Here is a 57,671-nt window from a genome sequence, read left to right on the forward strand (position 1 = left end):
AGTGGTCAAGGTCAAGACCTTCCCAGTTTGCTGGGTATGGACCGTGGATGTTACCAATACCTGCTGCCAAGAAGTCGATTCCTGTAGCAACCATTGCTTTAGCATCTTCGATTGGTGCCAATTCACCTTTACCAACGATACCGTCTTCTTCACCACCGATTGTACCAACTTCAGCTTCAACTGAGATACCTTTAGCGTGAGCTTTTTCTACAACTTCTTTCGCCAATTTAAGGTTTTCTTCAACTGGAAGGTGTGATCCGTCGAACATGATTGAAGTGTAACCAACTTCGATACACTCAAGAGCATCTTCGTAGTGACCATGGTCAAGGTGGATTGCAACTGGTACAGTGATACCCATTGCTTCAACAAGGTTAGCGATCATGTTGCGAGCTACTTTGTAACCACCCATGTATTTAGCAGCACCCATAGAAGTTTGGATCAAAACTGGAGCTTTTTTAGCTTCTGCTGCACGCAAGATAGCTTGAGTCCACTCAAGGTTGTTTGTGTTAAATCCACCAACTGCGTAACCATTGTCACGAGCTGCTTGGACAAATTTTTCTGCTGAAACGATTGCCATTAGTAGTAGGCCTCCTCTAATTTATTGTGGTTAAACCACTTACATTGTTTATTTTATCACTTTTTCATTGAAAATGCTAGCTTTTCCTGAAGCTTTAAAGCGTTTTCTTCTCTTTCAATCGATCTTTCTGCTATATGAACAAGAAAAAAGACAGCCGAAGCTGTCTTGATTATCCGATGCGGAGAGAGGGACTTGAACCCTCACGACCTAAAGCGGTCACAGGATCCTTAGTCCTGCGCGTCTGCCAATTCCGCCATCCCCGCGATTGAGTACCTTACTAGTATATCAATCTTCTACTTTCTTGTCAAGATTTTTTTCAAACTTTTTTCAAAGGTTGCAGATTTTCACAGGTTAAGCAGAGCGTCGGCTGCTTCACGTCTCTCTTATGTCCAGTTGAGGACACATCCCTATCACAGGAGGACTTTCTTAAGAAACTAGAATTGTCTCACTAGGGGTAACCAGGTATTTTTCAAATTCTAAATCAGGCATACAAGAGGCCATATCTTCTCTAATCCGCTCCAGTGTTTCCAAGCGCATCTCTATAGAGGTCGCTCGGTTTCCCTGGATGATAAAGAGGGCATTGCGAGTAGTCTCCTCCATCTTATAGCGCTCACCATCCCTCACATCTAGCCAGGCCATGATGCCCTCTTGATCTCTGTAGACCGGATCGGTTTCACTAACATGCTTCTCTGTTGATAAAATGGGCAAAAAGGTATCCTCTCTTTGACTAATCGTAAACTCGATTGGTCCCTGGATCTTATCCAAATCATGCCCTCCAATGGCTAAAAAGGAACGGAGACATTCGACATTATAGATATCAATCACACTATTGATCGTCGGAAGAAAGCCACGACTTTGGATATTCTTAATCAAAGCAAGAATGGTCGGCGGGTTCTTCTTGACACTACGCCCCGCTTCCTTCAACAAATCCATATAGCCTTGTACAACTGCCTCCTCTTTCACCGAGCTGAGATCACAATTTAAGGCCCAGGCTTCCATCTCCTTCTTTTTAGCTAGAAAAGTTGCAGACAAGGGAGCTTGTGGATCCACCTGTTTAGCCACTCCGATTACAACTGTCTCAATCCCCAAATCCACCAAACTTTGATTCAGTATCCAGTCCATATGCTCTTCCTCCTTCTGCGCTACAGCAACCTTACACCCTTATTATACTCCTCCTTGAAGCGTCCTTCAAGCAAAGAAAAAACAAGGAACGAATTCCTTGTTTTTTGGATTATTCTTCTTCTTCGTAAGACTCTTCTTCGTCTTCTTCGTCACTTAACTCAACTTCTTCATCCAACTCGTCTGGTGAGATTTCATTGATTTCAGCGTCATAGGCTTCCACTTCATCCTTCTCATCTTCTGGGTTTTCATCATCGTAAGTAAGCGCTGGATCTGCTTCGTAGACATCTTCGTCTTCTGGATCATCCGCATTGTAATCGATCGCGTCTTCGTCTCCGTCCATAAAGGCATTGACGCGTTTTTTCTTACGTTTCTTAGGCTCTTCGTCTTCATCTGTTTCTTCAAGAGCGATGATTTCTTCATCTACCTCATCGATCGCATACCATGAGCGAAGCCCCCATTTGTTATCTCCTAGTGGGATAAAGCTTCCATCCACATTCAATTCCGTATAGAACAAGGGAAGAGCTTCACGAATTTCACTGTTTGATTTTTCGAGGTAGTTTTGAATTTCATTGACCAGGTCATTGAAATACATTTCATGATCACGGCCACGTGACTCTAAGATCGCACGGGCTACTTCAATCATTGAAAGTTCACTTTTTTCTTGTCCAGCAAATACTTCTAATTCCAAGGTAGATCTCCTTCATTTTTATCTCAAGGCAACACTCTTTTTCATTAAAAAAGAGGATACCCCTAGAATACATCATTTATCGTTACACTCTATTGTACGATAATTTTCCCCTTTCGTCAAAGGAAAATTCCGCGCCAATAAGAAGAGAAAAGCCGGGACACATGGCCTCAGCTTTTCTTCTTATGACTTGTTTCCATCAAGATGGAAGATCGTCTTTTTTATTTTACTTTTGCAGTGCTTGTGATCACTTCAACAGCTTTCTTCACAGCGATGTCGTGTTTCAACATTTCTGGTGAAAGCAAGCTACGAACTTGTTCAACTGGCATGTTGTAATCTGCTGCCAATTGTTCGATTTCTGCAGTTACTTCTTCGTCAGTTGCTTCGAAGCCTTCTGCTTTAGCAACCGCTTCTACGACAAGGTTTGTCTTAGTACGTGCAGCTGCATCTGCTTCATATTGTTTGTGAAGATCTTCTTGAGTTGTACCAGTGATTTGGAAGTACATGTCTGGAGAGATTCCTTGACGTTGCATGTTTCCAAGGAATTCATTGACAGCACGGTGTACTTCTTCGTGGATCATTTCTTCTGGAAGGTCAACGATTTCTGCATTTTCTACTGCAAGGTCAATCGCTGCTGACTCAACTGCATCTTTGTAAGCTTCTTCTTTCGCTTCAGCCAACTCTTTGCGGTATTTTTCTTTTAATTCAGCAAGAGTTTCAACTTCTTCATCGATGTCTTTTGCCAATTCATCGTCAAGAGCTGGTACTTCTTTTGCTTTTACTTCGTGGATGGTTGTCACGAATTTTGCTTCTTTACCTGCAAGGTCAGTTGCTTGGTAGTTTTCTGGGAAAGTTACGATGACATCAACTGTCTCACCAGCTGAGTGTCCAACCAATTGGTCTTCGAAACCTGGGATGAATTGACCTGAGCCAAGTCCAAGTGAGAAGTTATCTCCTTTTCCTCCGTCAAACTCAACACCGTCAACAGAACCTACAAAGTCGATCACAACGGTATCACCTTCAGCTGCTGGTCCTTCTTTGATTACCAATTCAGCCAAGTTGTTGCGTTCGCGTTCGATACGTGCATCTACATCTTCATCTGTTACTTCTTTAGAAACTTCTACAGATACTTCAAGGTCGTTGTAAGCACCCAATTTTACTTCTGGTTTTGTAACAACATTTGCTGTCAATGTCCAATCTTGACCTTTTTCCATTGATACAACGTCAAAAGTTGGTTGAGCAACCACTTCAAGACCTGCTTCTTTTACTGCTGCTTCATAAGCTGCTGGAAGAAGATCGTTCAAAGCATCTTGATAAAGTGATTCTTCACCAAAACGTTGGTTGAAGATCGGACGTGGAAGGTGACCTTTACGGAATCCTGGTACGTTCAAGTTTTTCTTAACAGACTCAAACACGCGGTCTAAAGCTGGTTTAATTTGGTCTTGACTGATGGTAAAAGTCAATACTCCGCGGTTTGTTTCTTTGTTTTCAAATGATACAGACATTCTGTCTCTCCTTAAAATAATATAGTCATTCCTAATAATTTTACCATAAAACTTCGAAAATGCAAGTTTTTGGGCATCTTGGTTTTGTGGAAACTGCTTCTTATTAGAGGAATTCTATAGTGGTTTCTGAAGACCAAAAGATTAAAAATTTCTTTCCTATCTCAAGAAGTGTCCCGGAATAAAAAAACTAGTCCATGACTGAACTAGTTTCCTTCCTATTAGGATTTCCGAAGCGGATCTTCTTGGTAAGTAGCACGCGCCCCACCGATCAACTTTGGACGACTGGCTAGAGCTGTCACATGAGCGCCACCCAGTTCTTTCAAGACAGGGCGAACGGGTACTTGCACATGCTTGACATGCATCCCGATAGAAGTATCCCCGATATCCAAACCAGCCTGAGCTGTGATATATTCCACTTCGACAGGGTCTTTCATATAACCGAAGGCTGCCAACTGTCCGGCCCCCCCCGCATGGAGGCTCGGTAGTACATTGACGATTTCTAAGTCTTTCTTTTCTGCTAGTTCACGTTCGACCACCAGAGCGCGATTAAGATGCTCACATCCTTGGACAGCTAAGTAAATCCCTTTGGGAGTTAGGGTATCCAGGATGGTTTTCACAATGGCTTGCCCAATCTCCAGGCTTGAGTTCTTCCCGATACTTGCGCCAGCGACTTCACTGGTGGACAGGCCTAATACGAGGATTTGTCCCTGATGCAGATTGGCCTTGGATAATAGATCCAGCAAGATCTCCTGGGTTTCTCTTTTTAATTGCTCTAACTCCATCTTCTAATTTCCCTTCTTTGGTAAGAAATGATACAGAGCATATCCCAGAGCCATCCCAACGAAGTTTTGAACAAGATTATGAGGAACCTCTTCAATGGCCGCTACCCAGGTATTTCCTAAAAAGAGCGCTGATGCTAGGGCATAGCCGCCTACCATGATAACCGTTCCTAGAAGCAGACCGATGTAACGGGCTTTTCCTTTAAAGCCAGCAAAGTAACCTTGAGCTCCGTGGAAAAGAAGACTAAAGAACATCCATTGAGGATAGCCAGAGAGGAGGTCTAAGAGAAAGGCACCAAGACCACCGACCACTGCTCCTTCTTTGCGCCCCAGATAAAAGGCGGTAAAGTAGACACCTAGATCCAACAAGGTCACCATCCCGGTTGGAGTTGGCAACTTGGTATAATAGCCTAGCACAACTGTCAAGGCGGTTAAAATGGCTAAATGCGCGATTACTTGGGTCCGTTTATTGGTCATATTGAACTACTCCATATTGATCTGATTTTTGAATGGCTTGGTAGACAAAGTCTTTAGAGGCTTTGACAGCTTCTAAGGTTGCCTTCCCTTGGACTAACTGGCTTGCTATGCTAGAGGCAAAGGTACAACCAGCTCCTGTATTATTCTTTTCTAAAACATCTTCTTCGAAGACCGTAAAGTCTTGCCCGTCATAAAAGACATCGATGGCTTTTTCCTTGTTAAGGCGGTTGCCCCCTTTGACCACGACAGTCGCTGCTCCCAATTCATGGAGCTTGCGCGCCGCCTCCTTCATATCGTCGAGCGATTGAATCTTGCTTTGAGTCAAGATCTCAGCTTCTGGTAAGTTTGGCGTGATGATGGTCACATAAGGGAAGAACTTGATCAATTCATCTCGAAGGGCTGACACTTCTACGTCATGGGTTTCCTTGCAGACCAAGACGGGGTCTAGTACCACAGGAATACCTGCATGAGCTTTGACATAGTCCAAGGCTAAGTCTGCCACTTGGACATTTGGCAAGAGGCCGAGTTTAATAGCAGAGAAAGGAACATCCTTGAGAGAGTGGAGCTGTTGGGCAAAGGTCGTTGGATCCACTGGAATCACTTCAAAACCGTGCTCCGTCATAGCGGTCAAACAAGTCACCGCTACAAAGCCATGCTGTTTATTAGTCGTATAAGTTGCAAGGTCTGCATGAAGACCTCCCCCACTAAAAATATCATTTCCTGAAATAGCTAGAATCAATTCATTACTCATAACGGATCTCCTTTAAATATAAGCCATTTGGCGCTGCTGTAGGACCTGCTAGATTGCGGTCCTTCTTTTCTAAAATCAAGTCAATTTGCTCCACCGGCATTCGTCCATTGCCAATCTTCAGCAAGGTCCCCACCATATTGCGGATTTGCTTGTAGAGAAAGCCATTGCCCGAAAAGGTAAAGAGAAGACGATGATTTGCCACGTCCTCGACCAAGCGAGCCTCTGTAATCGTGCGAACCTTGTCTTCCACACTGGTACCCGAAGCTGTAAAACCGGTGAAATCATGGGTTCCCTCCAACTTTCGGATGGCTACTTGCATCTTTTCCACATCCAAAGGATAAGGATAGTGGGTGGCATAGTGACGCATCATGGGATTCTTGGGACGACCATAATCCACGATGAATTCATAGGTTTTGCTGTGCTTCTGGTAGCGTGAATGAAAGTCCTCAGGCACTTGCTCCACCCGGATAAAGTCAATATCCTCTGGGGTTTGGGTATCGAGGGCAAAACGGAGCTTCTCCTCGTCCCGTGGCTGGGGGAGATCAAAATGGATGACCTGCCCAAGGGCATGGACACCTGCATCCGTCCGGCCTGCTCCATGGATGGTCACAGGATTTCCTTGATTGAGACGCATCAAGGTCTTCTCGATTTCTTCTTGCACACTACGGGCATGCGGTTGTCGTTGGAAACCTGCAAATAGAGTTCCATCGTAAGAAATAGTTGCTTTGTATCGTGTCATGTTTTTATTTTATCAAGTTCATCCGAGCTGAACAAGGCGGAAAAGAGAGGACTGTCCGGGTACAGTTTCCGATACAAAAAAAAGAACCAAGTCTTTCCTCTTCCATCTCTGGAAAATAGAAAGACTTAGTTCAATCGGGGGGCTGATTAGTCTTCTTTCCGTCCTTTGAGACTCATCCCAGTTGCGCCAAGTACAGCTCCAAGCAAGGCCAAACCTAGGACAGATTCTTGTCCAGTCTGAGGAAGCTGATGACTAGACGGTGTTTGATCTTGCATCGGTGCTGGCTGAGCTTCTTCTACTGTTTTTTGTTCTGAAGCGACTGGAGCTGGCTGAGCGTTCACAAGTGGCTTCACTTCAGGGACTACTGGTCTTACTTGATGATGACCTCCTTGATCAACTTGAGGTAAGTCTGGTTGAGGACTTGGACCATCCTGTAAACCTGGAGTCGGAGTGATCACTTCTGCCTCCTTGGTTCCCACTTCCACAATCTCAGCAACAGCTTCTTTCGAAACTTCAGTTCCTAGCACTTGGCGGCTCTCATCAAGGGCAGAAACCGCAACAAATTCACGCTGCTGGCCTTTGACACCTGCTTGAACCGCTTTTCGTTCACCCTTGGCTAGATCTGGATTGGTCCGTTCAACAACTTCAAAATCCAGTTCTTTTTCGACGACTTCCAAGCTTGGTTTGTCTGCTACCAAGGCTCTGACATCATCTTCTGCTTGGCTTCCCACTTGAGTGATTGGTTTCAATTGACTGAGAGTTTGAGTTACCTGTTCAACCTGCTCTGCCACTTTTTCTTGGTGAGCACGACTGATCTTCCAATTTAACTGATCTAGAACTGTTGCAAGAGCTGAACGAGATTCCTCAGTGTAGATGGAAAGATCTGTTGGAACATTGGCAAGAGCCGCACGAAGGGCTGTATAGTCAGCTTTGAAGTAGTCCTTATTGTGGTTGGCAAATGCTTCCATGACCTGGAAGACTTCTTCTTCCTTGTATTCATTAGCTGGTTCATCTGCCCAGATTCCCAACATACTTCCGGACACTGGTAATTTCACATCAGGGTATTTGGTTGAAGCTAATTGTTCAAATGGAACGGTTTCTGAATGTTGAAGAGCTTTATCGAGTGGATAGCTTTGATCTCCTCTATGGCCCAAAACATAGTACCAATCCCCGTTTGTATTGAGGAATTTGTAGCCCTTGTCTGCTAGGTACTGTGGTGATGCGAGATTATAGCCCCACCATCCTTTAGACCAGTAAGAAATCAAGACGTCCTTGTCAAAGGTCACATCATCTTCGTCTCCATAGTAGAAGCCATCGTTAAAGGCCATTGGTTGCAAGCCTTTTTCACGAGCCATAGCAGCGAGACTATTAGAGTAGTCCGCAAACTTACCATAGAGTTCATACCATTTGAGGTAGTACCAGCCTTGGGCATTGGTAGCATCATTGGCGTATTCGTCTGTTCCGTAGTTAAAGATCTTAGACTTGCCTTTGAAATAATCCATGTACTTGCCAATGAGGGCCTTGGTGAAGTTGACTGCTTCTTCGTTGGTCAGATCCATGGTTGTCTTGGAAACCGTATCAAAGGTCGCTTGTGGATGTTCAATACCCAGTTTTTCCATCGCTACCAAGATAGCATCCATATGACCTGGACTATTGACTGCTGGGATCAAGCCAATTCCTTTAGAAGTCGCATAAGCAAGCAATTCATCCATTTCTGCTTGGGTCAAGGCTTGGCCATTTGGATCGTCATAGTAGGCCTTGGTTCCTTCGAGAAGGGCCTGTTTCACGTCATCGCTGGCATAAGTCTTGCCATTGGCTTCCACTGTCATATCATCGAGGACGAAGCGCATGCCATCATTTCCGACAAGGAGGTGCAAGTCAGAATAACCTAGCTCACTGGCCTTGTCTACAATCCGTTTCAACTGATCTAGCGAGAAGTATTTGCGTCCTGCGTCAATGGAAATCACCTTGCTCTTAGCTAGTTTTTCAGCAGCTTCCTTGTCTGCCAACTCTTTGGCATAGCTTTCTGTATAGACTAAGGACTCTTGAGCGGCTTTGAGAGAAGCAATCAGTTCCTTAGCTTCTGCTCGAGTCGTGTCTGCTCTTACTCCTTCTAGCGCCTCTTTTGCTGCTGTAAAGGCTACTAGGGATTCTGGTGTGTAGTGGTCTAAATCAGTTGGAGCTTCCGCCAAAGCTTTTTCGACGACTTCAGGATCTGCTACAAAATAGTCCGCATTCTTATCCGCAAAAGCGTGCATGAGCTTGAAGAGTAGCTCTTCTTTGTAGGTTGCAGATGGCGTATCTGCCCAGGCAGCTACCATCCCACCAATGAAGGGAACCTTAGCCCCATCATTTTTTTGAACAACATCAATCGCTGACTTGGAAATCCCTTCGAGACCTTGATCGAGATTGTACCAACCAGATCCAGCCTTGTCCCGACCGAGGACATAATACCAAGCATCATTGGTATTAAGAATTTGATGGCCTAGTTCAGATAGGAATTTTGACGAAGCCACATCATAGCCGTTCCAACCACCTGTCCAATAGGATACAATGATATCCTTATCAAAGGTTCCGTAGGAGGTATCGCCATTGTAGTAGATACCGTCGTTGAAGGCCATTGGTTTCATCTTGTGTTTTTTCACAATAGCCGCTAGATCATTGGCATATTGGATGAATTTTTCGTAGCCTTTATCTGGATAGCCTTCATCTGGCCAATGCTTGCTAGCTTGAAGGACCTGCCAACCATGGGCATCTGTTGCATCATTAGCATATTCGTCCAAGCCGATGTTAAAGATTTCTGTCTTGCCACTGAAATAAGCCGCATACTTGTCCACCAAGGCTTTGGTGAAATCTAGAGCCTTTTGGTTGTCTAAATCAACGGTCCGTTCTGACTTTTTCGTACCAAAGTAATTAAAGTGAGGGTTTTCAATCCCCAATTGCTCCATAGCTGTCAGAATTGCATCCATGTGCCCTGGGCTATTAATCGTTGGAATGACGCCTATATTCTTGGATTTGGCATAAGCCAAAATCTCATCCATTTGAGCCTGAGTCAAGGCTGTTCCATTTGGATCGTCATAGTAGGCTTTGGTTCCTTTTTCTACAGCCTCTTTGACCGCTTGACTTGAGTAGGACGCATCTCCCACTTGCAAGGACATGTCATCAAGGACAAAGCGCAAGCCGTCATTTCCCACTAAGAGATGCAAATCGGTATAACCCGTCTTGCTAGCTTCATCAATGATTTCCTTGATTTGATCCGGTGAGAAGTACTTGCGACCGGCATCAATAGAGATGACCTTTTTCTTGGCCAATTTTTCTTCTTGCTCTGGATCTTTAGCGGGTGTTTCAGTCGCTATTGTCACAGGTTTAGCTGTCCCATCAGCTTCTGTAACAGAGATCGCTTCTTCACGAATTAAGCGATCAAGATCGGATGCGCGCAATTCTCGATCAGGTAGGGTCGGTTGTCTTTGCTCGACGATTGGAGCAGGAACAATTGATTTTTCTACTACCGGCTGAGCAGTTTCCTCGGTAACAGACTGAGGCAAGTCTCCTTCACTTGGCTGTGTCGGAAGAGTCGTTGCAGGGCTTTCTGTAACACTCGGCGTATCTGCTGCTACGACTTGACCGCTGGCAAAAAAGCCAACCAGTACCGAAGCAACTCCTACAGCATACTTGCGAATAGCATAACGTGGTTGATGTGATTTCATCAGGACCTCCTAAAATTTGTTGTGTGTAAACGCTTACTTTCAGTCTATCTAGAAAGCAGGCCCTCGTCAAGGCTTCTTTGAAAGGTTCTTTAATTAAGAGAAGAAGCTATAAAATTTTATCCCTATATTTCATTAAAACTAGCTGACACAAAAAAAGAGCTTGGTCGCTAAAACCAAACTCTTTATTGATGTATTCTAAAAACAAACGCTCTTAGTTGCTCATTTCCGTCTCTCGGCACAGTGGTTGATGGCCCAAAACACTGTTTTGAGGTGGCAGATAGGGATTGCGGAGCAAGCCCCTTCCTAATCAACTGTGCGGGGGTACTAAAAAGGTCCTGCGAACCTTTTTTGCCTGAGCCTTAAAACCGAAAAGCGAGGTAGAAATCGAGACTGCATCTACCGATTTTTGTCTCTTAGCGCAGTGGTTGATTACTCAAAACACTGTTTTGAGGCGGCGAATAGGGATTGCGGAGCAAGGCCCCTTCCTAATCAACTGGGCGGGGGTACTAAAAAGGTCCTGTGGACCTTTTTTGCCCGAGCATTGAATCCAAAAAGCGAGGTAGAAATCGAGACTGCATCTACCGATTTCTGTCCTGCTCCCTATATTGCCCAATCTCCGTTGCGGAAGACTGGGACGCGGGTGCCGTCTTCTCGGATGCCGTCGATATCCATTTGACTTGAACCGATCATGAAGTCGACGTGGACGTCTGAGCGGTTGAGACCAGCTGCTTCAAGTTCTTCTTCTGTGAATTCTGCGCCCCCTTCTACACTGGTTGCATAGGCTGCCCCGATGGCCAAGTGGTTAGAGGCATTTTCATCAAAGAGAGTGTTGAAGAAGGTGATGCCTGACTGTGAAATTGGGCTTGGGTCTGGTACGAGGGCACATTCACCCAAGGCACGCGCTCCCTTGTTTTTGAAGACCAAATCTTTCATGACTTGATCGCCTTTTTCAGCTGTGATGTTTACGATTTCTCCATTTTCGAAGGTCACTTTGATGCCTTCGATAATGTTCCCATTGTAGCTAAGAGGTTTTGTGGAAGTGACATAACCTTCTGCACGACAGAAGTCAGGAGCTGTGAAGACCTCTTCTGTCGGCATATTTGGCAAGAAACCTTCACCTTGGGCATTGATAGCTCCAGCAGATTCCCAGACGTGGTTCTTCGGCAAGCCAAGAGTCAAATCGGTCCCTGGTGCTGTGTAATGAAGAGCTGAGAATTGTTCCTTATTAAGAGTATCTGCCTTGCTCTTGAGAATAGCTGCATGCTCTTCCCAAGCTTTGACTGGATCTTCTTCGTATACCCGGCAGGTCTTGAAGATCTGATCCCACAGGAGATCCACTGCTTCTTCATCACTAGCCGCATTTGGGAAGACCTTTTTCGCCCATTCTAAACCTGCTGCTGCAGCAACAGTCCAGCTGACCTTGTTAGATTGAGTAGCGATGCGCATTGGTTTCATAGCCATGCCCAAAGCCTTAGCAGAAGCCGAAAGCTTTTCTGCCTCAACACCATTTAAGGCACCTGGATCAGACGAGCGCACACCTAAGCGACTGGCCTTGTGTTCCAAGAGGTAGTTCATCTCTGCAATCTTGTAGTCAGGCACATTGTCCAAGCGATCCATCGGTGCATGGAGGAATTTTTCACGGGTAGTAAAATCATCTGCCCATTGGACAATAACTTCATGTGCCCCCAAAGCATAGGCTTCCTTCACAATCAAGTGGGCCAATTCTCTTTGCTCCACATCGATGTTCAAAGCCAAGGTATGGCCAGGTTGCACGTTGATGCCGTTTGCCACCAACAATTTTGCGTATTTTTCTAAGTTTTCTTTAAAATTTGGTAAAACCATGTTCAATCCTTTTCTATATTTATTTTTCTTTCAAAGCAGAAAATAATCCTACCAAAGCAATTGCACCTGACAAGAGTGCTGTCGATAGAAGAATTGTCTGATCAGCAAGCTCTAACTGATATTCAAAAACCTTTTGAGCTGGCTTGTTTTCCGCAAAAATTCTAAGTTTCATCAAGTGTCCTTTCTTATTCTTCGTACTCTCCTAGATAGAGACGTTGAGCCTCTCGGCTGTTAGTGAGGATATCTACATAAGTTTCATAGTCATCAAGCAGGGGCTTGCCCAAAGAGATATCTTGTTCTGGATTTATATTTTTCCCATAAAGATAGCAAAGGTAGAGACGCTCATTGAGTGTTGGAAATACTTCAATGGACATGTGTTCAGCCTGACCTACCCGTTCCCAATCCTGTTCTTTGATATCTGGTATGATATAAGCTTGGAAGAGGCCCATAAGTGGATTATCCTCCGGTTGACCACTGTCCTTATCCGCTAGAACTAAAGAACAGCGTCGACCAAAACCAGCTACTTGGCGCTCCTGTCCCTTCACCGAAACCGTAATCGGATGCCCTCCCATATGGCTATAAATCCATTCTTTAGGCAGCCGATAATCGAAGAGAGGCTCAAGATCTTTGACAATCGTTACAGGACTAGAGCGTAGAAACTGACGAGTGACTGCTTTGCAAAAGAGAATATTCTCCTCTTTCAAGGTCACTCCCTTCCAGCTATTTTCCTCCTTAAAATGGTTAAAAAACACCAAATAGGGCTCTCGCACCATTTGTGCTAAGACATAGACACCATTTCGTAGGCGAATGGAGATGACTTTCCCTGACTTCCAGGGTATTGCTCTTTTTTTATTTTCTATCATTAACCAACCTCAAACCGAGCGAGGATTGTTGAGTCCATCAGAATAAATCACTATGACTTCCTGTCCTTAGCAAGTTTAAAATCAATTCGTCCTTATCTACTTTGTAAACCAAAAGCCAATCCGGCTGGATATGACACTCCCGAACACTTTGAAAATGCTTGGAGTTGGTCAGTTGATGGTCACGATATCTAACAGGAAGTTCTCTTTCTTGAATCAGAAAATGTAAGACTTCTTCTAATAAGTCTGCCTTCAAACCACGCTTCATTGCCAACTTAAAATCTTTTTTAAACTGTTTATGATAGCGAATCTTAAGCACGCAAATCCTCCATCAAATCTGAGACAGATTCAAAAGACTGGCTCATATTCCGATTTTGCTCTACATCCATTACCACTTGAAGCAATTTCCGATTATCGTCTAATCTAACATCAAACGGTAGCCCCTGATATTGAATAGCCTGACGGAGGAAAATGTTGATGGCCGTTGTCATATCCATCCCTAAATGGTTAAAAACCTGTTGGGCCTGCTCCTTGACCTCACTATCCAAACGAATACTCATACTCGTCTTTGACATATTCTCACCTTCTTTCTATTGATTATTATAACAAAAAAGAAAGCTATTGTAAATCTATTAGATATACAATAGCCTACTATTAGTTTTGCTGTTTAGTTTTAATCAAGATGAAACTTCATCAACTTTTTATAAATGTTTTGTCTCCATCAAAACAAATCATCAAAGAGACTGAGCTGGTTGTCTTCTGGCATATTGCCAAGGATTCCCATCTCGTCCATCTTTTCTACCAAGGTTGAGGAGACGCCTCCACGTTTGCGTAACTCTGTTTTAGAGAGGAATTCTCCTTCTTTGCGAGCTCGCACAATCTGCTTGGCTACGTTCTCTCCCAATCCATCCATGGCGACAAATGGCGGGATTAGGGTGTCTCCATCGATGATGAATTCCGTCGCATCACTGCGATAGAGGTCTAGTTTCCCAAACTTGAAGCCACGCTCCCACATCTCATTGACAATTTCAAGGGTGGTGTAGAGGTCAATCTCCACATTGGAAGCTTCGTTGTTCTTACGTTTTTCAGCAATCTCCTTCATTCGCGCTTTTACGGCTTCTAGGCCTGCACCCATGGTCTTGATATCAAAGGCCTTGGCCCGAATGGAGAAGTAAGCACAGTAATAGTAGAGAGGGTGGTGCACTTTGAAGTAAGCCACCCGTAAGGCCATCATAACGTAGGCAGCCGCATGGGCTTTGGGGAACATATACTTGATTTTTCCACAAGACTCGATGTACCATTCAGGGACATTGTTAGCCTTCATGGCCTCGATATAGCCATTGCGCTCCTCTTCAGGAATCTTGAGCCACATGCCTTTCCGCACCCGCTCCATGATGGTAAAGGCCATCTTGGGTTCGAGTCCTGCGTGCATGAGGTAAACCATAATGTCGTCCCGACATCCGATAACGGTTGATAGGTCCGCAATTCCTGCCTTGATCAAGTCTTGGGCATTTCCCAACCATACGTCGGTACCGTGAGACAGACCAGAAAGCTGTAGCAACTCGGCAAAGGTAGTCGGATGAGTTTCATCCACCATGCCTCGAACAAAGTTGGTCCCAAACTCTGGGATCCCCAGCATACCGGTGGAGGTACCGATTTGCTCCGGTGTGACTCCTAGGATATCGGTCCCTGAGAAGAGGGCCATGACCCCTGGATCATCCATAGGAATATCATTTGGATCAATGCCTGACAAGTCCTGGAGCTTGCGAATCATGGTCGGATCATCGTGTCCCAGGACATCGAGCTTGAGGACGTTCTCATCGATATCGTGGAAGTTAAAGTGGGTGGTCTGCCATTCGGCGCTCACGTCATCTGCTGGGTACTGGACCGGAGTGAAGTCGTAGACGTCCATATAGTTTGGAATAACAACGATTCCCCCTGGGTGCTGACCGGTTGTCCGTTTGACCCCAGCGGCTCCTTGGGCCAGACGTTCCACCTCTGCATCTCGGTAGTACTTGCCATAATCCCTCTCATAGCCTTTGACAAATCCATATGCAGTCTTGGCTGCGACCGTACCAACCGTTCCTGCCCGGAAGGCGTATTCTTCCCCAAAGATATCCCGGACATCTAAGTGGGCACTCGGCTGGTCCTCCCCTGAGAAGTTCAAATCGATATCGGGTACCTTATCCCCATCAAAACCAAGGAAGGTCTCGAAAGGAATGTCCTGTCCATTTTTGCTGAGCTTGTGCCCACAGTTAGGACAGTCCTTATTAGGCATATCAAATCCTGAACCATAGGAACCATCGGTGATAAACTCACTGTACTGGCACTGACCACAGACATAGTGAGGAGAAAGCGGATTAACCTCGGTAATCCCGATCATGGTCGCCACGAAACTGGATCCGACAGACCCCCGTGAACCCACCAGGTAGCCCCGTTCATTGGAACGATGCACCAAGAGTTGGGAAGCCAGATAGATCACGGCGAAGCCATTCCCCAGGATAGAGGTCAACTCTTTTTCAATCCGTAGATCGACAATATCAGGTAGCGGATTGCCATAGATTTCAAAGGCCTTCTGATAGGTCAATTCGGCAACTGTCTCTTCAGCCTTGTCGATAAATGGCGTATAGAGGTCCCCCTTGACCACTTCAACAGGTTCAAAGATTTCTGCCAGTGCGTTAGTATTTTCAATGACCAATTTTCGTGCCAAATCTTCCCCTAGAAAGGCAAATTCATCCAGCATTTCATTGGTTGTACGGAAATGAGCTTTTGGCAGGGGGGCTGGTTGAGCATTTTCTCCATGACCGATCGTCCGGTTGATCATAGCCCCTTGCCCAAGACTGCGGACAATGATTTCTCGATAGATTTCTTCTTCAGGCTCTATATAGTGGACATTTCCTGTTGCCAGGACCGGTTTGCCAAGGCGATCTCCCACCTCAATCAAGCTCTTGATGATAGTTTGGAGCTCATCCATATCTTTGACCTGCTCTTTGGCAATGAGGGGCGCATAGATGACTGGAGGCATGACCTCGATAAAGTCATAATACTTGGCCACTTTCACTGCCGCGTCAACTCCTTGAGAGACAACCGCGTCGAAGACCTCTCCTTCAGAACAAGCCGATCCCAGGATCAAGCCTTCCCGATGGGCATCTAAAACCGTCCGCGGAATCCGAGGAATACCCTCAAAATATTGAGTATTGGAAAGAGAGACCAATTTGAACATATTTTTCAAGCCGGTCTGGTTCTTGACATAGATGGTCGCATGTTTGACCCGTGCCTTTTTATAGGAATCTGGACTAATTAGATCCACATTCAACTTGGCTAGATTGGTCACGCCATGTTTTTCTGCGACATCCTTGATAAAGATAAAGAGCAAGCGACCCGTCGCTTCCGCGTCATAGTTAGCCATGTGGTGGTGCTCCAAGGCAACGCCGAAGCGCTTGGTCAAGGGACCCAAACCATGACGCTTGTACTCTGGATAAAGGTTACGCGCGAACTCTAACGTATCAATCACTGGCTGAGTGATTTTTGGAAGGCCATGACGCTCATAGTTGGCATTCATGAAGCCCACGTCAAAGGTGGCATTATGGGCAACCAAAACCGCATCCTGACAGAATTCCTGAAACTCCTCCAAGACTTGTTTCAAAGGTTTGGCATTGCGAACATGATCGTCGGTAATGCCTGTCAGGTCCGTTGTAAAGGCAGAAATGGGGTGCCCTGGATTGATGAACTCATCGAATTCAGCGATGATATTGCCCTTGTGCATTTTAGAAGCGGCAACCTGAATCAGATCATTGTAAATCGCTGAAAGTCCCGTCGTTTCCACGTCAAAAACCACATAGGTTGCTTCATGAAGGTCTAGATCAACTTCATTGTAGGTAATCGGCACGCGGTCTTCAACGATATTGGCTTCCATCCCATAGATGAGTTGGATACCAGCTTTCTTGGCAGCCTTATAGCCATGAGGGAAGGACTGAACATTTCCATGGTCTGTGATAGCCACTGCTTTGTGACCCCATTTGGCTGCTTTTGCGACTAGCTCCTCTACCTCAGGTAGGGCATCCATAGTCGACATATTGGTATGGGCATGGAACTCGACCCGACGCTCGCCTTCTGGCATCAGATCCTTACGCTCATAGTGGACCACTTCTTGGACATCCTGGACATTCATGGTCAAATCACGTGTGAAGTTATTGACCTCGATATTCCCACGGACCCGCAACCAAGAGTTTTTCTTGATCATGTCAAACTTCTGAGCTTCTTCTTCATTTTTAGCCCATTTTTGGAGCGAAAAACTGGAGGTATAGTCGGTCATCTTGAAATTGATCAAGACCCGACCTGTCCGAGTCACCTTGTGCTCAACATCAAAGACCACTCCTTCAAAGACAATGCGGTTCTCTTCTGTCGTGATATCAATCATAGGAGTGACTTCTGCCTTATCCAGCTTGGGCTTGGCCGCAGCCTTTTTGGCCTTAAAATCAAAGGCCGGTTTTTCCTCTGCTGGTGGTGGAGCCATTTGAGACAAGGACTCCATGGCCCGCAAGGTTTCTTCATTAGCTGCTTGGAAGATTTGATCCTTTTCAGCCTCGAAGGCCTGCTGGAGTTCTTCTGTCATCTGGTCATCCGCCTCGACCCGACAGTGGAAATGAGGAAAACCAAACTTGGTCAATTGACTCGCAAGATTAGGCAGATGGTTTTTCCGGTAGTGCTCCGTATCCACAGATGAAGGGCCACTAATGATCAACTCTTCTCCTTGAGAGCGGACTTGTAGGTGTTGATACATGCTCTTAAAGCCCTGACTCGCACAGGGACCATCTTCAAAAGCCTCCTGATAATAGGCTTGCAAGAGCTCCTCACTAAAAGTTGGATTCTTTACCTGAATCTCAAATACCGCTCGATTTCCTGTCTTTGAAAACTCCTCAGCCAAGCGGTTTTTGAGCTCCTGAAAAATCGTGATGGGAAGAATTTCGGCAAAAACAAAACGAAATTCCCAAACACGACTGAGCTTATGGACGATGACCTCTTGGATTTCAGCCCCTTTAAAAGCGTCTGATTCACGCATTTCCAAAGGCATTCCCAACTGATTCATTAAGATTTCAAACTTGTTTGACATGATATTTCCTCGTACAGTAGTGACCCTATTTTACCATAAATCAGCCCGTTTTTCGACAGAAAAAGAATAGGGCCAGGCGAGGAAACCTGCACAATCCACGAGCCATTTTTCACGGGGCTCAGTTATGATATAATAGAGCAGAATATTTATTAAAAGGAGCCTTCACTGTGAAAAAAATTTTACTAACCAGTGCCTGTCTGCTGACCCTGACTGCCTGTAGCACGCCTAGTCAGAACCAGCTAGAAAACAAACTCAAACAAACTCAGAGTCAACAGAAAGCCAAAGAAGAAAAGGTGAAGACGAAAACTTTTTCAAGTGCAGCCAGTGCTGATGTCGTCACTAAAATCAAAGTCTACTATCTAAAAGATAAGGTGACTGCTTTTTCTTTCATTCATGAAAAAGAGATTCCTGAAGAGGAAAAAGATAAAAGCCGTGAAGAGCTAGCTGACTATTATCAAGAAGACATGGAAAGCAGTCCCTATTTTGAAGCGATGAGCAAAGCCAAAGGGATTGAGTTAAAAGTTCGAATTTCTGCAGATAAAAAAACGGTTCGACAATTTGTCACTTTTGATTTGTCCAAGATGGATGTAGATGAAGTGGCGGCGGCTTTGGGCGTGACAGACCAAAAAGGGACCCTCTTTGAAAAACTAAAAGATAAACCTGAAGACTTTTTTAAAGCTATCGAAGAGCAAGGTTTGACAGAAGAAGAATAAAGCTTTCTAATCCATTTTTGTACTTTTACCTGTTCGCAAATTTTCGTCTATTTTTTCATCCGAGTTTCTTACTCTAATTCTATTTACTATAAAATTTAAAGGTGTTTTTATGCGTCTCACTAAAAAAACAGTTCTGATTGCTATCGCTTCTCTTGCCGTTTTAGGCCTATGTCTATGGGGAGGAAGTTTGTATCTCACTAGGCAAAATGCCCTGAAACGATTCGATGAAAATTTCATTCACTATCAAGCAAAAAGTGATGACCATCAAACTTTTATTTCACAAGACATCAACCGAAAAGAAGTCTACAAATTTATCCTATTCTCCTACTAAAGAAACTATTGCCATAACGAAAACAATTAAAAAAGGGGATATCTATTCTTCTGATTACCTTTACGGACCAACGACAGTCTATGATATCAAACAAACCGCTGATCGCTATACCATCATCACTTCAGGACATCCCATCCTCGTCGACTTTGGAACGACATCAGTCAAGGTAACTTATAACAAAGACAGTTTTGAAATACCATACTCTGAGTTGTCTTTTGGAGAGTCTTTCCCTAGCGAAGAGAACTAGATCGCTACTTCTCTAGATTACCAGTCTAGAACACTGAACTAACCAAGCTATTCGCCATGGTTAGTTTTTTTTTTTGCAAAAAATTGTTTTTAACCTATTCAGCTCAAGGGTAAATTCTTACCAATAGCAATAATCCTCTTAGCGCTTCGGAAAGTCAGGATTCTAGCTACTTCTTCAGCAAAAGAAAACTGCCAGGTAAACCTGGCAGTTTAGCTTATTTATTTAAAATGGAAAGAGTTTCAAGCAGGTTGTCTGCATGTACTTCAATCGTGTCACCTGAAGCTTTGATTTTCACTTCTACGACACCGTCAGCTGCTTTCTTCCCGACAGTGATGCGGATTGGCAAACCAATCAAGTCACTATCGCTAAATTTAACACCGGCACGTTCGTTACGGTCGTCTACCAAGACTTCGTAGCCAGCCTTGACCAATTGGTCTTCGATCTTTCTTGTCAATTCAAGAGAAGTTTCGTCTTTGACATTGACTGGAATCAAGTGCACATCAAATGGCGCCAATTCTTTAGGGAAGTTGATGCCCCAAGCATAGCGGTATTCACCTTTAGGCGTCTTGTTAACAAAGAGGCGAGCATGTTGCTCCATAACGGCTGAAAGGAGACGGCTGACACCGATACCGTAACAGCCCATGATGATTGGCACAGCACGGCCATTTTCATCCAAGACATCTGCCCCCATACTTGCTGAGTAACGAGTTCCAAGTTTGAAGATGTGACCGATTTCGATTCCACGCGCAAAGTTGAGAACACCTTGTCCGTCTGGTGAGATTTCACCCTCACGCACTTCACGGATATCGACATATTCCGCAGTGAAGTCACGACCTGGGTTGACACCCGTCAAGTGGTAGCCATCTTCGTTGGCACCTACAACAGCATTGCGGCTATCTTGCACCTTGCGGTCAGCAATAATCTTAACATTTTCAGGAAGATTGACTGGCCCAAGGGAACCAAAGTCCGCTCCCAACAATTCTTTCACTTCCGCCTCAGTTGCAGGTTCCAAGAAGTCCGCTCCAAGGTGGTTTTTCAACTTAACTTCGTTGAGTTGGTCATTGCCAACGAGTAGAGCCACAACTGGCTCCTCATCTGCGATATAAACCAAGGTCTTGATGGTTTGCTCTTCAGAGATATTCAAGAAGGATGCGACTTCATCAATTGATTTGACACCCGGCGTTTCCACGCGAGCCACTTGATCTTCAGTCACAACACGGTTGCTTGGTTTGTAGGCATTGGTTGCCATTTCCAAGTTGGCCGCATAGCTTGACTCACTTGAGTAGGCAATGGTGTCTTCACCAGAAACCATCCATTTGAGCAATTCTGCCTTGATTTCTTCTTGCACTTCCGCAGGAATCTCGTCAAATGATGCAACAGACTTGTCTAACACCACCCAACGGTTAAGGTCTGTACGCGAAGGAGTAATGGCCATAAATTCTTGGCTATCCTTACCACCCATGGCTCCACCGTCACCAATGATAGCTTTGAAGTCCAAACCACTACGAGTGAAGATACGCTCGTAGGCTGCCTTATACTCATCATAAGTTACATCCAAACTATCGTAGTTAGCGTGGAAGCTATAACCATCTTTCATGATAAATTCACGCGTACGAAGAAGTCCATTACGTGGACGTTTTTCATCACGATACTTAGGCTGGATTTGGTACAAGTTCAATGGCAATTGCTTGTAAGACTTGACAGAATCACGGACAATCGCTGTGAACGTTTCTTCGTGAGTTGGACCCAAGATAAAGTCTGACTTCTCACGATTTTTCAATTTATACAAGTCTTCACCGTAAGTTTCATAACGGCCAGATTCGCGCCAAAGGTCAGCACTGAGAAGGGCTGGAGCCAACATCTCAACCGCACCAATCTTATCAAATTCTTGGCGCATGATCTTCTTAGCTTTTTCGATCACAAGGTTAGCAAGTGGCAGATATGAATAGACACCTGCTGAGACTTGACGAACATAACCCGCACGGAGCATCAAAGCGTGGCTGATGACCTGCGCATCACTTGGCATTTCGCGAAGTGTTGGAATAAGCATTTTACTTTGTTTCATTCAGATTCATTCCTTTTCTATTTCAAAAATAATTTCATAATATCGTTCCAAGTAACGGCAATCATTAAGATAACCATGACCGCCACTCCAGCAAGGGTCAAGTAGGTCTCTACCTCCTGCTTCAGCGGTTTTCTACGAACCAGCTCGATCAGATTGATCAAGATTTTTCCACCATCCAAGGCCGGAATGGGGATCAAGTTAAAGATTCCGATATTGATGGACAACATGGCCATCAGGGACAGGATAGCTGGAAGTCCAAGCTCCGCGGCTTGCGAACTCGCTTTGTAGATCGCAACCGGACCACCCAACTTGTTCAAACTAAAGTGGAAGATGATATCCTTCAAAGCCGTTAAGATACGAGTTGCTGTGTACCAAGTATCTGTCACACCTGACAGAAGCTTATCGAGGAAGCCCGTCTTGACAGCATTGGTCACACCGATATAATAGCGTCCACCATCTTCTTCTGGTTGGACCGTCACTTTTTGAGTCTTCCCGTCTCGTTCATAGGTGATCGTTACTTCTGGATTTTTTCCTTGGTTACGGGTTGCCTTCTGGACTGAATCTGTCAACTCATCCCAGTTGGAAACCTTGTATTCATTGATCTGAACGATCTGGTCATTGTCTTTCAAACCAGCCTTAGCCACCACTCCTTGAGGAACGACCTGAACATGGTTGCTATAGTAGTCCACTGCTCCTCCTCGCATAAAAGCTAGGAGAGAGTACACAATAATACTCAGGATAAAGTTGTTCATGGGACCCGCAAAGTTGGTAATGAGTCGTCCCCAGATACTAGCATTTTGATACTGCACATCCAGAGGAGCAATCCGTACTTCTGTCCCATCTTCCTCAACAATGGTCGCATCATGGTGAACAGGATAGGTCTTGATCTCTTCGATGACGATTCCTGTGATTTCAAGTTTATCCTCAAAATCAAAATCTGTGACATTCATGGGGAGAGCCGTCTGGTCGATATTTTTCCCAGAAAGGTTGATCCGAACAACTGTTCCCTCAGGGTTCAAAGTTAGACTGACAGGAGTTCCTGTCTTAATCTCTGTCGTATCTTCGCCCCAGCCTGCCATTCGGACATAGCCCCCCAATGGAAGAATTCGAATAGTATAGGCTGTTCCGTCTTTGCCTACATGGGCAAAAATCTTGGGCCCCATCCCAATCGCAAACTCGCGAACAAGGATGCCTGATTTCTTTGCAAAATAGAAATGGCCGAACTCATGTACTAGGACAATGACGCCAAAAATGATAATAAAGGCAATAAATTGCATACACGCTCCTTCGTTTTATCTGATGGTGGGATGACTTCTGTTTAAAACAGACCAAAGAATAGCATCAGTGGGAAAACAAAAATCAAGCTATCAAATCGATCCAAGACACCGCCATGACCAGGAATAAAACGGCCAGAGTCTTTCACTCCAAAATGGCGCTTGATGGCACTTTCGACTAGGTCACCAAACTGAGCTGCTATACTGAAAAGAATGGTAAAGAGAATCATGGTCATCCAACCGTAATCCCCCGCAACGGTGCGATCTAGCATCATAAAGATCATCGTCACAACAACAGCACAAGCGATCCCGCCTAGACTTCCTTCAACAGTCTTGTTGGGTGATACTCTTGGCAAGAGTTTTTTCTTACCGAACTGGCTCCCAATAAAGTAGGCACCTGAATCCGTCGCCCAAACAATAAAGAGGGCCAAAAGAATCTTATCTACACCTGCTAAACGCGCTTGGATCAAGGCATGGAAGCCAAAGCCAACATAAAAACTTGAAGCAATCGGATAGACAACCTCGTCATAGGTATAGCCTTGTGCCAAGACAGTCGTCCCCATCAATAATAAGACCAACAGGCCATAGGCGATAAAATTGCCACCTGCTGGCAAGAAGGGAAGGTAACTCTCTAAGGGTAGCGCCAATACAAGAGCTGCTAGCATGGCCAAGGTCCCTTCGATGGTTTCAGTCTGCAGGCCTTTCATCTTCAACAATTCATGAACACCCAACATAGCGATGAGTCCCACTACAATCTGGAACACAAGGCCGCCCATAAGGACAACTGGGATAAAGAATGCTAGGGCGATTCCTCCAAAAATCACTCGCTTCTGTAAATCTTTTCTCATCTATTTCTCTCCTATACACCACCAAAACGTCGATGACGATGGCTGTATTCTTCTATTGCATCATGCAAGGCTTTTTCTCCAAAGTCAGGCCACATCACATCGGTAAAGTAAAGCTCACTGTAGGCTGCTTGCCAAGGTAAAAAGTTACTTAAGCGAAGCTCGCCACTGGTCCGAATAATCAGATCAGGATCTCGCAAGTCCTTGGGTAGACTACTGGTATACAGATAATTGGCAATGATCTCTTCTGAAATATCACCTGGATTCAAGTGCGCATCGAGGACTTCTTGGGTAATTTGTTTGACTGCTTGGGTCAGTTCCGCCCGTCCTCCATAGTTCAAGGCAAAATTCAAAATCAAGCCTGTATTGGAGTGGGTTAACGCCTCTGCCTTTTCCAGAGCTTCCAAGGTTTCCTTCGGAAGACGAGAAACTTCGCCAATCATCTGGATTTTCACATTATTTCTATGAAGTTCTGGAACAAAGCGATCGTAAAATTCAACTGGAAGATTCATGATAAAACTCACTTCTTGTTGAGGACGCGTCCAGTTTTCAGTTGAGAAAGCATAGACCGTTAGGGCTCGCACTCCCATCTCCTTGGCTGCGATGGTTACTTCTTGCAGAGCCTCCATGCCAGCCTTGTGGCCAAAAACACGAGGTTGCATCCGTTTATTGGCCCAGCGACCGTTCCCATCCATAATGATTCCAATGTGCTTGGGCACTTCTAGGGGAACACTTAATTTTTCTTTCTTTTTAAAACGAAACATGTTTTTCTACCTATTTCACTGTTTTTATCGCTTCATTATATCATAAATCCGCTTAAAATGGCAGTCTAGCCCCTTTTCTAGGGGGCATCTAGCTAAAAATGAAAAAAGCGACCTTTTGATCGCTCTTTCTTATTATTCACCGTCGATGATAGAATCTGAGTCACCAGCGCCTTCAACTGCACCAGCTGTCACTCCTTCTGAAACTGGTAAAACTGTTTTAATAGCTGTCAATTCAAATGTGAGGTATACGCCATCCACATCCAAGACAACGGTTTTACGTTCAGTGTCTACTTCATCAACTGTTCCATACAAACCACCGATGGTAATCACTTCATACCCTTTTTGAAGCTTGTTCAAGCTCTCCATCCGTTTTTGGTATTGTTTCTTTTGGCTACGGCTCATGAAGAACATCATTCCGACCATTAGCGCAAGCATAAATAGCAAGGTTGTACCACTTTGCATACCGTTTCTCCTTTTTAAATCATATATGCTCTACTATAGCAAATTTTATAGGTATTTTCAATACGAACCCTTGATTTTCAAAAAAATAAGTCCATGGATGGAGGTGTCCAGCCACTATTCGATCCAGGCAGCTTTTATGGTTTTTGCTAATCGATTGTGATTCCATATTTTTCATGATTTTTATCATACCATTCAATCAACAACATCGCTGTTTGATAGGTAATGTTTTTAATTTTACTGGTTCCTTTTGTCAAGGTAGCTAGACTCATCTTACTAATATCTGTCTCAGTTGCTACTCTATAACTTGTCACCTTTCCATCCACCATTAATTGAACGACTGCTTCAACTTTCTTATAATCTTTTGTCGAATAAATATCAATTGGATTTTTCATAAAATCATCCTATCCCCTTAAATTTAGTCTTTTATATATTATATAATTTTTTTGTTCATTTATATGAAAATCTTGCTTACAGACGATTTCCAAGGCATTTTCACGCTGTATTTAACATCAATTCATGAAAAAACATACCTATTTTTTATCATTTTTCACTTTCTGGGAAAAAAACGATAAAACTATACCTTATATAATTTTCTTTTGTTGACATAAAAAAGGCTAAGAATTTCTTCTTAGCCTTCTTTTTCCAACTGATTTTCTCTCGTTTATGGTGCTAGATGTCCTAGTTATTCTTCTGAGTTTGTATTCTCTTTAATAACTAATTCTCCATCTTCCATATCTGCTAGCAAGTGTTTCGCATCAAGGTAATCCAAGTGGAAGTCGGTCACCTTGTCACGGATTTGTTGTTCAACCACCCGACGGAGTGGACGTACGCCCATAACTTCATCATAGCCTTCTTCGGTCATGTATTCTTTGGCAGCATCGCTCACTGTCAAGTCGATATCTTTCTTCGCAAGAGTTTTGTTCACTTCTACTAACATCAAGTCAACAATCTTAGAAAGGTCTTCCTTGCTCAAGTGTGAGAATTCAATCACAGCGTTGAAACGGTTCAAGAATTCTGGACGGAAGAATGGTTTCAAACGATCCAAGAGTTCTGGTTTGTCCGCATCTTCTGTCAAGTTGGCTTCGTAACCAAAGCCAGCGTTTGAAGTAGCGATAATTACGGTATTCTTGAAGTTGACGGTGTTTCCTTGACCGTCTGTCAAACGACCATCATCCAATACTTGAAGGAGAAGGGTGATCACTTGAGGATCCGCCTTTTCAATCTCGTCAAGAAGGACGATAGAGTATGGATTGCGACGGACGCGTTCTGTCAAGGTATTGTTGTTATCATCGTAACCAACATAACCGGCAGTTGTACCAATCAATTTAGAAACGGCTGTACGATCGCTGTATTCTGACATATCCAAACGGATAATAGCATCTTTGGTACCAAACATATCAAGGGCCAATTGTTTAGCCAACTCAGTCTTCCCAACACCAGTAGGACCTACAAAGAGGAAGCTACCGATTGGGCGGTTTCCTTCATCAAAGCCAGCACGGTTCCGACGAATTGCTTTGGCAACGGCTTCAACAGCCTTGTCTTGACCGATAACTTTGGTTTGCAAACGGTGACCCATATCTTTCAAGCGTTCGATATCGGTTGCCCCCATTTGTGATACTGGAATACCAGTCATCCGTTCGACAGACTCAGCTACGTCATTGACAGTTGCAGTCACCTTGTGATCTTCTGTATGGTTGGCAATTTGTTTTTCCAATTCTTCGATCCGAACTTTTGCATTAAGAGCTGCTTCGTAATCTTCTTTAGCAGCTGCAGCTTCTTGTTTAGTTTTTTCCGCTTGGATTTCGTGCTCAACCGCATGAACATCTGTCACTGGGTGTTGAGCTGCCAAGTGAGCAGCTGTCACATCGACCAAGTCAATGGCCTTATCCGGCAAGCTACGTTGTGGAATGTATTGAACAGAATAATCAACTGCTGCTTTCAAGACTTCATCTGGCAAGACAACATTGTGGTGTTGTTGATACAATTCACGGATTCCTTGGAGGATCTTGAAAGTATCTTCAGCAGATGGAGCATTGACCTTGACTTCGTTGAAACGACGGGCAAGGGCAGCATTCTTTAAGATGGTGTTGCGGTATTCATCTTGAGTCGTTGCCCCAATCACGGTCAATTCACCACGTGAAAGAGCTGGTTTCAAGATATCCGCAAGACCTTTAGAAGCACTATCACCACCGATTGAGCCAGCACCAAGGATTTGGTGAATTTCATCAAAGAAGAGAATGACATTTCCCATGGCTTTGACTTCTTGGATCATATTTTGGATATTTTCTTCAAAGCTACCACGGTATTGCGTACCAGCTTCTAGACCAGAAATATCGATGGAGATGATTTCTTTGTTCTTGATGGCTGCTGGAACGTCACCATTCACGATAGCTTGGGCCAAGCCTTCTACAACAGCTGTCTTACCAACACCTGCATCCCCTACAAGGACAGGGTTATTCTTGGTACGACGAGACAAGATTTCAGCTGTTTCTTGAATTTCTTTGTTGCGGCCGATGACCGGATCCAATTTTCCTTCACGGGCTTCTTCAGTCAAGTTGCGGCCGAGCTTCGCAAGGATCCCATCTTGTTTCATACCTTTACCTTGTTGCTGTTGTACTGGCTCACTTCCTTCAGTTGGAAGTTGACCAGTTTGACGGTAAATGGCGAATTCTTCAGGTGTTACTTCACGACCATTGATCATGTAGTGACGGCTTTCAGAACGAAAACCACCCATGTTTCCCATTAGTTGATTGAAAAGATCATCCATATTGTTAAAGTTGTTGTTCATATTGTTTACCTCTAATTTACATAATTTTAATTTGTTCTTGAAAATGAGTAGCTGATTTAGCTACTTTAATTCTGTTTACATAATTTTCTTTTGCTTTTAAATGAATAGCCTCGAGGGCTAGAATCTTTCATTTCTTCTTTTATCAATTAGTTTTCTATATTTTGGAAATAGCATCTCACCATCTCCTTTCCACTATTGATCCTGTAAACTTTTGAGATTTTCTCAACCTCTTTTTGTTTACATAAATTATTATAAAACAGGATAATTCTTTTGTCAACACTTTTTTACATAATTTTTTACAAAGACTAAAACGTTCATATTTAGGCGAAAATTAGCGGGTACTCTCTAAACCAACAACTATTATACCTGAGCGTTATTGAAATAAAACCTCGATAATGCCACAGCCATAGCTTCTCTCAGCTATGTTTTTTTTTGCCTCTGGAAAAGAAACCATCCCTTCCGTAACTTCCTAATGATACTGCACATCCTTCCCTCCTAAAATATGGTATACTAAAGAAAAAAGAGGGGCCTATGTCTTCCATTCGTTTAATTGTCAGTGATATTGACGGAACCATTCTGGACCAGCAGCATCAGGTCGATCCCGACCTCATCGAACTCATCCCCAAGCTCCAAGAAAAAAAGATTCCTTTTATCTTGGCATCGGCTCGTTCTCCTATCGGGATTGTTCCTATCGCAAGAAGATTGGGCGTCCATCAGGAACCAATCGCTTGCTACAATGGAGCTCTCATCGTCAAGGGAGAAGAGATTCTATTTGAACACAGCCTGAACAAAGATGAGATCCGCACCTTCCTCCATCGTATGGAAGAACTAGATCCCAGCATTTCGATTAATTGTTATAGTGGGTCAGTCTGGTTTAACTCCAGAGAGGACCAGTGGACCCAAGTTGAGCTTCGATTACTGGTGAGACGCCACAGATACAACCACTTTCTCAGACCCTCTCTGACGATGCTCTCCATCTACATAAATTACTCTTGATCGGCGAGACTCAGAACATTCAAGAACCCTATCAGAAGCTGGATCCACAAGAATTCCCGCAGACTGCCTTTTACCTTTCAAAAGAAAACTACCTAGAAGTCACCGCCAAGTCCGTCTCAAAAAGAGATGCCGTCCTTGAACTGGCTGCTTATTACCAGGTCCCTTTGGAACAGGTCATGACCATCGGAGATCACTTCAATGACCTCCCTATAATTCGTCTGGTTGGACTTGGAGTTGCCATGGGAAATGCTCCTGAAGCAGTCCAAAAGGAAGCTCAAGTTGTCACCAGCAGTAACCAAGAGCACGGCGTAGCAAAAGCAATCCAAGAGTATGTTTTACCACCATCAAACAAATGACCTATAAAGTTTCTTCCTTCATGGGTTTTTATAACCCTTCTTTCATGGCAAAGTAAGCACGCACTTTTGGTGCGACTTGCGTTCCAAAAAGTTCAATAGCTCGAAGAACTTGATCATGTGGCATAGAACCAAGTGGTAGGTGCAACATAAAGCGGTCCAATCCTAAATCCTCAATCATACGGATCAACTTTTCTGCTACCTGGTCCGGATTTCCCACAAACATAGCGCCATTTGGCCCCACTTGCTCAAGATATTGCTCATAACGCAATTCCTGCCAGTGCGGGCGGTCTTTCGAAATCGCATCTACCACTTGCTTGGTCGGATGGAAATAATCTTTCACTGCCTGCTCACCATCTTCAGCAATCCACCCCCAAGAATGGGCTCCCACTTTCAGGTCTTTATCCGCATGACCGGCTTCGCTCCCAATCTCACGATAAGCTTGAATCAACTTTTTAAAATAACGCGGATTGCCACCGATAATAGCATAGACAATCGGCAACCCCGCCTGAGCAATCTTCACTGTTGATTCGACATGACCTCCTGTCGCCACCCACAATGGCAATTTGTCCTGAACTGGACGAGGATAGACTTCTTTTCCAGCAATGCTTTGGGTCAATTGACCTTGCCAGTCTATCTTGGTCTTTTCATTGACTAACTGGAGCATGTCTAATTTCTCATCAAAGAGAGCTTCATAGTCTTTCAAGTCATAGCCAAACAGTGGGAAAGACTCGGTAAATGAACCACGCCCAGCCATAATCTCTGCCCGTCCATTTGACAAGGCATCGATGGTGGCATATTGTTGGAACAAACGAATCGGGTCCATGCTTGAGAGTATGCTGACTGCACTGGTCAAACGAATCTTCTTGGTATTGACTGCCCCAGCTGCAAGAACAATCTCTGGCGCCGATACCGCAAAGTCCTCCCGATGATGCTCCCCAATCCCGTACACATCCAAACCAACCTTATCAGCCAGCTCAATTTCTGCCACCAACTGACGAATGCGTTCATCATGACTGTAAATCTGTCCAGTCGCTTCTAGAGCTGTTGTTTCACCAAATGTTGAAATCCCTAATTCTACCATACTGATTTCCTCGTTTCATTATTAGTTATTTTGGAATTTTATCACTAATTAGTTATAATTACAACGAATTTGCTTATTAAAAAAAAGTCTAGATGAACTAGACTTTCTTAGATTATTCTACTGTTACGGATTTAGCAAGGTTACGTGGTTTGTCGACATCGAGTCCACGGTGTAGGGTTGCAAAGTAAGCGACTAGTTGCGTTGGTACGACCATTGAGATTGGTGAGAGGTAAGGGTGAACGGTCGTAAGAACGATATCGTCTGTATCTTTGGCAACATTTTCTTCTGCGATGGTGAGGACCTTAGCACCACGCGCTGCCACTTCTTGGATATTTCCGCGAGTATGGTTGGCAAGAATTGGGTCAGACATGAGGGACAAAACAGGTGTTCCATCCTCAATCAAGGCAATGGTTCCGTGCTTGAGCTCTCCGGCCGCAAAACCTTCACATTGGATGTAAGAAATCTCTTTGAGCTTGAGACTGGCTTCCATGGCTACATAATAATCTTGACCACGTCCGATATAAAAGGCGTTGCGTGTTGTTTCAAGGAGGTCACGAACTTTAGCATCAATCAATTCTTTTTCTGAAAGGGTTGATTCGATAGATTGAGCCACGATAGACAATTCATGAACCAAGTCAAAAGCTTTGGCTTTTTCGTTGCCATTTGCTTCACCAACCGCTTTTGCAAGGAAGGCAAGAGCTGCGATTTGAGCTGTATAAGCCTTAGTTGATGCTACGGCAATTTCAGGACCTGCATGAAGCAACATAGTATGGTTGGCTTCACGTGAAAGGGTCGATCCTGGCACGTTTGTCACTGTCAAACTTGGGATTCCCATTTCATTGGCCTTAACCAAAACCTGACGGCTATCAGCTGTTTCACCAGATTGGCTGATAAAGATGAAGAGTGGTTTCTTGCTAAGTAGTGGCATACCATATCCCCACTCAGAAGAGATACCCAGTTCAACTGGTGTATCCGTCAATTCTTCCAACATTTTCTTAGAAGCAAATCCTGCATGGTAAGAAGTTCCAGCAGCAAGAATGTAGATGCGGTCTGCGTCTTGAACAGCCTTGATGATGGCTGGGTCAACTACTACTTGACCAGCTTCATCTGTGTAGGCTTGGATCAACTTACGCATTACCGTTGGTTGCTCATCAATTTCCTTGAGCATATAGTAAGGATAAGTCCCCTTACCGATATCAGACAAGTCAAGCTCAGCAGTATAGCTAGCACGCTCACGGCTGTTGCCATCGTAGTCTTGCACTTCAACGCTATCAGCTTTCACAATCACCAACTCTTGGTCATGGATTTCCATGTATTGGTTGGTTTCACGAATCATAGCCATGGCGTCTGAGCAGACCATGTTATAGCCTTCTCCAAGACCAATCAAAAGTGGTGATTTATTCTTAGCCACGTAGATGACATCTGGATTTTCAGAGTCAATCAAGGCAAAGGCATAAGATCCACGGATGATGTGAAGGGCTTTTTTGAAAGCTTCAAGAACTGACAACCCGTCTTCTTCCGCAAATTTTCCAATCAAGTGCACTGCGATTTCAGTATCCGTTTGTCCCTTGAAGTGGTGACCTGCCAGGTATTCTTCTTTGATTTCGAGATAGTTTTCAATCACACCATTGTGCACCAAGACAAAACGTCCTGTCTCAGAGCGGTGTGGGTGAGCATTATCTTCTGTTGGTTTCCCGTGAGTGGCCCAACGAGTATGTCCGATACCAGTTGTTCCCTCAACACCAGCCGTTTTAGCAGACAATTCCGCAATACGACCAACCGCTTTCACCAAATGGTTTTCAGCACCACCTAGGACAAAAATCCCCGCAGAATCATAACCACGGTATTCGAGCTTTTCAAGCCCTTGAATCAAAATATCCGTTGCATTTGTATTTCCAACAACACCAACAATTCCACACATAGTTTTTACGACACAGACTAGCTGTGCTTTCTCCTTCTATAAACATGAAAGAAAATAAGTATCTCTACTTCATTTTCCTTTTTTTTTTCGTAGCCAATCTATAAAATTGGTCTAGTCTGATTCGATAGAAAAATCATCAGCGGAGTCAGTATACAATGCTTTTTCCTGTTTGTCAACCTTCAAAATATCAAAAATTGGTCTAGTTAAGGGGGGTTAAGAAAAACCTATCAACTTTTTTAGTGATAGGTTAGGATGATTGGCTTATTTTAAGATCGTCATTGATGCCAACTGATCTAAATGCGTATCGAGTAATTGTATAAGTTTCACTTCATTTTTTGATCTTTTTAATCATCAAGACAACGCCCAGCAAAACAACTATGATAATGAAAATATAGGCAAACATGGACTGACTCGATAGATGTTCTCCACTCGCATTCTTCAAGATGACTCCATAAGACTCTTTGTAATTAGTTACTATTGAAGTTGGCGCATGATCAAAGACTTTAATGATTGCATCTTTCATTAAAATCTGTTTCAAGAGCGCATTGACCTGTGTAAGAGGGAACCAGGTCATGACCTGTTGCAAGCTTTCTCCTACGGATCCAATCGAAAGATAAACACCTGAAATGAATCCGATAAAGGTTCCAACTATTGTACTCAAAGTTGTAAATGCTGAACTGGTTCGAATAAAAGCTAGGATTGGCAGAATGATAGTTGCAGATAACATCGTTCCCATTGTGACAACTCCTAAAATAGATAAGTAGTCTATCATAGAATAGTCAAGAAGAGCACTAAAACCATTAAACATACCAATTGCAAAGATACAAGAGAACACGGTCATAATAATCCCAAATAAAATCGCAAAGATCGCATACGATAGTTCAATTTTAAAGTTAGACACTAGGCTGACTTTAAAGTCCTCACTCAATTTCTTTTCTCTATCCGAAACCATTACTCCAAATGCACCAAGAGTACTGGTCATTGAGATAATAGTCGTCAAACCTGAGATTAACCAATAATTGACCATCTGAATGGTGTCCGTAGAGGCGGTATCACTATTCAAAGCTTCCTTGATGGCATCAATCTGAATTTGTCCTAAAAAGACTTGATAAACCAAGATCAAGATGATGACCGATAAGAAGGACATAAAGAAAGCTAAGCGATCTCTTGTATAGACTTTCCGATTTCTAGAGATTAGTTCAAGCATTCCCTTCTCCTCCTTTAGATCTTAGCAAGTTCAAATAAGCTGCTTCTAAATTTGAATATTCTACATTGAATGTTTCAATAATTGATTTTCCTTGATTTTCTGCAATAATTTCCATCATCTCTTCAACTGAAACATCCTTACATACGACTTCTGCCTCCGAAAGGATCTGACACTTATTAGCAAACTTAGAAACAGACAATGATTTCAGTGATCTTCCAGGTTTTAACGTAAGATTCAGGTTAGTGGTTGAATGCTGTTTAATAAAATTAGCAATATCTCCTGAATAGTACAAGTTCCCTTCAATTAAGACATTTAAAACATCACAAGCAGCCATCTCTTCTAAATAGTGTGTAATTAGAACGACTGTCATATTATCTTTTTTGTTCAGATGATGAATCGCTTCTCATAAATCATGACGAGATTGTGGATCTAAACCAGTTGTTGGCTCATCTAACAAGAGCAAAGACGGTTGTGACAATAACGCTCGGGCAATATCTACTTTTCGTTTTTGTCCTCCTGATAAACTGCCATAGTTTTTCTTTTTAAGAGTGGCTACATCCAAATAAGATTGCAGATCTCTAATACTCGTTTGTACTTGTGATTTTGATAAGCCATACAAGGCTCCTCGAGAAATCAAGTTTTCCTCTACCGTTAAGTTATCATCTAAACGATTGCTTTGAAATACAATACCGATATGTCGATAAAAATCTTTCGTTGACAATGATTTTCCATCTACTTTCCAAAAAATCTCTCCTGAACTTGGCTTGAAATTCTGAATCAACAAATTAAAAAGCGTTGTTTTTCCAACCCCATTCGGTCCAAGAAGTCCATAAAATTTACCTTCCTCAAAAACTAAATCAATTCCTTTCAAAGCCTCAAAGGAACCATAGCTTTTCTTTACATTGTGTAATCTAATTTCCATTTTCTGACACCAATATCCTTTTTTCTTTCCTTATACTCTCAGTATATCCAATTTCTATCCTCTAACGTGAGGACATTCATGTCCAGTATAGCCATCATTTTCACCAAAAAAACCTGTGAAACTTCACAGATGTTCGAGAATGGAGACAAACTATTGTTTTACATAAAACAGTTAGATGATTATCAAAAAATGACTTTTATTTTTTAGTTATTTAAGAAGATCAAAAACTTTCCGCTGTGAGAAAAATGCCTGAAACGTAATTGTTTCAGGCATTCGGAATTATTGAGACCTTAGGCTCAATAATTAGTCATGGAACTTTGAAAAAGTTCGCTGACGTCCGTACTCACCTAAGGAAAGTTTTTCAGAAGACTTTATCTTCAATCTGAAGCACCTGTGAATCTTCACAGGTGTTCAATGTTCATTTTATATTTTTCCAGAACAACAGACGAAAGGAAAAATGCTCCTCTATACCTCAGTGTAGTTTAGACCTTTTTTTGCAAGGTCCTCTTTCCATTCTCCTTGCATGTTTCTCTTCACTATATCCTCAGATAATAAGTCAGCCATTAAGCATACTTTTTGATAATCATCTTTTGCTTTTTCTAGGTCATCTTCTATAAATAAAGCAACTTTCCAATTTAGAGCATAAACAAAAATATTATCCTGAAAATCATGTCTCTTTGTCATAATATCATTTAAAGCTTTAACAATGTCTGGCAATCTGTCGTATATCCCATAATGGGCTAACACGCCTGCAGCTGAGATGAGAGTGTTTTGTAGTATTTCCAACTCTGATAAGGGGAAATAATCTATCGCAAGTAGGATTTTCTCCACTAAGTATATAAATTCTTCTTGATCAAAGACTCCTAAAGCCAAAGAAAGCAAGCGCAATTTGATAATCTCCACATCGTTGAGACTTAACTCTTTTTTCTTCATGGCTTGCTCTAGATACTCATCTAATAAACCTTGATCAAAAGAAGGATTTTTGGATCCAATCATATCAACCGTGGCTTGGGCGACCTGGACAGACAGTTTTTCTTCCTCTGGCAGGTTATCAAAATAGTTTTCGTAAATATCCTCAATAATTTCTTCATGCCGATGAAGACGATCTTGATCTCCATAATGGTATAACGTCCGTAGTTGATATTTCAGGTTCAGATATTCTGCTGGCAATTCTAGACTAGTTTGATTCGTTAGCGTATCTAGGGAAACACCTAGTTGTTCAGCAATATACTTCGCTGTTGCAATCGTTGGCAAAGACTGCCCTTTTTCAATTCGCTGGAGTTGGCGCGTCGTTAATAGGTCCTCAATACCACAGATCGCTTGTCTACTTAATCCCTTACTTTCACGTAGAGTTTGTACTTTTTTTCCTAATTCTGTTTTAAAATCCATCATACAAGCTCCTTTTCTTCTGGTTTTATTATAGCACATATTAAAGTTGAAGGGTTTTTAACCTTTTCCAGCACTAAATGAAAAATCGGAAATGAAGAATACCATCAGAAACATCTGCACTGATGGAGTTCCACACTTCCGAAAATAAAACTAGTCAGTCATTTACTGAAATGAACGGCCTATCGTACTTAGATAACAGAATCCTCAAAAACTTATTCTTCAAATCCATTCTGCTGGCTCAATTCACGGAACCAATGACCAGATTTTTTTAGGCGTCTTTCTTGAGTGGCTAAGTCTAATTCGACAAGGCCGTAGCGGTTTTTATAGCCATTGAGCCAAGACCAGCAGTCGATAAAAGTCCACATGAGGTAACCCTTACAGTTGGCCCCTTCTTGGATTGCCCGGTGCAACTCACGCAGGTGGTCTTTGACGAAGTCAATCCGGTAGTCATCTTGGATTTCCCCGTTTTGGCGGAATTTTTCTTCCCCTTCAACTCCCATTCCATTCTCTGTTAGGAGCCACTCGATGTTGCCGTAATTTTCCTTGATATTTTGCGCAATATCGTACAAGCCCTGCTCATAGATTTCCCAGCCTCTGTGTGGGTTAATCTTTCTACCTGGCATGACATAGGGTTCGTAGAACTGCTCGACCAGCATCGGAGACTCTGGGTTTGGCGCATATCGAGGCGCAGAGACCCGCATTGGTTGGTAATAGTTGACCCCTAAGAAGTCGACTGTATGTTCTTTGATCAGCTCTAAGTCATTTGGATCCACCTCTGGCAAGAGAGCACGCTCCCGCAAAATCTCTACCAACTCTGATGGGTAAGTCCCAAGAACAGACGGATCGAGGAAGGATTTGGCTTGGAAGAGCTCAGCGATTCGTGCCGCCTTGACGTCTGCTGGATGCTGACTCCGCGGGTAGGCTGGCGTCAAGTTCAAGACCACTCCGATTCGATAGCTCGGATCCACCTCATGACAGACCTGAACAGCAAGGCTACTTGCCAACTGGGTATGGTAGGCAACTTTAACTGCTGCAGCAGCATCCACCTTATGTGGGTAATGGGCATCATAAAAGTAACCAAACTCTACAGGAACAATGGGTTCATTAAAAGTGATCCACTGATCGACCAAGTCTCCATAGGTTTCAAAGCAGAAACGAACATAGTCGCGATAGGCGTAGACCGTCTCCTTATTTTCCCAGCCATCTCCTTCTTCTTGCAAGGCAAAAGGAAGGTCAAAGTGATAAAGATTGACCATCAAATGAATGCCTTTGGACTTGATGCGTTCAAATACTTGGCGGTAAAAAGCCACTCCTACTGGATTGACTTCTCCACGCCCTTTAGGGAAAATCCGAGACCATTGGATAGAAGTCCGAAAGGCAGTATGCCCGGTCTCGACTAGAAGCTCAATGTCTTCTTCCCAATTTTCATAAAAGGTAGAAGTTAAGCCAGGTCCTTCTTGGAAGCGAAAGCGATGAGGCTCTACCTGGTACCAGTAGTCCCAAAGGTTGTCCCCCTTACCATCTCCGGCAAAGCGCCCTTCTGTCTGTGGACCAGATGTCGATGTTCCCCATAAAAAATCTTTTGGAAAGTTAATCATATCCTTATCCTCTCTCATTGTCTTCCTCTCTATTATACTCCCTTTCAGCCCTCTTCCTAGAGACTTTTTTCAGTCATTTTTACGCAGATTATAGAAAAAACACGCCAGCTATCAGAAGACCCGATTTCTAACGTGTTTTGTTTCCATTATAGTTGATTAACGACATAATCAAAGAGAGCCTTGTCTCCCTCGCTTATCTGATAACGCAGTTCTGGATGCCACTGTACCCCTAGAAAGGCTGTCCCGTGGGATGATTGTACCGCTTCGATGATCTGATCTTCAGAGCTAACAGCAATCACTTCTAGATGAGGAGCTAGATCCTTGATCGCTTGATGGTGGTAGGAATTGATCTGACCAACTTCTCCGAATAAGTCCCGCAAAATACTTCCTTCAACTGTTTCGATTGAATGACTAGTTTCGCTGGCAGGATTTTCCTGCCAGTGATGATCGATATCTTGGTAAAGCGTCCCGCCCATGGCTACATTGTAGAGCTGCATGCCTCGGCAAACCGTAAAGATAGGCTTCTTAGCAGCTACTGCTTCCTTGATCAAGGCTAACTCGAAAAGGTCACGCTCAAGCAAGTAATCATCACTGACAATTTCCTTTTCTGCTCCATAAAACTGAGGGGAGACATGCTGACCACCTGTGATGATTAACTTGTCAATCAAGGAAATATAGTGCTCAGCCGTTGCTAGGTCTCCAATCGGAAGGATCAGAGGGATACCTCCTGCTTCTTGAACCCCCTGAACAAAGCCTGTCGGTGTATAGCTGAGGTACATTCCTTCCTCTTCACGAAAAGGGCGTTGGTTACCCGTAATCCCAATCACTGGTTTCTTCATCGCTCATTCTCCAATCTCTTCATAACTAATATAGTTCCTTATTTTATCACACTCCAAAGGTGACTTTCAACTTTTTTCATGGTCTTGAAAATAATAAGAGATTTTCTAGAATTTTTACGAATAATACAGGTGAAGAAACAATTTTCTTCAAAGAAAGGAGAAAATAGATGAACACAATTTCTATTCATTCTGATGACATACTATCAGATCACGAACTAGCCTCTATTCAAGGTGGATTTATCCCAGCTGTCATTGTAGGGGTAGCTACATGGAAAATTGCTGCAACTGCTGTCAGTAGTATTGGACTCGTTTTTGCTGCAGGAGCAGGACTAGGATATCTAGCTAACCGTCCATAGGTAAGAATGATGAAAAAAAGACGCCTATTCCATATCATCACGATATCTACTTTACTTTTTTCTAGAATCTTTTTAGCAGTTCTACAAATCCTACACGACCTTCACTATCTCACACTCCCATTTGAAACTTATGGAGTGAGTGATTTACTTTCTGGGATTCTTGTTATTTGGATCCTCATCATTGCATATCGGGGAATAAGAAAGGAGAAAAGCAATGAACAATTTACAACTTTTAACAACTGAAGAATTAGAAAACACCAAGGGCGGTGTTGGTCTAGCTGAAATCGTTGCGATTTCAGGAGTTGCAAACTTTTTTGTATCCGTCTTTAATGCAGGATATAAATTCGGAGCTGACTTAGCCCGACGTCATTAAGATAGAAAAACAGTTGAAATAATTTTCAACTGTTTTTTATTGGTTATTTCACAACAATGTTGACAAGCTTGTTCGGTACACTAATCACTTTTACGACTTCTTTGCCGTCGATCTCTGCTTTGACTTTTTCGTCAGAGAGAGCAACTTCTTGCAATTCTTCGCGTGAAAGGTCTTTTGCGACCATGAGTTTAGCACGGACTTTTCCTTTGATTTGAACAACGATTTCGATTTCGTCTTCAACCAATTTGCTTTCGTCCCATGTTGGCCAAGCTACATAAGAGATAGACTCGCCTGTTGCTGCCACTGTTTGCCAGAGTTCTTCTGCCAAGTGAGGGGCAAATGGGGCAATCAATTGGATAAAGCCTTTGGCGTAGTCCACATAGAGTTTGTCTTCCTTGTTCGCCGCATTGACAAAGACCATGAGCTGGGCAATGGCTGTGTTGAACTTCATCGACTCGATTTGCTCTGTGACAGCTTTAACGGTTTCGTTATAAACCTTGTCGAGAGCACCATTGTTGTCCGCAACGATTTCCTTGGTTGTGATCAAACGGTACACACGATCGAGGAATTTACGGCTTCCTTCCAAGCCTTCTTCAGACCAAGCGATGGAAGCATCAAGTGGCCCCATGAACATTTCATAGACACGAAGGGTATCCGCACCGTATTGTTCCACCACATCATCTGGATTAACCACGTTCTTGAGAGATTTAGACATCTTGGCTGGTGCTTGCTCCAACTCTTCTCCTGTTTCTACATGGAAGAAGGAACCATCACGTTTTTCAACCTTATCAGTCGCCACAAGAGCTCCACGGTGGTCACGGTAGCTTGTTCCCAAAATCATTCCTTGGTTAAAGAGTTTTTGGAATGGCTCTTTGGTTGGAACAACACCGATATCATAGAGGAATTTATGCCAGAAACGAGCGTAGAGCAAGTGAAGCACGGCGTGTTCTGCCCCACCCACATAGATATCGACTGGCAACCATTGTTTGAGAAGGTCCTCGTCAGCCAATTTCTCTGTGTTGTGTGGATCGATATAGCGGAGGTAGTACCAGCTTGAACCTGCCCATTGTGGCATAGTATTGGTCTCGCGACGGCCTTTGACTCCATCTTCGCGAGTCACTTCAAGCCAGTCTGTCAAGTTAGCTAGTGGACTTTCTCCAGTACCTGAAGGGCGGATGTCCTTGGTTACTGGCAAGACAAGTGGGAGTTCACTTTCTGGAACAGCTGTTGAAGTTCCATCTTCCCAATGAATGATTGGGATTGGTTCACCCCAATAACGTTGACGGCTAAAGAGCCAGTCGCGGAGACGGTAGGTAACCTTTTCTTGACCACAGCCTTTTTCTTCTAGCCAAGACACGATTTTAGCAATCGCTTCTTCTTTGTTGAGACCGTTCAAGAAGTCAGAGTTGATGTGAAGGCCGTCTTCTGTGTAAGCAGCTTCTGCTACGTTTCCACCTTCCAAGACTTCTACGATTGGAAGTCCAAACTGGTTAGCAAATTCCCAGTCACGTTGGTCATGAGCAGGTACGGCCATAACAGCACCTGTTCCGTAGCTAGCAAGGACATAGTCTGCAATCCAGATTGGAATTTCTTTGCCATTGACAGGGTTTATGGCATAAGCACCCGTCCAAACCCCTGTTTTTTCCTTGGCAAGGTCTGTACGAGCCAAGTCTGATTTAAGGCTAGCTTGGTGTTTGTAGTCCGCTACAGCCTCAGCTTGTTCCGGACTTGTGATGGCATCTACTAGTTCATGTTCAGGCGCCAAAACAGTGAAGGTTGCACCGAAAAGGGTATCAGGACGTGTTGTAAAGACTGTGAATTCCTTATCAGTACCTTTTACTTTGAAAGTGACATTGGCACCAGTTGATTTCCCAATCCAGTTGCGTTGCATGTCCTTGATAGACTCTGGCCAATCCAGGTCATCCAAGTCATTAAGCAAGCGCTCTGCGTAGGCCGTGATTTTAAGCATCCATTGGCGCATTGGTTTGCGGACAACCGGATAGCCCCCACGCTCAGAGGTTCCATCTGGAAGAACTTCTTCGTTGGCGATAGCTGTTCCTAGTTCCTCAACCCAGTTTACAGGGACCTCCGCTTCATAAGCCAAACCTTTTTCGTAAAGCTTAGTGAAAATCCATTGCGTCCACTTGTAGTAGTTCGGATCTGTCGTATTGACTTCACGGTCCCAGTCGTAAGAGAAGCCAAGGGCATTGATTTGGCGTTTAAAGTTGGCAATGTTTTCTGCTGTGAATTCCGCTGGGTCATTCCCTGTATCCATGGCGTATTGCTCTGCAGGCAAACCAAAGGCATCCCATCCCATTGGGTGAAGGACATTGTAGCCTTGCGCGCGTTTGAAACGGCTGAGGATATCAGTCGCTGTATAACCTTCTGGGTGTCCTACATGAAGACCCGCTCCAGATGGGTAAGGGAACATGTCAAGCGCATAAAACTTAGGTTTTGAGGCGTCTGTTCCTGTCTTAAAGGTGTGATGGTCAGCCCAGTATTTTTGCCACTTAGGCTCGATTTCTTTATGATTGTAAAAACTCATGCTGTCTCTCCAATTTTCGTGATGCTCCTATTATACCATTTTTAGGCGATTTTTAAAGGTTCTATCCACCAAAAAGAGGGCTGGGACAAAAGTCCTAGCCTCTCAATTGTCTTTGGATTATCGAGCAAGACGCAGTGGTTGAGTGGGCTCTACTACGCTGATTTCATCAGCTTTTACAGCCCTACTCAACTGTGCGGAGGTGGGACGACGAAATCGAATTCTAACGAATTACCGATTTCTGTCCCACTCTCTTCCCTGTTCAATAGATAATTGCTCTTAAAGGTCTTAGTCTTCTATGTGACTTTCTAGTTCTTTTTGAGCTTTCTTATTGGATTCTTCTTTTTCTTTCTTCCATTGTTCACGCGCTTCATCGTACTCTTTGGCTGTCAAGACTTTGTCTTGCAATTCCAAGTACTTGTAGTTGAAGGTTTGACCCTTGTGTCCTGTCCAAGCAAAGGCAGCTGAGTATGGAACTGTCTTACGCACACCTGGAGAGGCACCATCTGAATGAATCGGGATCAAGAGGGCACTATCTGTCAACCAAGCCTGAGCCTTAGCATATTTTTCATAGCGCTCATTGACATCTTTGGTTTCATTGTGCGCATCTTCGATCAATTGATCATATTCATCAAAACCAGCTTCTTTGGCTGCGGCATTATTGGTACCCGCATCAAATCCAAAGTAAGCATTGGCATTTTCACCATTCTTAGAGCTTGTGATATCTAGGTAAGAAGATGGATCAGTATAGTCTGGTCCCCAACCCAAGTTGTTGTTCAAATCCCAGTCCTGTTGAGAAGCATTTTCAGCAAAGTAGGTCACTCGTTGAAGATCATCTTCAGAAATCATATTCAAGTCGATGACCACATTTTCTGCTCCCAGAGTGGATTCAATCGATTGTTTAAAGGATTGGGCTTGCTTGACTCCTTCTGTATAGGTTGATGAAACAGGGAGGTCCAAATGAATTGGGAACTCTACCCCTTGGGCCTGAAGGGCTTCTTTAGCCTTGGCAAATTCTTCCTTGGCCTTGGTTGGATTGTAAAGGGTATCTTTTCCATCTTCGACGGAGACACCTTTCCATTCATCACCGTATTCTTCTAGATTTTTTTCTACAGACTCACCAAAGTCTTTGCCATCAACTTGAACAAAGTTTGGAGGCGTGAAGGTGTTGCGGATGACCTTGTCTGCAGATGCTTCCCCATTGGCTTGCGCTACATAGGCCTTGCGGTTGAAGGCAAACATAATGGCTTGACGGAAGTCTTTATTCAAGATTGCTTTCTTGGTTGAGCTCTTTTGAGCATCTGTCGTCTTCGTCGTAATCTCATAAGCTTGACGGTCAATATTGAAGGACAAGTTATAAGTAGAAGATCCTTGGTCACTAAAGACGATGTCATCTTTGTGTTTCTTCTCTACACTCTTATAGTTGGAACCGTTCGGGAAGACACGGGCAACGGTAAAGTCTCCGTTATCAAATCCACGGATGAGAGATTCTGAATCTTGTCCATCATAATAGGTTAGCTTAACCTTGGTGATTTTGACATTATCCGCATCCCAATAGGTTGGGTTCTTTTCAAGCGTCACAACAGATTTCGAAGTAATCGCTTTGATCAAATAAGGACCACAATAAAGAATACTAGAAGGGTTGGTACCTTGACCGTAGCCATCTCCCTTAGAATCTAAGAATTCTTTATTGACTGGCATCAAAATACCCATGGTCGTTTTTGAATTCCAGAAACTTTCTGGTTGGTTCAAGGTGTATTGAACTGTATAGTCATCAATGGCTTTGATACCAACCGTTGAGAAGTCTTTGGTTTTCCCTGAGACATAATCATCCAACCCTTTAACGGATTGTTGGACGAGATATAGGGCTGAAGACTTCTTATCCGCTGCATGCTGAAGCCCCGTCACAAAGTCTTGAGCCTTGACTTCTCCGAATTCTTCCCCCTCAGCTGTTACCCATTTAACCCCTTTACGAAGTTTGTAGGTATAAGTCAGACCATCTTTTGAAACAGTCCAATCCTTAGCGAGAGATGGGATTAAGTTGCCGTATTTGTCAACTTCTAATAAGCCGTCCACAGCATTTCCTGTGAATTCTGAGGTTGACTTCTTGTTAGAGAGTGAATAATCCAAAGTATCCGGATCTTGCGTATAGACATAACTAAAGACCTGGTTGTCCGAACTTGAAGATTTCCCTCCTTGTGAGCAGGCTACCAGTGCGCTTACAGACAAAAGTAAAGCGCCGGTGGCTAAGAGTAGCTTCCCTTTTTTCATATGGATCACCTCTGTATAAAATGTTATTCTTCATATTAAATTATAGCACTTTGTGGAAAAATGTAAACGTTTAACTGTATAATATTCCAAAAGTTAAGAAAAATAGTGGTTTTGATTCCATACAAAAAAGCAGAATTGAACTGCTTCTTTGATGATGAATAAAATCCCCTGCCACTATCTCCCCTTGCTTAAATCCCACTGACCAGGAGGGATAAGAGGGTAAGGAAGCTATTCCAAGAGGCATGCTGAAGGATGGCCCAGTAGATCGATTTGGTATAGCGCAGGACCGCACAAAATAGCAGGCCCGGTACCAAGTAAACGATAAAGCTTGGCAAATCCCAACCATGCTGCCAGACATGCGAGAGGCTGAACAAGGAAGCAGACACTAGCATATCCAGCTTATACTTCTGATAAGATGCTAACGCCGTCATGACCAAATCACGAAAGACTAGTTCCTCCACAATAGGAGCCAGCAAGCAGGCATAGACATAACGTATCAATACCAAGGCCCAGCCTGACAAACCACTAGATATTTCTGCAAGGGCTATGGAATTCTTAGTCGGTGGAAATACCTCTGCAGAAAACATATCCCATAAAAAGTGAGCCAGAAAGACAAGTACAAAAACCGCAAAATAGGACGCTTTAAAGGTGAATTTCCCGTACAAGTCCCAGCGACGACTCTTTACCAAGAGTGTAACGGCTAACCCCCCAATCAATCCAATCAACAGGAGGAGCAAGCCGTAATAAGAAGCATCCGATAGATGGCCCAATAAATCCGTTGGTAGCCCCACGTTAAAAAGCGCAAAATTGATGCAGAGAATCCCTAGTGTCGCGAATTGAAACGGTCTGTCTTTCTTCCTCATTGCATTCACCTTTCTATCTTACTTTCTTTTTCTACTAAATATTGGGGCAATTTGCTCCAGCCATCTAAAACCGCCACCTGAAGGCGACATTCCTTGATTTCCCCAACCCGGGTAAATTCCAGGGGTTCCCCAACCACCGCCACCATACGTTAGTTCAGGGCTTCTGGTCGGACGGATCATTCCTCCAACGGTTTGTTCGAGTTCATTTGTCGTCAATTCTTTTTCTGCATAGATTTTCATTTTTTCTCCTATTCTTTCTATCTAGATTTCAAAACACCATGATCAAGATTGCTATCATGTCTTAAATACGATCGAGCGGTGGTCGCTTCACAAATCCAGGACGGCCGATCTCAATCTTATCAGACTGACCTGAGCTAAGATTTGGGCGAGAACCCCCACCTCCTACAATTTGTTCCAATTCTTTTTGACTACATTCTGTCATTTCATTTCCTCCAATTTGTATTTGTAACGCTACCTCCTGAGTCTATCAAAAATTGGTGCATTTGCCTTTTCATTCTTCTATATGGTTGCATTTTTCAGCTATGTGGGAGGGAAAAGCTATTCATTCGGAAGGATACACCTCCAAATCAAACGAAAACGAGCGACGCTCAAAAATCCCCAAAGCTAGTTTCAGTATGTTGAAACAGGACTTTGGGGATTTTTTATTCTTTCACGAGCATTGAGAAAATCAATCAATCGCCTAACTGAAGTCGAGACTACTTCCTTTGGAAAAAAGATAAATCACTATCGTGAAATTGAACTCGCCCTAAAAGCGTCGAGAAAAAGAAAGATCGACTGACGGGCATGACCCTCACCGTCAATCTCCTATTTTCTTCTCGCTTTTTTTACGGGCTTAGTATCTTAGGCTACCAAATAATCACACGATCTTCTGGTGCGCGCCACATGCCGTCGCCTTCTTTGACATCGAAGGTTTCAAAGAAGGCGTCAAAGTTTGGTAATTGAACATTGGTACGGAGTTTTCCTGGTGCGTGGACATCGACACTTGCGAGGAGTTGCATGTACTCTGTCCGAGCTTTCATGCGCCAGATACGAGCAAAGTTGGTGAAGAATTCTTCTGCTGAGAAATCTTCCTCTTTCTTCGCGGCTTCAAGTGCTGCAGCGATACCGCCGAGGTCTGCCACGTTTTCAGAAACGGTTAATTTCCCGTTGATCTTGGCACCGTAAGAGTCTTGGCCTTCGAACTGATCGATGACTTTTTGTGTGCGAGCGGTAAAGGCTTGGTAATCTTCTGGCTTCCACCAGTCTTTCAAGCTACCATGCTCATCAAAGGAAGCTCCATTGGTGTCAAAGGCGTGGGAGATTTCATGGGCAATGACTGCACCGATTCCGCCATAGTTAGCTGATGATGATTGGTGAAGGTCATAGAAAGGTGCTTGCAGAATCGCTGCTGGGAAGACGATTTGGTTTTGTTGCGGATCATAGTAGGCATTGACCATATTAGCTGGCATGTGCCACTCGCTTCGATCAACCGGTTGGTTCCACTTGCTCCAAGTATGAGCAACGGAAATTTCGTAAAGAGCTTGAGCATTTTCTACCAAGGTCTTGCTTTCGTCGATGATCTTTTTGGCATACGTTTCTGGTAATTTTTCAGGGTAGCCAATATGCGGTGTAATGACATTGAGTTTGACAATGGCTTTTTCACGAGTCTCAGGAGCGAGCCAATCTGCTTTTTCCAATCGATCCTTGTAAACCTCAATCATGGTCGCTACTTTATGCTCTACGTCTGCTTTCGCTTCTGGTGAGAATTTTTCGCCCGCATACCAGAGTCCAAGCGCTTGGCTATAAGGTCCTTCTGCCAAAGCCAAAGCGGCTTTTTCTTTCGGACGTGCTTCTGGTGTCCCTGTAATCGTACGGCTATACTCACCAGATAAGACACGGATTTCTTCAGTCAAGAAAGACGTCCAAGAAAGAGCTGCACCGAGTTTCAACTTGGCATGAAGGATTTCCCAGTTGGCTGCTGAGTAGAATGTTGGCGCAAATTCCTTCCAGAAGCGCTCTTCTGGAACAATGATAGTATCTGGCGTTTGCCCAATCACTTCTGTAAAGAAGGTATCGAGTGGCAATTCTGGAACCAAAGCCTTGAAATCTGCCCACTCATAAGGATGATAGAGTTTGTTGTACTCTGATTTTTCTTCGTTTGACAAGACATATTTGGCCAATTCTGCATCGGCCGCAATCACCTTATCTAGGATATCCTTGATTTCTTCCTCTGAGAAATCAAGTTTTGCCAAGAGCTTTTCAACCATTTGACGCCAAACAGCCAATAACTCTGGGCCTTTTTCATTGCCTTCTTCATAGTAGGTCGTATCAGGCAAGATCAAACCGAGTGCTTCTCCCCATAAGACATTCATTTGGGCATTCATAAAGTCTGGTGATACGCTAAATGGCAAGAGATTTGGTTTGCCAGCTAGTTCATAGGTGCCTAACTTGCTGGTATAGTCTTCAAAAGAAGACAAGGCCTTAATTTCATTGATCAAGGGCATAGCTGGAGCGACACCAGCTGCTTCACGCGCATCAAAATCTGCCACCATTTTGTGGTATTTGACAAAGTTTTGGAGAATGCTGTCTTCGGGCAGCTCTTCTCCCCGTTGCCATTTTCCGGTAATATCCAACATCATGTTTTCGATATCTTGGATCAAGTCCATAAAACCACCAGTTGACGGTTTGTCATCAGGAATAACAGCTGTCTCAGCCCATTTTCCATTGACGTAATCATAAAAATCATCTTGTAAACGTACCATGATCTTCTCACTTTCATTCTTTTCTATTAACCTTATCAAAAATAGGTCTATTTTTCAATGATTACAAAAGATTTAATCTAAATTATTTTAAAAATTAACTTGACTTAATTTTTTCATTCATGTATATTAATGGTAAAGGAGCAAAATCATGATTCAAATTGAACATCTAAGTGTTGCTTACCAGCAAACACTGGCCTTGGAGGATCTTTCCCTCACCATCCAGGGTCCAACCATCCTAGGCATTCTTGGACCCAACGGAGCTGGAAAATCAACCCTGATCAAGGCCATGCTAGGACTTCTCCCTCATTCGGGAAAGGTCCAGCTCGATCAAAAAGACCTCGGCCAAGTTCTTCAACGAGTGGCCTACGTCGAACAGAAATCCGCTATTGATTTCCACTTCCCCATCACGGTGCGGGAATGTGTCTCGCTGGGGCTCTATCCCCATCTTTCTATCTTCAAGAGAAAAAGCAAAGAGGATCTCCAAAAAGTAGAAAATGCCTTGAAACTTGTCAATCTTCTTGATCTAGCAGATCGCCAGATTGGCCAGCTTTCAGGAGGGCAATTCCAAAGGGTTCTGATCGCCCGCTGCTTGGTTCAAGAAGCAGAGGTCATCTTCTTGGATGAGCCCTTTGCTGGGATTGACTCCGTTAGCGAAGACATCATCATGCAGACACTCCAAACCTTGAAAAAGGAAGGCAAGACCATCCTGATTGTCCATCACGATCTGAGCAAGGTCCCAGCTTATTTTGACCAGATCCTGCTCCTTCATCGCAAACTGATTGCTTTTGGGAAAACAGAAGAAACCTTTACCAAAGAGAATCTTCACGCAGCCTACGGTCATGAACTTTTTATAGGAGGTGAAATCAGATGATTGCAGAATTTATCGATGGATTACAACAATTTCATTTCCTCCAAAACGCTCTCATTACAGCTATTGCCATCGGGATCGTCGCTGGTGCAGTCGGATGTTTCATCATTTTGCGAGGCATGTCTCTCATGGGAGATGCCATCTCACACGCGGTCCTTCCAGGTGTGGCCCTTTCCTTTATCCTGGGCATCAATTTCTTTATTGGCGCCATTACCTTCGGGCTTTTAGCTTCCATCCTCATCACCTATATCAAGAGCAACTCCATTATCAAGAGCGACACGGCGATTGGGATTACCTTTTCTTCTTTCCTCGCCTTAGGAGTCATTCTGATCGGAATCGCTAAAAGTTCCACCGACCTTTTCCACATCCTCTTTGGGAATATCTTGGCCGTGCAAGACCAGGATATGTGGATGACCATCGGTATTGGGGTGGCGGTCTTGCTGGTGATTTGCCTGCTCTTTCGACCCTTACTGCTCACATCTTTTGACCCCGTTCTGGCTCAGTCCATGGGCGTCCGGGTCAAGGTCTATCACTACCTTCTCATGGTGCTTTTGACCTTGGTTTCTGTCACTGCTATGCAGAGTGTCGGGACCATTCTCATCGTCGCCATGCTCATCACACCCGCTGCGACGGCCTATCTCTATGCCAACAGCCTCTGGTCCATGATGCTCCTTTCATCCGGATTAGGTGCTCTTGCCTCCATCCTGGGACTCTTTATTGGCTATAGCTTCAACATCGCCGTCGGGTCTTGTATCGTCCTCACTTCTGCCATCTTCTTTCTCATCAGCTTCTTTATCGCTCCTAAGCAGAGAAAGAATAAGCACGCTCTTTCACCTCATTAAAGGAGAAACACATGAAAAAAATCACTTCTGTCCTCGCCCTCTTTGTGGCGCTCTTATTCTGCCTTATGGCCTGTAGCAAAGGCTCTTCTTCCAAGTCTTCATCTGATAAATTGAAGGTGGTTACCACCAACTCCATCCTTGCTGATATCACCAAAAATATCGCGGGGGATAAAATTGAGCTCCATAGTATTGTCCCTGTCGGCCAAGATCCCCATGAATACGAACCACTCCCAGAAGATGTCAAAAAAACTTCACAAGCAGACCTCATCTTCTACAACGGCATCAACCTCGAAACCGGTGGCAATGCTTGGTTTACCAAGTTGGTCAAAAATGCTAATAAAGTAGAAAATAAGGACTATTTCGCTGCCAGCGATGGCGTTGAGGTCATCTACCTAGAAGGCCAAAACCAAGCTGGAAAAGAAGACCCTCACGCTTGGCTCAATCTCGAAAACGGGATTATCTACGCTAAAAACATTGCCAAACAATTAATCGCCAAAGATCCAAAAAATAAGGACTTCTACGAAAAAAATCTAGCAACCTACACTGAAAAACTCAGCAAGCTAGACCAAGAAGCCAAGCAAGCATTCAATAACATCCCAGCAGAGAAGAAAATGATTGTAACCAGCGAAGGTTGCTTCAAGTACTTCTCCAAAGCCTATGGCGTCCCATCTGCCTATATCTGGGAAATCAACACTGAAGAAGAAGGGACACCCGAACAAATCAAAACGCTGGTAGAGAAATTGCGTCAAACCAAGGTACCGTCCCTCTTTGTCGAATCCAGTGTCGATGAACGTCCTATGAAAACTGTGTCTAAAGATACCAATATCCCAATCTTTTCAAAAATCTTTACTGACTCAATTGCCAAAGAAGGCGAAGAAGGCGACAGCTACTACAGCATGATGAAATGGAATTTGGAGAAAATCGCAGAAGGTTTGAACAAATAAGATTCCAAACTGATTAGATTCTCAAACAAATCAGTGGATCTTCCCCCTTCATTGATGTACAATGAAAAGAAAAAAGGAGTCTTTGCTATGACAACATTTTTAGGAAACCCTGTTACCTTCACTGGATCTCAACTTCAAGTTGGCGATACTGCTCACGATTTTTCACTGACCACCCCTAACTTGGAGAAAAAATCTTTGGCTGATTTTGCTGGGAAGAAAAAAGTTCTCAGCGTGATCCCTTCTATTGACACAGGTATCTGTTCTACTCAAACACGTCACTTCAACCAGGCCCTCTCTGACATGGAAGACACTGTGGTCTTGACGGTCTCTGTCGACCTTCCTTTTGCTCAAGGTAAATGGTGCGCTGCTGAAGGGATCGAAAATGCCATCATGCTCTCAGACTACTTCGACCATTCCTTCGGGAAGGCTTATGGCCTCTTGATCAATGAATGGCACTTGCTCGCACGCGCTGTCTTGGTCCTAAATGCGGACAACAAGGTCACATACGTTGAATACCTCGACAACATCAACAGCGAACCAAATTACGACGCTGCAATCGAAGCCGTCAAAGCACTTGATTAAAGTAAAAAGAGGTCTACGACCTCTTTTTACTTTATCTACAAAATCTGTTCAGAGACTTTCCTTAGGTGAGTTTCTAAGAGGCCTTTTTCTTCAATCCGAAAGAGGACTACTATAAAATCCGATTGAGTCCATTCTGGAAGAGGACTCGCCAGCGTAAGCGTGGGATTCCTCTGAGGAAACTCCGCACACGCTTTGCTACTTGTTGCTTGTAGCTCTTGCCTCCTTGTGCAAAGGTTCCCTTCCGGCTCCAGTATCCTTCAATACTGCGATCATTCTTCGGAGCGAGATAGCGAACACCTTGCTGATAGAGGACTTTCTTACGAAATGGCGGATCCCAAGGTTTGACGGGATCGATATCCAAGTCCTTATGGGTCCGGCCCTTGGCTAAGCCATAGTTGAAACTGGCTCCATTGACAATGCCATTTTCAGAAATCTGATTCGGGTCCACTTCGTTGAGAAACTGGCCACCCTGATCCAGGATATACTCAGTATGAAAGTTGAGCAAGACCTTAAAATTCAACTGGGCCTGAGCACGAGATGGGAAGGCGAGCTGGCCGTTTTGATCCACATAGACCTTATTGTGAAGACGAGCCGCCGCATAGGCATCGATCTTAATTCCTTTTGTCTCCTGTAAGTAAGCTTGTAGCGCCCCTTCATCAGTCTGTCCAGTTTTGGCATAATGCTCCCGAATCCACTGGGTCTGGTAGGCAGAGAGCAGATAGCGGAACTGGTGGATCTGGCGTTTTATGAGCTGGTCTCCTGCTTTGCTAGCTAATGGATCCAGAGCAAAGGCTACTTGGACCACTCTTGAAAAAGAGGACCAAAAAGGTGAATGAGGTGGGCAATCTGGCCAGAACCGCTTCAGTAAGAAGGCAGTCTCCTCACAGGTCCCCGATAAATCCCGTGGCATGAGACAGAGGTGCATGACCCCTCTTAAGAGGGCCTGGGCACGAGCTACCGTCAACCCTTGCAGCTCTCTCTGCCACATCTCTTGGAAAAGAGGGCTAGCAAAGACAAAGACAGAGCGGTAACAAGCTTGCCTTCTTGCTTCATCTTCGCAAGACTGCAATCGGTTTTCAAAGTGGCTGAGACCTCTGGTCGTCCAGCCCAGTTTTTCTAATTCCTGTCCTTGCATCTGCCCCCTCCTTTCCATATTGTTCTCGGTTTATGCTTCTATACTATCATCTTTCGCCCTCCCAGACAATTCCTATCCACTGGCCAAGCCATTTTGCACTTTTTTTGATATACTAGAAGGAGCGAAGAAAAGAGGACCCTATGACACCAAACAAAGAAGATTACCTCAAGTGCATCTATGAAATCGGCACGCAACATGAAAAGATTAGTAACAAAGAGATTGCGGCCCGGATGCAGGTTTCGCCTCCAGCCGTGACTGAGATGGTCAAGCGAATGATCTCGGAGAATCTCCTCATCAAGGATAAGACCCACGGCTATCTGCTTACCGAGCTCGGCCTTCAAACAGTTTCCGACCTTTTTCGCAAGCACCGATTGATTGAAGTGTTCTTGCTCAAAAAACTGGGCTATACAACTGAAGAAGTCCATGAAGAGGCTGAGGTGCTTGAGCATACTGTCTCCGACCGCTTTATCGATAAACTTGACCAGATGTTAGACACTCCCAAGACCTGCCCCCACGGAGGAACCATTCCACCAAAAGGAAAACTCCTCATCGAGGCTTACCAGGACCGTTTGAGTGATGTCAGCGAACTGGGAACCTATCGTTTGCGAAGAGTCCAGGATAGCTTTGAATTGCTGAATTTTTTAGACCAGATCCAACTGACCATTGGAGATGACATTCTCTTCAAAGGCTACGACGATTACACTGGCCTCTATCAGCTCCAGATCAATGACCAAGACATCCAGATCAATCATCTGATTGCCCAACAACTTTACATAGAAAAACATGCCCTTTGATTAAGAGCATGTCAGATTGAAGAAATAGTATTCCTAAAAACTTTCCTTAGGTGAGTACGGACGTCATGGAACTTATACGAAGTTTCATGACTTAGTTTTGAACCTAAGGTTTCAAAACTCCCGAGTGCTTGAAAAAACAATGTTTCAAGCATTTTTCTCACGGCGGAAAGTTTCGGATTTACTTCGACAACTCAAAGTAATATAAGGATTTTTTGAAAAATTATCCAGCTATCCTAAGTAAAAAGTAATTTGTCTACATTCAAACAAGCCCTTTAATCAAGGGCTTGTTTTTCTATGGATTTTTCGTATCGAGGATGATGGTCACCGGACCATCATTAATAAGTTCGATTGCCATATCTGCAGCGAAGATCCCTCGTTTGACAGGGACTTCCTTTTCTAACAAATCATTGAAATCATCGTAGAGCTGGCTGGCCATCTCTGGATTGGCTGCCCCAATAAAGGCTGGACGATTGCCTTTTTTTGTCTGGGCAAAGAGGGTAAACTGCGAAACAGAGAGGATCTCCCCTTGAATATCCTTGACAGATAAGTTCATCTTCCCTTCTTCATCCGAGAAGATCCGCATTTGCGTGAGCTTGCGCACCGCATACTCCAAATCCTTCTGGTCATCCTCAGGCCCCACTCCCACTAAGAGCAGAAGTCCTTCTTGAATCTGACTATAGACTTGACCATCAATAGAAACTGAGGCCCTTTTGACCCGTTGAATCACTAATTTCATCTTATTATCCTATTTTAACAATCTATTGAGCATTCACTGCTACCTTCAAAGAAAATCGACATCAGGCAAGACGGTGAGATACAGGCACACTATCTGAAAAGTAAAGGCTGTTCAAGTGCTTTTAGAGCAAGGCAGTGAGACGCAGGCATAACTGTAGTTAGGCCAGTCGAAACTAACGCAGTATGAAGTCGATTTTCGCAGAAGATTAGCCGTTGGTACGCTTAACAGAGTACACCTCCGGCACACTCTTAATCTTATCCACAACCGTTGTCAACATAGACAGGTTTGGAATCCCGAAGGAAATGTGGATATTGGCAAATTTCATATCTTTGGTTGGTTGGGCATTGACGGTTGAGATCATCTTAGCCGTGTTGGAGAGAACTTGAAGGACATCATTAAGAAGGCCTGCACGGTTGAGGCCATAGATATCGATATGGGCGATGTAGTCCTTGGTCGTGTTGTTGTCTTCCCACTCGACGTCAATCAAGCGTTGCTCATAGTTGTCTTGGGCTCGCAGGTTCATACAGTCTTGACGGTGAATGGCAACCCCACGTCCTTTGGTAATGTAGCCGACAATTGTATCTCCTGGCACGGGATTGCAACACTTAGCAATCCGGATCAAGAGACCAGAAGCCCCTTGGATGACCACGCCACCTTCATGGCGGACCTTGAGGGTATCTTTTTTGTTTTCAACCTTAACTTCGCCACCTTTGACCAGCTCTTCGGCTTCCGCACGCGCCTTGGCTTTTTCCTCTTCGCGGCGCTCTTCTTCCGTCAAACGGTTAAAGACGGAGATGGCTCCTACTTCTCCAAAACCGATGGCCGCAAACAGGGCCTCTTCGGTCTTGTAGCTAGTCTTTTGCAAGACCTTGTCCATGTGCTTCTTGTCCATGAACTTGTTGGCAATCATATCATGCTCATGGAATTGAGCCATGAGCAACTCTCGTCCACGGTTGATCGAGAGTTCCTTGTCTTGGTTCTTAAAGAATTGGCGGATCTTATTACGCGCCTTGCTGGTCTTGACGATATTGAGCCAGTCACGACTTGGACCAAAGGAGTTGGCATTGGTAATGATCTCCACCTGATCCCCTGTCCGTAGCTTGGTATTGAGAGGCACCATCCGGCCATTGACCTTGGCTCCGACAGCCTTTTCCCCTACCTTGGTATGGATCTCATAGGCAAAATCGATCGGACCAGAATCTTTTGGAAGGGAACGGACAGTTCCATCTGGGGTAAAGACATAAATCTCTTCAGCTAGATAGTTTTCTTTGACCGTATCGACAAATTCCTTGGCATCATCTGCCTGGTCTTGGAGTTCCATCATCTCCTTGATCCAGTTCATCCCAATAGCTGATTCTTTGCTATTGACTTGGCCCTTGATCCCTTTCTTATAGGCCCAGTGGGCTGCAACCCCGTACTCAGCAACCTCGTGCATTGCCTTGGTACGGATCTGGAACTCGATAGGACCTTTTGGACCGTAGACAGTGGTATGAATAGACTGGTAACCATTGGCCTTGCGGTTGGCGATGTAGTCCTTGAAGCGACCTGGCATAGGCTTCCAGAGCTCGTGGATATAGCCCAGCATGGCATAGACGTCACTTGGTGATTCCAGGATACAGCGAATAGCAATCAAATCATAGATTTCATCAAAGCGCTTCTTCTTATCCTGCATCTTGCGGTAGATGGAGTAGATATGCTTAGGACGACCATAGATTTTCCCGTAGAGGTGGCGTTCCGCTGCATAGGACTCGATCTTTTGGACGACTTCTTCTACCAAGGCTTCCCGCTCGCGACGCTTCTCCTTCATCATATGGGAAATCTTGTAGAACTCTACCTCGTTGAGATAACGGAAGGATAGATCTTCCAATTCCCACTTGACGCTGGAAATCCCGAGACGATGGGCTAGTGGCGCATAGATTTCCATGGTTTCTTGAGAAATCCTCTCTTGCTTGTCCTTGCGCAAATGCTTCAAAGTCCGCATGTTGTGCAGGCGGTCTGCTAGCTTGACCAAGATGACACGGATGTCCTGAGACATGGCCATGAGCATCTTGCGATGGTTTTCTGCCAACTGCTCTTCGTGGGACTTGTATTTGACCTTCCCGAGCTTGGTCACTCCATCAACAATCACTCGGACATCATGTCCAAATTCGCGTTCTAGATCATCTAGGGTCGCGTCTGTATCCTCGACAACGTCGTGCAAAAAACCACAGGCAACGGTCACAGCATCCAACTTCAATTTTGCCAAAATGCCAGCAACTTGAATAGGGTGGATGATATAGGGTTCACCTGATTTACGGAATTGCCCACTATGGCAGTCGACCGCATAAAGGAGAGCTTTTTCTACAAATGCAACATCCTCTCCCGACAAGTATTTTTTGGTAAGGGCAATAACCTGGCCCCCTGTTAAAGGTTCTTCTTTCGGCATCTAGTTTTCTCCACTTTCTTGCCTTCTATTCTATCACTTTTAACTCTATATGAAAACTAGTCCGATTGACTTTCCGAGAAAGAGCTCGCTTCCCCAAAAATAAGAAGCACAATTCCCGAACTTAAAAAATTTTTTCTTCGGTTTTTTGGCTTTCTTTCGGCTTTTAGAGGAAATTTTATCCATTTATCATATAGAAATCCTACGAAAACGAATATATTCTGAACGAAATAAGATATAATAGAAAGACATCATTTTATTTAGGAGGACAACCATGTCATCATTCCGTAAACAGGCTGCCCTATTCAGCCTTGCTGCTGCTTTTTTGGCAACGACGACTGCCCAGGCAGATGAAGCGACAAGCTCAAGCACAACCGACTCGTCAGCAACTGCTGTCACAGAGGCTGCAACTCCTGCCTCTCCTGCGACTAGCGCTGAAGCAACAGCTAGCAATACAACTCCAACAGCTAGCGGAGAAGCCACCGCTACAGCAACCGAAGCGACTCCAGCTGCACCTCAAAATAGCGCCAGTGATGCAAAAGCGAACACTCCAGTTGAGGGGCAAGAAGTCGACGTCCGCATCCTTGCGACAACGGACCTTCATACCAACTTGGTCAACTATGACTACTACCAAGACAAACCAGCACAAAACGTTGGTCTGGCAAAAACAGCTGTCTTGATCGAAGATGCGAAAAAAGAAAACAGCAACGTCCTCCTCGTTGATAACGGAGATACTATCCAAGGAACTCCTCTTGGTACCTACAAAGCCATCGTCAATCCCATCAAAGATGGTGAGCAACATCCGATGTATACAGCTCTTCAAAAATTGGGCTTTGATGCAGGAACCCTTGGAAACCACGAATTCAACTATGGACTAGACTACCTCAAAAAGGTCATCGCAACTGCTGGTATGCCAATCGTCAATGCCAACGTTGTAGATGCAAATACTGGCGCTTTTGTCTATGATCCCTACAAGATCATCAAAAAGACCTATACCGACAAAAACGGTCGTCCAGTCGATGTCAATATCGGGGTAACAGGCATCGTTCCTCCACAAATCCTCAGCTGGGACAAGGCTAATCTCGAAGGCAAGGTCAAAGTCAATGACTCCGTTGAAGCCATCCAAGCTATCATTCCACAAATGCGCAAAGCCGGAGCTGATGTCGTCCTCGTTCTTTCTCACTCTGGTATCGGAGATGACAAGTACGAAAAAGGTGAAGAAAACGAAGGCTACCAAATCGCTAGCCTCCCAGGTGTTGACGCTGTCGTAACAGGTCACTCACACGCAGAATTCCCAAGTGGAAATGGAACTGGCTTCTACGAAAAATATGCTGGCGTTGACGGGGTAAACGGTAAAATCAACGGTACACCGGTTACCATGGCAGGAAAATACGGAGACCACCTCGGAGTTATCGATCTCAACCTTCGCTACACAGACGGTAAATGGTCTGTTGTTGGAAGCAAGGCTGCCATCCGCAAGATTGACACCAAATCACAAGCAGCCGACGAGCGCATTACAGCGATCGCGAAGGAATCCCACGAAGGAACAGTCAAATATGTCCGCCAACAAGTCGGAACTACTTCTGCTCCAATCACCAGCTACTTTGCCCTTGTGAAGGATGATCCATCTGTCCAAATCGTAAACAACGCTCAAATTTGGTATGCTAAGAAGGAATTGGCAGGAACTCCGGAAGTTAACCTTCCAATCCTCTCTGCTGCTGCGCCATTTAAGGCAGGTACCCGTGGAGATGCTACTGCCTACACAGATATCCCAGCTGGCCCAATCGCCATCAAGAACGTCGCTGACCTTTATCTCTATGATAATGTTACTGCCATCCTCAAGGTGACTGGTGCGCAACTCAAGGAATGGTTGGAAATGTCTGCTGGACAATTCAACACGATCGACCCAACCAGTAAAGAGCCTCAACAGCTTGTCAACCCTAACTACCGGACCTACAACTTTGACGTCATTGACGGGGTGACCTATGAGTTCGACGTGACCCAGCCAAATAAATACGACCGCGAAGGAAAAACAGTTAATCCAGACGCTAGCCGTGTACGCAACTTGAAATACCAAGGTAAGGAAGTCACTGCGGATCAAGAATTTATCGTTGTAACCAACAACTACCGGGCAAACGGAAAATTCCCAGGCGTTCGCGATGCTAGCCTGAACCAACTCCTTGGATTGGAAAACCGCCAAGCTATCATCAACTACATCTTGGAAGA

The 57,671-nt window shown here is 44.0% G+C and carries 47 protein-coding genes, 1 tRNA gene and 2 pseudogenes (1 of these 50 running past the window's edge); 11 read left to right on the forward strand and 39 right to left on the reverse strand.

Features of this window, described 5'->3' with window-relative positions; all coding sequences use genetic code 11:
- The 16 genes from QZ158_RS00355 to QZ158_RS00430 form a co-directional block, all read right to left on the reverse strand.
- The coding region (locus QZ158_RS00355; RefSeq protein WP_293872894.1) for a class II fructose-bisphosphate aldolase at nucleotides 1-577 on the reverse strand (577 nt) is incomplete at its 3' end.
- Between the two features lie 177 nt (nucleotides 578-754).
- Nucleotides 755-840, reverse strand: a tRNA-Leu gene (locus tag QZ158_RS00360).
- 163 nt (nucleotides 841-1,003) lie between these two features.
- Nucleotides 1,004-1,699, reverse strand: coding sequence for a phenylalanine--tRNA ligase beta subunit-related protein (locus QZ158_RS00365; protein ID WP_293872896.1), 696 nt, complete (start codon nucleotides 1,697-1,699; stop codon nucleotides 1,004-1,006).
- A gap of 109 nt (nucleotides 1,700-1,808) precedes the next feature.
- Nucleotides 1,809-2,387 carry a DNA-directed RNA polymerase subunit delta gene (gene rpoE / locus QZ158_RS00370; protein ID WP_048691524.1) on the reverse strand — a complete coding sequence of 193 codons (579 nt, stop codon included), beginning with the start codon at nucleotides 2,385-2,387 and terminating at the stop codon, nucleotides 1,809-1,811.
- A 218-nt stretch (nucleotides 2,388-2,605) separates the two neighbouring features.
- Nucleotides 2,606-3,889, reverse strand: coding sequence for a trigger factor (tig, locus tag QZ158_RS00375; protein WP_293872904.1), 1,284 nt, complete (start codon nucleotides 3,887-3,889; stop codon nucleotides 2,606-2,608).
- 218 nt (nucleotides 3,890-4,107) lie between these two features.
- Nucleotides 4,108-4,671, reverse strand: coding sequence for a TIGR01440 family protein (locus QZ158_RS00380; RefSeq protein WP_006595013.1), 564 nt, complete (start codon nucleotides 4,669-4,671; stop codon nucleotides 4,108-4,110).
- 3 nt (nucleotides 4,672-4,674) lie between these two features.
- A complete protein-coding gene (locus tag QZ158_RS00385; protein WP_048789871.1) occupies nucleotides 4,675-5,145 on the reverse strand; it encodes an ECF transporter S component in 471 nt (156 codons plus the stop codon).
- On the reverse strand, nucleotides 5,135-5,896 hold the full coding sequence (locus QZ158_RS00390) for a bifunctional hydroxymethylpyrimidine kinase/phosphomethylpyrimidine kinase (protein ID WP_123159772.1): 762 nt from the start codon (nucleotides 5,894-5,896) through the stop codon (nucleotides 5,135-5,137). The genes QZ158_RS00385 and QZ158_RS00390 overlap by 11 nt, the downstream gene beginning before the upstream one ends.
- Nucleotides 5,889-6,635 (reverse strand): tRNA pseudouridine(38-40) synthase TruA, encoded by a 747-nt coding sequence (gene truA, locus QZ158_RS00395; RefSeq protein WP_293872915.1) that lies wholly within the window; start codon nucleotides 6,633-6,635, stop codon nucleotides 5,889-5,891. The genes QZ158_RS00390 and truA overlap by 8 nt, the downstream gene beginning before the upstream one ends.
- 146 nt (nucleotides 6,636-6,781) lie before the next feature.
- Complete coding sequence (locus tag QZ158_RS00400) at nucleotides 6,782-10,342, reverse strand: family 20 glycosylhydrolase (protein ID WP_293872916.1); 3,561 nt, start codon at nucleotides 10,340-10,342, stop codon at nucleotides 6,782-6,784.
- Nucleotides 10,343-10,942: 600 nt separating this feature from the next.
- Nucleotides 10,943-12,184: an aminopeptidase gene (locus tag QZ158_RS00405; RefSeq protein WP_293872917.1), complete on the reverse strand. Its 1,242-nt coding sequence runs from the start codon at nucleotides 12,182-12,184 to the stop codon at nucleotides 10,943-10,945.
- Nucleotides 12,185-12,203: 19 nt separating this feature from the next.
- Entirely contained in the window at nucleotides 12,204-12,356 is a 153-nt protein-coding gene (locus QZ158_RS00410; protein WP_293872919.1) for a hypothetical protein, read from the reverse strand.
- A gap of 13 nt (nucleotides 12,357-12,369) precedes the next feature.
- Nucleotides 12,370-13,047 carry a hypothetical protein gene (locus tag QZ158_RS00415; protein ID WP_293872921.1) on the reverse strand — a complete coding sequence of 226 codons (678 nt, stop codon included), beginning with the start codon at nucleotides 13,045-13,047 and terminating at the stop codon, nucleotides 12,370-12,372.
- A gap of 37 nt (nucleotides 13,048-13,084) precedes the next feature.
- A complete protein-coding gene (locus QZ158_RS00420; protein ID WP_293872923.1) occupies nucleotides 13,085-13,363 on the reverse strand; it encodes a type II toxin-antitoxin system YafQ family toxin in 279 nt (92 codons plus the stop codon).
- Nucleotides 13,356-13,619 (reverse strand): type II toxin-antitoxin system RelB/DinJ family antitoxin, encoded by a 264-nt coding sequence (locus QZ158_RS00425; protein ID WP_293872925.1) that lies wholly within the window; start codon nucleotides 13,617-13,619, stop codon nucleotides 13,356-13,358. The genes QZ158_RS00420 and QZ158_RS00425 overlap by 8 nt, the downstream gene beginning before the upstream one ends.
- Before the next feature lie 146 nt (nucleotides 13,620-13,765).
- A complete protein-coding gene (locus QZ158_RS00430; RefSeq protein ID WP_293872927.1) occupies nucleotides 13,766-18,157 on the reverse strand; it encodes a PolC-type DNA polymerase III in 4,392 nt (1,463 codons plus the stop codon).
- Nucleotides 18,158-18,324: 167 nt separating this feature from the next.
- Between QZ158_RS00430 and QZ158_RS00435 the strand changes: the two genes are divergently transcribed.
- Both QZ158_RS00435 and QZ158_RS00440 read left to right on the forward strand, forming a co-directional pair.
- On the forward strand, nucleotides 18,325-18,870 hold the full coding sequence (locus tag QZ158_RS00435) for a DUF1307 domain-containing protein (RefSeq protein WP_293872929.1): 546 nt from the start codon (nucleotides 18,325-18,327) through the stop codon (nucleotides 18,868-18,870).
- Nucleotides 18,871-19,127: 257 nt separating this feature from the next.
- Nucleotides 19,128-19,448: a hypothetical protein gene (locus tag QZ158_RS00440; RefSeq protein WP_293872931.1), complete on the forward strand. Its 321-nt coding sequence runs from the start codon at nucleotides 19,128-19,130 to the stop codon at nucleotides 19,446-19,448.
- Nucleotides 19,449-19,662: 214 nt separating this feature from the next.
- Here the strand turns inward: QZ158_RS00440 and QZ158_RS00445 are convergent, their stop codons facing one another.
- The 7 genes from QZ158_RS00445 to QZ158_RS00475 form a co-directional block, all read right to left on the reverse strand.
- Nucleotides 19,663-21,513 carry a proline--tRNA ligase gene (locus QZ158_RS00445; RefSeq protein WP_293872933.1) on the reverse strand — a complete coding sequence of 617 codons (1,851 nt, stop codon included), beginning with the start codon at nucleotides 21,511-21,513 and terminating at the stop codon, nucleotides 19,663-19,665.
- Between the two features lie 17 nt (nucleotides 21,514-21,530).
- A complete protein-coding gene (rseP, locus tag QZ158_RS00450; protein WP_293872935.1) occupies nucleotides 21,531-22,790 on the reverse strand; it encodes an RIP metalloprotease RseP in 1,260 nt (419 codons plus the stop codon).
- Between the two features lie 41 nt (nucleotides 22,791-22,831).
- Nucleotides 22,832-23,635 carry a phosphatidate cytidylyltransferase gene (locus QZ158_RS00455; RefSeq protein ID WP_293872937.1) on the reverse strand — a complete coding sequence of 268 codons (804 nt, stop codon included), beginning with the start codon at nucleotides 23,633-23,635 and terminating at the stop codon, nucleotides 22,832-22,834.
- Between the two features lie 11 nt (nucleotides 23,636-23,646).
- Complete coding sequence (locus tag QZ158_RS00460; protein WP_293872939.1) at nucleotides 23,647-24,396, reverse strand: isoprenyl transferase; 750 nt, start codon at nucleotides 24,394-24,396, stop codon at nucleotides 23,647-23,649.
- A gap of 132 nt (nucleotides 24,397-24,528) precedes the next feature.
- Nucleotides 24,529-24,858: a preprotein translocase subunit YajC gene (gene yajC, locus QZ158_RS00465; RefSeq protein WP_006595033.1), complete on the reverse strand. Its 330-nt coding sequence runs from the start codon at nucleotides 24,856-24,858 to the stop codon at nucleotides 24,529-24,531.
- A 146-nt stretch (nucleotides 24,859-25,004) separates the two neighbouring features.
- Entirely contained in the window at nucleotides 25,005-25,250 is a 246-nt protein-coding gene (locus QZ158_RS00470; protein WP_023022151.1) for a hypothetical protein, read from the reverse strand.
- Nucleotides 25,251-25,540: 290 nt separating this feature from the next.
- A complete protein-coding gene (locus QZ158_RS00475) occupies nucleotides 25,541-27,646 on the reverse strand; it encodes an ATP-dependent Clp protease ATP-binding subunit (RefSeq protein ID WP_293872950.1) in 2,106 nt (701 codons plus the stop codon).
- A 531-nt stretch (nucleotides 27,647-28,177) separates the two neighbouring features.
- On the opposite strand from QZ158_RS00475, the pseudogene QZ158_RS00480 reads away from it, so the two are divergent.
- A pseudogene (locus tag QZ158_RS00480) lies at nucleotides 28,178-28,998 on the forward strand (Cof-type HAD-IIB family hydrolase).
- Nucleotides 28,999-29,026: 28 nt separating this feature from the next.
- Here the strand turns inward: QZ158_RS00480 and QZ158_RS00485 are convergent.
- From QZ158_RS00485 to QZ158_RS00515, 7 genes and pseudogenes are all read right to left on the reverse strand, one after another.
- On the reverse strand, nucleotides 29,027-30,079 hold the full coding sequence (locus QZ158_RS00485) for an LLM class flavin-dependent oxidoreductase (protein WP_293872953.1): 1,053 nt from the start codon (nucleotides 30,077-30,079) through the stop codon (nucleotides 29,027-29,029).
- Nucleotides 30,080-30,191: 112 nt separating this feature from the next.
- The gene (gene glmS / locus QZ158_RS00490) at nucleotides 30,192-32,000 is read right to left on the reverse strand and encodes a glutamine--fructose-6-phosphate transaminase (isomerizing) (RefSeq protein WP_293872956.1); all 1,809 of its coding nucleotides are present in this window, start codon (nucleotides 31,998-32,000) and stop codon (nucleotides 30,192-30,194) included.
- Between the two features lie 328 nt (nucleotides 32,001-32,328).
- Nucleotides 32,329-33,207, reverse strand: a complete 879-nt coding sequence (locus QZ158_RS00495) for an ABC transporter permease (RefSeq protein ID WP_293872959.1) — start codon at nucleotides 33,205-33,207, stop codon at nucleotides 32,329-32,331.
- Nucleotides 33,200-34,129: pseudogene (locus QZ158_RS00500) on the reverse strand (ABC transporter ATP-binding protein). Before QZ158_RS00500 ends, QZ158_RS00495 begins: the two are co-directional and overlap by 8 nt.
- Before the next feature lie 465 nt (nucleotides 34,130-34,594).
- Nucleotides 34,595-35,521: an XRE family transcriptional regulator gene (locus QZ158_RS00505; RefSeq protein ID WP_293872962.1), complete on the reverse strand. Its 927-nt coding sequence runs from the start codon at nucleotides 35,519-35,521 to the stop codon at nucleotides 34,595-34,597.
- A gap of 209 nt (nucleotides 35,522-35,730) precedes the next feature.
- Nucleotides 35,731-37,116, reverse strand: a complete 1,386-nt coding sequence (locus QZ158_RS00510; RefSeq protein ID WP_293872965.1) for a glycoside hydrolase family 1 protein — start codon at nucleotides 37,114-37,116, stop codon at nucleotides 35,731-35,733.
- A 146-nt stretch (nucleotides 37,117-37,262) separates the two neighbouring features.
- A complete protein-coding gene (locus QZ158_RS00515; protein WP_293872968.1) occupies nucleotides 37,263-37,955 on the reverse strand; it encodes a gamma-glutamyl-gamma-aminobutyrate hydrolase family protein in 693 nt (230 codons plus the stop codon).
- 167 nt (nucleotides 37,956-38,122) lie between these two features.
- Between QZ158_RS00515 and QZ158_RS00520 the strand changes: the two genes are divergently transcribed.
- Together QZ158_RS00520 and QZ158_RS00525 are read left to right on the forward strand one after the other, a co-directional pair.
- Nucleotides 38,123-38,311, forward strand: coding sequence for a class IIb bacteriocin, lactobin A/cerein 7B family (locus QZ158_RS00520; protein ID WP_293872971.1), 189 nt, complete (start codon nucleotides 38,123-38,125; stop codon nucleotides 38,309-38,311).
- A 214-nt stretch (nucleotides 38,312-38,525) separates the two neighbouring features.
- Nucleotides 38,526-38,684, forward strand: a complete 159-nt coding sequence (locus QZ158_RS00525; protein ID WP_048717604.1) for a class IIb bacteriocin, lactobin A/cerein 7B family — start codon at nucleotides 38,526-38,528, stop codon at nucleotides 38,682-38,684.
- 43 nt (nucleotides 38,685-38,727) lie between these two features.
- Here QZ158_RS00525 and leuS read toward each other — a convergent pair whose 3' ends face one another.
- The 6 genes from leuS to QZ158_RS00555 form a co-directional block, all read right to left on the reverse strand.
- On the reverse strand, nucleotides 38,728-41,229 hold the full coding sequence (leuS, locus tag QZ158_RS00530; RefSeq protein ID WP_293872984.1) for a leucine--tRNA ligase: 2,502 nt from the start codon (nucleotides 41,227-41,229) through the stop codon (nucleotides 38,728-38,730).
- Between the two features lie 285 nt (nucleotides 41,230-41,514).
- Nucleotides 41,515-43,497, reverse strand: a complete 1,983-nt coding sequence (locus QZ158_RS00535; protein WP_293872987.1) for a peptide ABC transporter substrate-binding protein — start codon at nucleotides 43,495-43,497, stop codon at nucleotides 41,515-41,517.
- A 188-nt stretch (nucleotides 43,498-43,685) separates the two neighbouring features.
- Nucleotides 43,686-44,360: a type II CAAX endopeptidase family protein gene (locus tag QZ158_RS00540; RefSeq protein WP_293872990.1), complete on the reverse strand. Its 675-nt coding sequence runs from the start codon at nucleotides 44,358-44,360 to the stop codon at nucleotides 43,686-43,688.
- A gap of 18 nt (nucleotides 44,361-44,378) precedes the next feature.
- A complete protein-coding gene (locus QZ158_RS00545; RefSeq protein WP_140814563.1) occupies nucleotides 44,379-44,600 on the reverse strand; it encodes a hypothetical protein in 222 nt (73 codons plus the stop codon).
- Between the two features lie 61 nt (nucleotides 44,601-44,661).
- Nucleotides 44,662-44,802, reverse strand: a complete 141-nt coding sequence (locus QZ158_RS00550; RefSeq protein ID WP_293872999.1) for a bacteriocin — start codon at nucleotides 44,800-44,802, stop codon at nucleotides 44,662-44,664.
- A gap of 424 nt (nucleotides 44,803-45,226) precedes the next feature.
- Nucleotides 45,227-47,122, reverse strand: coding sequence for a M13-type metalloendopeptidase (locus QZ158_RS00555; protein ID WP_293873002.1), 1,896 nt, complete (start codon nucleotides 47,120-47,122; stop codon nucleotides 45,227-45,229).
- Between the two features lie 148 nt (nucleotides 47,123-47,270).
- Between QZ158_RS00555 and QZ158_RS00560 the strand changes: the two genes are divergently transcribed.
- The 4 genes from QZ158_RS00560 to tpx all read left to right on the forward strand — a co-directional run bounded on the left by QZ158_RS00560 (nucleotide 47,271) and on the right by tpx (nucleotide 50,358).
- Complete coding sequence (locus QZ158_RS00560) at nucleotides 47,271-47,993, forward strand: metal ABC transporter ATP-binding protein (RefSeq protein WP_048691612.1); 723 nt, start codon at nucleotides 47,271-47,273, stop codon at nucleotides 47,991-47,993.
- Nucleotides 47,990-48,832, forward strand: a complete 843-nt coding sequence (locus QZ158_RS00565) for a metal ABC transporter permease (RefSeq protein ID WP_120701320.1) — start codon at nucleotides 47,990-47,992, stop codon at nucleotides 48,830-48,832. The genes QZ158_RS00560 and QZ158_RS00565 overlap by 4 nt, the downstream gene beginning before the upstream one ends.
- An 11-nt stretch (nucleotides 48,833-48,843) precedes the next feature.
- On the forward strand, nucleotides 48,844-49,776 hold the full coding sequence (locus QZ158_RS00570; RefSeq protein WP_293873015.1) for a metal ABC transporter substrate-binding protein: 933 nt from the start codon (nucleotides 48,844-48,846) through the stop codon (nucleotides 49,774-49,776).
- Nucleotides 49,777-49,863: 87 nt separating this feature from the next.
- Nucleotides 49,864-50,358 carry a thiol peroxidase gene (gene tpx / locus QZ158_RS00575; protein WP_293873018.1) on the forward strand — a complete coding sequence of 165 codons (495 nt, stop codon included), beginning with the start codon at nucleotides 49,864-49,866 and terminating at the stop codon, nucleotides 50,356-50,358.
- A 109-nt stretch (nucleotides 50,359-50,467) separates the two neighbouring features.
- On the opposite strand, the gene QZ158_RS00580 is transcribed toward tpx, so the two are convergent.
- Entirely contained in the window at nucleotides 50,468-51,493 is a 1,026-nt protein-coding gene (locus QZ158_RS00580) for a DUF3114 domain-containing protein (RefSeq protein ID WP_293873020.1), read from the reverse strand.
- Nucleotides 51,494-51,633: 140 nt separating this feature from the next.
- Between QZ158_RS00580 and QZ158_RS00585 the strand changes: the two genes are divergently transcribed.
- On the forward strand, nucleotides 51,634-52,287 hold the full coding sequence (locus QZ158_RS00585; protein WP_293873023.1) for a metal-dependent transcriptional regulator: 654 nt from the start codon (nucleotides 51,634-51,636) through the stop codon (nucleotides 52,285-52,287).
- Nucleotides 52,288-52,579: 292 nt separating this feature from the next.
- Here the strand turns inward: QZ158_RS00585 and dtd are convergent, their stop codons facing one another.
- Together dtd and QZ158_RS00595 are read right to left on the reverse strand one after the other, a co-directional pair.
- Nucleotides 52,580-53,023 carry a D-aminoacyl-tRNA deacylase gene (gene dtd / locus QZ158_RS00590; RefSeq protein WP_293873026.1) on the reverse strand — a complete coding sequence of 148 codons (444 nt, stop codon included), beginning with the start codon at nucleotides 53,021-53,023 and terminating at the stop codon, nucleotides 52,580-52,582.
- 205 nt (nucleotides 53,024-53,228) lie between these two features.
- Complete coding sequence (locus QZ158_RS00595) at nucleotides 53,229-55,448, reverse strand: bifunctional (p)ppGpp synthetase/guanosine-3',5'-bis(diphosphate) 3'-pyrophosphohydrolase (RefSeq protein WP_293873029.1); 2,220 nt, start codon at nucleotides 55,446-55,448, stop codon at nucleotides 53,229-53,231.
- Between the two features lie 271 nt (nucleotides 55,449-55,719).
- On the opposite strand from QZ158_RS00595, the gene QZ158_RS00600 reads away from it, so the two are divergent.
- Nucleotides 55,720-57,671, forward strand: partial view of a bifunctional 2',3'-cyclic-nucleotide 2'-phosphodiesterase/3'-nucleotidase gene (locus QZ158_RS00600; protein WP_293873032.1) — the 5' portion only. It continues 433 nt past the right edge of the window; only the first 1,952 of its 2,385 coding nucleotides appear in the window; it begins with the start codon at nucleotides 55,720-55,722; its stop codon lies beyond the right edge, outside the window.

Origin of the sequence: Streptococcus sp. A12, assembly GCF_905372335.1 — a bacterium.
In the GTDB taxonomy this organism is placed as follows: domain Bacteria; phylum Bacillota; class Bacilli; order Lactobacillales; family Streptococcaceae; genus Streptococcus.

What these genes read in the sequence shown, in the direction of transcription:
- QZ158_RS00545 (WP_140814563.1), bottom strand. Translation starts at nt 44,600, where the DNA reads ATGAAAATCTATGCAGAAAAAGAATTGACGACAAATGAACTCGAACAA.
- QZ158_RS00505 (WP_293872962.1), bottom strand. Translation starts at nt 35,521, where the DNA reads ATGATGGATTTTAAAACAGAATTAGGAAAAAAAGTACAAACTCTACGT.
- QZ158_RS00540 (WP_293872990.1), bottom strand. Translation starts at nt 44,360, where the DNA reads ATGAGGAAGAAAGACAGACCGTTTCAATTCGCGACACTAGGGATTCTC.
- QZ158_RS00470 (WP_023022151.1), bottom strand. Translation starts at nt 25,250, where the DNA reads ATGAAAAATCCAATTGATATTTATTCGACAAAAGATTATAAGAAAGTT.
- QZ158_RS00535 (WP_293872987.1), bottom strand. Translation starts at nt 43,497, where the DNA reads ATGAAAAAAGGGAAGCTACTCTTAGCCACCGGCGCTTTACTTTTGTCT.
- glmS (WP_293872956.1), bottom strand. Translation starts at nt 32,000, where the DNA reads ATGTGTGGAATTGTTGGTGTTGTTGGAAATACAAATGCAACGGATATT.
- QZ158_RS00390 (WP_123159772.1), bottom strand. Translation starts at nt 5,896, where the DNA reads ATGAGTAATGAATTGATTCTAGCTATTTCAGGAAATGATATTTTTAGT.
- QZ158_RS00485 (WP_293872953.1), bottom strand. Translation starts at nt 30,079, where the DNA reads ATGGTAGAATTAGGGATTTCAACATTTGGTGAAACAACAGCTCTAGAA.
- QZ158_RS00430 (WP_293872927.1), bottom strand. Translation starts at nt 18,157, where the DNA reads ATGTCAAACAAGTTTGAAATCTTAATGAATCAGTTGGGAATGCCTTTG.
- QZ158_RS00410 (WP_293872919.1), bottom strand. Translation starts at nt 12,356, where the DNA reads ATGAAACTTAGAATTTTTGCGGAAAACAAGCCAGCTCAAAAGGTTTTT.
- QZ158_RS00550 (WP_293872999.1), bottom strand. Translation starts at nt 44,802, where the DNA reads ATGACAGAATGTAGTCAAAAAGAATTGGAACAAATTGTAGGAGGTGGG.
- rseP (WP_293872935.1), bottom strand. Translation starts at nt 22,790, where the DNA reads ATGCAATTTATTGCCTTTATTATCATTTTTGGCGTCATTGTCCTAGTA.
- QZ158_RS00495 (WP_293872959.1), bottom strand. Translation starts at nt 33,207, where the DNA reads ATGCTTGAACTAATCTCTAGAAATCGGAAAGTCTATACAAGAGATCGC.
- QZ158_RS00580 (WP_293873020.1), bottom strand. Translation starts at nt 51,493, where the DNA reads ATGCAAGGACAGGAATTAGAAAAACTGGGCTGGACGACCAGAGGTCTC.
- QZ158_RS00520 (WP_293872971.1), top strand. Translation starts at nt 38,123, where the DNA reads ATGAACACAATTTCTATTCATTCTGATGACATACTATCAGATCACGAA.
- QZ158_RS00440 (WP_293872931.1), top strand. Translation starts at nt 19,128, where the DNA reads ATGACCATCAAACTTTTATTTCACAAGACATCAACCGAAAAGAAGTCT.
- QZ158_RS00475 (WP_293872950.1), bottom strand. Translation starts at nt 27,646, where the DNA reads ATGAACAACAACTTTAACAATATGGATGATCTTTTCAATCAACTAATG.
- QZ158_RS00405 (WP_293872917.1), bottom strand. Translation starts at nt 12,184, where the DNA reads ATGGTTTTACCAAATTTTAAAGAAAACTTAGAAAAATACGCAAAATTG.
- QZ158_RS00400 (WP_293872916.1), bottom strand. Translation starts at nt 10,342, where the DNA reads ATGAAATCACATCAACCACGTTATGCTATTCGCAAGTATGCTGTAGGA.
- QZ158_RS00525 (WP_048717604.1), top strand. Translation starts at nt 38,526, where the DNA reads ATGAACAATTTACAACTTTTAACAACTGAAGAATTAGAAAACACCAAG.
- QZ158_RS00510 (WP_293872965.1), bottom strand. Translation starts at nt 37,116, where the DNA reads ATGATTAACTTTCCAAAAGATTTTTTATGGGGAACATCGACATCTGGT.
- QZ158_RS00445 (WP_293872933.1), bottom strand. Translation starts at nt 21,513, where the DNA reads ATGAAACAAAGTAAAATGCTTATTCCAACACTTCGCGAAATGCCAAGT.
- truA (WP_293872915.1), bottom strand. Translation starts at nt 6,635, where the DNA reads ATGACACGATACAAAGCAACTATTTCTTACGATGGAACTCTATTTGCA.
- QZ158_RS00425 (WP_293872925.1), bottom strand. Translation starts at nt 13,619, where the DNA reads ATGTCAAAGACGAGTATGAGTATTCGTTTGGATAGTGAGGTCAAGGAG.
- QZ158_RS00385 (WP_048789871.1), bottom strand. Translation starts at nt 5,145, where the DNA reads ATGACCAATAAACGGACCCAAGTAATCGCGCATTTAGCCATTTTAACC.
- yajC (WP_006595033.1), bottom strand. Translation starts at nt 24,858, where the DNA reads ATGCAAAGTGGTACAACCTTGCTATTTATGCTTGCGCTAATGGTCGGA.
- QZ158_RS00460 (WP_293872939.1), bottom strand. Translation starts at nt 24,396, where the DNA reads ATGTTTCGTTTTAAAAAGAAAGAAAAATTAAGTGTTCCCCTAGAAGTG.
- QZ158_RS00415 (WP_293872921.1), bottom strand. Translation starts at nt 13,047, where the DNA reads ATGATAGAAAATAAAAAAAGAGCAATACCCTGGAAGTCAGGGAAAGTC.
- QZ158_RS00595 (WP_293873029.1), bottom strand. Translation starts at nt 55,448, where the DNA reads ATGCCGAAAGAAGAACCTTTAACAGGGGGCCAGGTTATTGCCCTTACC.
- tig (WP_293872904.1), bottom strand. Translation starts at nt 3,889, where the DNA reads ATGTCTGTATCATTTGAAAACAAAGAAACAAACCGCGGAGTATTGACT.
- QZ158_RS00455 (WP_293872937.1), bottom strand. Translation starts at nt 23,635, where the DNA reads ATGAGAAAAGATTTACAGAAGCGAGTGATTTTTGGAGGAATCGCCCTA.
- leuS (WP_293872984.1), bottom strand. Translation starts at nt 41,229, where the DNA reads ATGAGTTTTTACAATCATAAAGAAATCGAGCCTAAGTGGCAAAAATAC.
- QZ158_RS00560 (WP_048691612.1), top strand. Translation starts at nt 47,271, where the DNA reads ATGATTCAAATTGAACATCTAAGTGTTGCTTACCAGCAAACACTGGCC.
- QZ158_RS00365 (WP_293872896.1), bottom strand. Translation starts at nt 1,699, where the DNA reads ATGGACTGGATACTGAATCAAAGTTTGGTGGATTTGGGGATTGAGACA.
- QZ158_RS00380 (WP_006595013.1), bottom strand. Translation starts at nt 4,671, where the DNA reads ATGGAGTTAGAGCAATTAAAAAGAGAAACCCAGGAGATCTTGCTGGAT.
- QZ158_RS00570 (WP_293873015.1), top strand. Translation starts at nt 48,844, where the DNA reads ATGAAAAAAATCACTTCTGTCCTCGCCCTCTTTGTGGCGCTCTTATTC.
- QZ158_RS00585 (WP_293873023.1), top strand. Translation starts at nt 51,634, where the DNA reads ATGACACCAAACAAAGAAGATTACCTCAAGTGCATCTATGAAATCGGC.
- QZ158_RS00555 (WP_293873002.1), bottom strand. Translation starts at nt 47,122, where the DNA reads ATGGTACGTTTACAAGATGATTTTTATGATTACGTCAATGGAAAATGG.
- QZ158_RS00565 (WP_120701320.1), top strand. Translation starts at nt 47,990, where the DNA reads ATGATTGCAGAATTTATCGATGGATTACAACAATTTCATTTCCTCCAA.
- QZ158_RS00515 (WP_293872968.1), bottom strand. Translation starts at nt 37,955, where the DNA reads ATGAAGAAACCAGTGATTGGGATTACGGGTAACCAACGCCCTTTTCGT.
- tpx (WP_293873018.1), top strand. Translation starts at nt 49,864, where the DNA reads ATGACAACATTTTTAGGAAACCCTGTTACCTTCACTGGATCTCAACTT.
- dtd (WP_293873026.1), bottom strand. Translation starts at nt 53,023, where the DNA reads ATGAAATTAGTGATTCAACGGGTCAAAAGGGCCTCAGTTTCTATTGAT.